Raw genomic sequence first — 57,671 nt, 5'->3', positions numbered from 1 at the left:
ATCCGATATGATAAAAATAACAATATAAAAAAAGGGGCGACCACTATGTCAAATTCTATCGTAATTCAAACAAATTCTACAGTAATTGAAGACATGAAACAACAATACAAACAGGCACTTAGCCCAAAAACCCCACAAGGCGGAATCTTCATGGCAAAGGTGCCGTCTTGCACCATTACAGCTTATAAATCTGGAAAAGTAATGTTCCAAGGTGGCCGTGCTGAAGCAGAAGCTTCTCGTTGGCAAACTGTCTCTCAAACACCGAAAACAGCTGTAAAAAAATCTGTCGATTCACACCGTTATGCACCCCCTGCTTCCATCGGTACAATGTCTATCGTAGGGTCAGATGAAGTTGGTACTGGTGATTTCTTCGGACCGATGACAGTAGTTGCTGTATATGTGGATGCGAAGCAAATTCCACTACTAAAAGAACTTGGTGTAAAAGACTCTAAAAACTTAAATGACGATCAAATTACCGCCATTGCAAAACAACTTCTACACGTTGTTCCTTACAGCTCTCTTGTCCTTCATAATGAAAAATATAACGAGCTATTTGATAAAGGAAACAACCAAGGTAAGTTAAAAGCTTTACTGCATAATAAAGCTATTACAAACTTATTAGCTAAAATTGCACCTACAAAACCTGAAGGCGTCTTAATCGATCAATTCACACAACCTGATACATACTACAAATATTTAGCAAAGCAAAAGCAGGTACAGCGTGAAAATGTTTACTTCGCAACGAAAGGTGAAAGTGTCCATTTAGCAGTAGCCGCTGCTTCTATTTTAGCTCGTTACTCATTCGTAAAACAGTTTGATGAACTAAGCAAAAAAGCCGGTATGCCACTTCCAAAAGGTGCTGGTAAACAAGTTGATATTGCAGCTGCTAAATTAATTCAAAAGCTTGGTAAAGAACGATTACCTGAGTTTGTGAAAATGCATTTCGCTAATACGGAGAAGGCGTTTCGCTTATTAAAATAGTATCGACAAAAACAGGAGCCTACAAACTCCTGTTTTTTGTTTCACTCTACTATTGTCCTTTTATTTTTGTTACAATTAAAATATACAGATTATTCTAATATGGGAGGAGATTCCCATTGCTACTTCTACAAATGATTCTAAATATTTTACTAGGCGATCCACACGAAAGACAGTTTGAAATTAGAGAAAACATTCAGCTACTAAGTGAACAACGAGAGTTCAACGATTTAATAGAGCGTTACGGCCGTTCTTTCTTATTAAACTTTCGGATTCGAAGATTTATCCCGCTTTAATGGACAGTAAGACCCCCACCTCAAAATTCAGCGCAAGCAAAGAAGTTAGGTGGGGAATCAACTGTCCATAAAAGTCCGATTGGTGAGGGCTAATAATCAGTGGGGGATGAAGAAAACCCCCACTGATTAAAGTTTCACTTTATCGGGAAACACGATGCCCGCTTGTTAATACATAATCCAGCAAAACTACAGCACTTCTGTGAGGAAGTTGAATTTATGATTAGAAAAAGGAGGTATTTCATATGAACGCTGTAAAAGTTAAAAAGGTATTATATGTTTTCATACACCTCGTGGGCCCACTTTCTTACCTCACTATTTCTACCATTTGGGGAGCTTTTTTCACTACTAAATCTACATTCGAAAATATATCTGATAATCTTGGTGTAATGGCTATCTATTACGTGCTTATGAGTTTACTGTGGTTTTTCTATTTAGATCGATTAGACAAAGATGTAGATAAAATCACAAAAGAAATTAATGATAATAAGGTGTAATACATATAAAAAAGGAGAGCCGCCAAGACTCTCCTTTTTTATGTTAACTTCTTTTCTGCTTCTTATTTGATGAAGATACTTTATGAGAACCTGTTTCATGTGCCGTCGTTCCTTGTCCTTCTATTTCTGAAGAACCAAGGCTTGATTTTGAATGATCTTTTTTCACTTTTTTACTCATTTACATTCACCCCTTCGCATTACTTTTTGCTATGAGGTAATAAACTATGCAAAATAAAAAGCGAGAGGAAATCCTCTCGCTTTTTTCATATTTTAGAATTCAGAAGAACCTGGAGTTCTTGGGAATGGAATTACGTCACGGATGTTAGCCATGCCAGTGATGTACATTAGGAAGCGCTCGAAACCTAGACCGAATCCAGCGTGTTTTGTACCGCCGTATTTTCTAAGTTCTAAGTACCACCAGTAGTCCTCTTCGTTCATACCTAGTTCTTTAATTCTGTCTACTAAAACGTCCATTCTTTCTTCACGTTGGCTTCCGCCGATTAATTCGCCGATACCAGGAACTAGAAGGTCAGTAGCAGCTACTGTTTTTCCATCTTCATTCATACGCATGTAGAACGCTTTAATGTCTTTTGGATAGTCAGTTACGAATACAGGGCGTTTGAAAATTTCTTCTGATAAGTATCTTTCGTGCTCTGTTTGTAAGTCAATACCCCATTCTACTGGATATTTGAAGTCAGCACCTGACTCTTGAAGCACTTTAATTGCTTCTGTATATGTGATACGACCGAAGTCAGAGTTGATTACGTTGTTCATGCGCTCAAGAACTGTTTTATCAACGAAGCTGTTGAAGAATTCCATTTCTTCTGGTGCATGCTCTAGTACGTATTTCATTGCATATTTCAGCATATCTTCTGTAAGATCCATTACGTCGCCTAATTCAGCGAATGCAATCTCCGGCTCAACCATCCAGAACTCAGCTGCATGACGAGTTGTGTTAGAGTTTTCTGCACGGAATGTAGGTCCGAATGTGTATACGTCACGGAATGCTAATGCATAAGCTTCAGCGTTCAGCTGTCCACTTACTGTTAAGTTTGTTTCTTTGCCGAAGAAGTCTTTTGATTCATCAACTTGTCCGTCTTCACCTTTTGGTACGTTGTTTAAATCTTGCGTTGTTACGCGGAACATTTCGCCTGCACCTTCTGTATCACTACCAGTGATGATTGGTGTATGAACATGTACGAATCCACGCTCTTGGAAGAACTGGTGAATCGCAAATGCTGCGACAGAACGTACACGGAACGTTGCAGAGAATGCATTTGTTCTTGGACGTAAGTGAGCGATTGTACGTAAGTATTCAAACGTGTGACGTTTCTTTTGAAGTGGGTAATCAGAATCTGATAAGCCCTCGATATCAATTTTTTCTGCTTTAATTTCAAATGGTTGCTTCGCTCCAGGCGTTGCAATTACTTTACCTTCTACTTTAACTGAAGAGCTAAGTGGAAGTTTTGCAATTTCTTTGAAGTTTTCTAACTCTGTATCGAAAACGATTTGAACGCTTTTGAAGAAGCTACCGTCGTTTAATTCGATGAAACCAAATGCTTTTGAATCACGTAAGTTACGAATCCACCCTGATACTTGTACTGTTTGACCTGCGTATTTATCTGTATCTCTATACAGACTTTTTACTAATGTGTTTTCCATAGTGAAATTCTCCTTTGCACATATATTTAAATACAAAAAAACCTTTCATCCATAAAGGGACGAAAGGTTAAACTTCGCGGTACCACCCAATTTGTCATAAAGACCAACTTTAACTCGTATGTAATACATACTTCCCGGTTTGTAACAGGCCGGATTCCCGTCTAAGTCTACTCTTGAATACAAGATTCAATTTCGGTTAGCAACTCCAAGGTGTTCTTCACATATACCGCCTCATCAGGCTCTCACCGTCCCTGACTCGCTTTGGATTATAGTATATACTACTTTTCCTTATCATCGTCTTTCATTTTGTTAAACTAAAATTAATGTACTACATTCGAGAGAAAGATGCAAGATACCAAAAAATATATCAGCGATTTTTGTAATATATCGATTTTCCGACAATCGTGCCATAAAAAAAATTGCCGGACTTAATCCGGCAATTTCTCATTACTTACGTAACTCCGCACCAAACTTCTCTTCTACCGTTGTTAATACACGGTTATGTGCTTCTGTTACTTCTTCGTCTGTTAACGTACGTTCTGCATCGAAGTATGTCATAGAGAATGCAAGTGATTTCTTGCCTTCTTCCATTTTTTCACCTTCGTATAAGTCAAATAGCGTTACGTCTTTCAGAAGTTCTCCGCCAGCTTCAGCAATAACTTGCTTCATTTCACCAGCTTTTGTTTCTTTCGTTACGACAACAGCCATATCACGTGTCATAGATGGGAAACGTGGAATTGCTGTGTAGTAAGTTTCTTCTGCGTCTGCACCAAATACTTTTACAAGAGATAATTCGAATACGAATGTATTTTTCACATCTAATTGTTTTTCTACTTCTGGGTGCAATTGACCGATGAAACCAATTACTTCGCCATCTAATACGATGTCAGCTGTACGACCTGGGTGCATACCTTCACGTTTTGCTGGTGCATAAGTGATTTGGTTTGCAACGCCAAGTACGTCGAATAATCCTTCTAGTACACCTTTCACAACGAAGAAGTCTACTACTTTTTTCTCACCTTGCCATGCATGGTGAAGAGCAAGTCCTGTCATAACACCTGCAAGATGTTGTTCTTCTTTCGGAAGTTCTCCTGCTTCTGTTGGTAAGAAGACAGAACCTACTTCGTATAAAGCAACACTATCGTTTTTACGTGCCACATTATATGAAACAGCTTCTAGTAATTGCGGTACTAAGCTTAAACGAAGTTGGCTACGCTCTTCACTCATTGGAAGTGCAAGGTTTACAGGAGCTTTTTCATTTGGCTCGACCATATATTGCTTCGCTTTATCAGCGCTTGTTAATGAATATGTGATCGCTTCATATAAACCAGCACCCTCTAGGAAGCGACGTACTTTACGACGTTTCGTTTGTGCTGATGTTAATTTACCACGTGTCATCGTTCCAGAAGGTAATGTAACTGGAATGTGGTCATAACCGTATAGACGACCCACTTCTTCTACTAAGTCTTCTGAAATTGTAATATCAGGACGACGTGCTGGTACATTCACATGGAATGTTCCTTCTACTTCTGTGAATGGGAATTTCAAGTTTGTGAACATTGTACCCATTTCACTTGCAGAAATATTTGTACCTAATACACGGTTTACTTTTTCAGCAGTAACAGATACTGTACGCTCTTGTACTTGTAAGTTGTCAGCTTCTACTACACCTTCAAGTGCTTCTCCGCCAGCGTATTTCGCCATTAAAGCAGCTGCGTGTTGAATTGCTTCAAATGTACGTGTTGGATCGATTCCTTTTTCAAAACGTGCGCTTGATTCACTGCGAAGACCTAAGTCTTTTGATGTACGGCGCACTGTTTGACCTGCAAAGTATGCAGATTCAATTAAAACGTTTACTGTCTCATTTGTAACTTCAGAATCCGCTCCGCCCATTACACCAGCAACAGCTAAAGCTTTTGTTCCGTTTGTAATTACAAGGTGGTGGCTTTGTAACGTACGCTCTTGATCATCTAACGTTTCAATTTTTTCGCCTTCTTTTGCAAGACGAACAACGATTTCTTTTGAACCTAATTTATCGTAATCGAATGCATGTAACGGTTGACCGTATTCCATTAAAATGTAGTTTGTAATATCAACTACATTGCTAATTGGACGAATGCCAGCTGCCATAAGGCGCGTTTGCATCCACATTGGTGATGGACCAATCTTTACGTTTTTCACCATTTTTGCAATATATAATGGGTTTTCTTCTTTCGCTTCTACACTTACAGAAATGTAATCAGAAGTTTTTTCTGCTGTTTCTTGTAAGCTGATAGCTGGAAGTTTTACTTCACGGCCATAAATAGCAGCGACTTCATATGCAACACCTAACATGTTTAAGCAATCTGCACGGTTTGGTGTTAAACCAAGCTCAAGTACTTCATCATGTAAATTTAAAATTTCAAGTGCGTCTGCACCAACTTCAGCGTCACTCGGGAAGATGAAGATACCGTCTGCATATTCTTTTGAAACTAACTTTCCATCAATGCCAAGCTCTTGAAGCGCACAAACCATACCGTGAGAAGCTTCACCACGTAGTTTTGCCTTTTTAATTTTGAAGTTGCCAGGAAGTACAGCACCAACTTTTGCAACTGGTACTTTTAAACCTTTTGCAATGTTAGCAGCTCCACAAATAATTTGAACTGGCTCTTCTTCACCGATATCGATTAAGCATTTGCTTAACTTATCAGCTTCTGGGTGTTTTTCACATTCTAATACGTGACCTACTACAACACCTTTTACACCTTTATTTAATACTTCAACGCCTTCTACTTCAATACCACTTTTCGTGATTTTGTCTGCTAGTTCTTGTGCTGTTACATCTTTAATATCTACATACTCTTGTAACCAACGATATGATACGAACATACTTATCCTCTCCTTCCCTTACGCTCGTTTGAATTGTTGTAAGAAACGTACATCATTTGTATAGAAATGACGAATGTCATCTACGCCGTATTTCAACATTGCGATACGCTCTGCGCCCATACCGAATGCGAAACCTTGATATTCTTTTGAATCATAACCAGCCATTTCAAGTACGTTCGGATGAACCATACCTGCGCCTAAAATTTCGATCCAGCCAGTTCCTTTACAAGTGCCGCAACCTTTGCCGTGACACATCATACAAGAAATATCCATCTCTACAGATGGCTCTGTGAATGGGAAGAAACTTGGACGAAGACGGATTTCACGATCTTCACCGAACATCTTTTTCACGAATACTTGCAGTGTACCTTTTAAGTCACTCATGCGAATGTTTTTATCAATTACAAGACCTTCAATTTGCATGAACTGGTGTGAATGCGTCGCATCATCGTCATCGCGGCGATACACTTTACCAGGACAAATAATTTTAATTGGGCCTTTTTCTTTATTATTTTCCATCGTACGTGCTTGCACAGAAGATGTATGTGTACGTAGTAACGTTTCTTCTGTAATGTAGAATGTATCTTGCATATCACGCGCTGGGTGATCTTTCGGTAAGTTTAATGCTTCGAAGTTGTAGTAGTCTTTTTCTACTTCTGTTCCTTCAGCTACTTCATAACCCATACCGATGAATACATCTTCAATTTGTTCAACAACAGCTGTTAACGGATGGTGACAACCTGTTTCAACAGGACGACCTGGTAGTGTAACATCAATTGTTTCCGTAGCTAATTTCGCTTCAATTACTGCTTTTTCTAAGTTACCAATTTTGTCGTCTAGACGCGTTTGAATCGCTTCACGTACTTCATTTACTAATGCTCCCATACGTGGACGCTCTTCTGCTGATAATTTTCCCATGCCGCGTAATACTTCTGTAATTGGACCTTTTTTTCCTAAATACGCTACGCGTACGTCGTTTAAGCCCTTTAGCTCTTTCGCTTCTTCAATAAGCTCTAACGCTTTTTGCTTTAGCTCTTTTAAACGTGCTTCCATTTGGAACCCTCCTAATTTTAAAAATAAAAAAACCTCGCTCCCAAAAAGGGACGAGGTAAATTCGCGGTACCACCCTAAATTGACAGACCAGGTCTGCCCACTCATTAGTTATAACGATCAATTCTGACCGGAACGCCTTTACATATATATGGTCCTGGCGTCAACTCCAGAGGTGAATTCACTTCCGTCTACCATAAGAATGCTTTCAGTCTAAGGCACTCTCTCCCTATATGGCGATTTTGTAAGTTACTCTTCTCTATCAACGTTTTTCGTTATTTAACTTTTAATATAATATACTTCAACTTATTATAAGAAGTTTTTTATTTGTTCGCAACTGGGCTTTGTAAATAATACGTTAAAATCCCTGCTGCAACCGCAACATTTAATGATTCTGCCCCGCCGTAAATCGGAATATACAAGTTTTGATCCGTTTTTGCAAGAATTTCTTGGCTTACGCCGCTTCCTTCATTTCCTACAATTAATGCAAAACCACCAGCTGGTGTTACTTCACCATACGGAACTCCATTTTCAAGAGCTGTTCCATATACAGGAACGTTATTTTCTCTTAACTTGTCTACCCACTCTTCTAAGTTCCCTTTTACAACTGGTAAATGGAAAATAGAACCTTGTGTAGAGCGAAGCACTTTACTATTATATGCATCAACGCATCCTTCTCCAAGCACAACAGCATGAATACCAGCTGCATCAGCTGTACGAATAATTGTCCCTAAGTTGCCCGGGTCTTGAAGACTATCTAATAAAAGAAACTTTCCATCTGCAAGAGCTACTTCACTCTCGTGTTTCTCACAAACAGCAAATACCCCTTGCGTCGTTTCTGTTTCACGGAGTACTTTTACGATTGCTTCAGGTACGATATACATTTCCACATCATTAACTGTCCAATCTTTCGGAAGATCTGTCTGATCAGAAACGATAAGTTCTGTTACAACTCCTGCTTTTAAAGCTTCTTCTACTAAGTGGAATCCTTCTACAAAAAATAAACCTTTTTTATCGCGCTCTTTTTTCGTCTGCAGCTTTTTCCACTGCTTCACACGCGGATTTTGCACTGAATCAATGTTTTTCATAATATGTATTTCCCTCTCTTCTTGTCTTATCATTATAGCCTATTTTTCATACATATTTACATAAAAAAGAACAAAAACTAACTTCAGTTTCAATTCTGAAGAAGAGGTGAAAATAATGAGTTTTAATTTACGCGGTGCTGTATTAGCGAATGTATCTGGAAATTCACAAGATCAATTACAAGAAACGATTGTCGATGCAATTCAAAGCGGTGAAGAAAAAATGCTTCCAGGTCTTGGCGTTTTATTCGAAGTCATTTGGAAAAATGCTGATGAAAATGAAAAACACGAAATGTTAGGAACACTGGAGCAAGGATTAAAAAAATAAACAATAAAAGGTCACCTTAGAAAAAAAACTAAGGTGACCTTTTATGTCTATAAAATTTTTCTTCTCCTAAACATTTCTACTTTACTAACGCTACACAGATGGAGTACAATATTCAAAATACATTTAAACCGATCGATTTTCTTTATAGACACCATTAGATAAAAGGAGTGAATGTTTTATGCAACGTATTACGCTTGAACAAGTTTTTAAACATCACATTACACAAAAATATGTAAACCGTTCTGGAATGGTCCACGCGATTGCTGTCGCTTACCATGCGTTTCACTTAGCGAAAAAGCATCATGCCTCAGTCGATGCTGCAACAAAAGCTGGTTTCCTTCATGATATCGGACATCACACATGGTACAGCGAGGGAGAATGGGATTATGACTTGTATAAAAAGAATGATATACATGCGATTAAAGGAGCAGAAAGAGCTCATAAATTGCTTATTAGATTAGGAGAACATCCGAAACTAGCAAAAGAAATTTCTATCGCGATTCTTCTTCATACAGATTCTTTCTTAGTACAGCAAGAAATTGAAAGAACATCTCTTCAAAACATTATTAAATGGGCAGACGAAGCAGATGAAGAACCGGGCGGAGCGCACCATTATAGAACGATTTCTTATGAAAAAGCATTAAAAGCTATTCAACAGTTAGACCGATTGGTAGAACGTGAATTGCAAATAGAGCAATCAAAATCGAATAACAAGGCAGAACATAGTTATCAATGAGAAAGAGGCATCACTATAGGGTGATACCTCTTTTATTATTTCATGGAAAATATACCTTTATATGTAATATTTAAATGTTACATATAAAAACAAAATACTTTATAATTAAATATATAAATATAAAGAGGTGATTTTATAAATGCAACCCGCTACACAACTTTCTAATGAACAGAAATACTCTATGTCATGGGGACAATTTATTAGCTCCGTTCTATTCGCTTTTTTCGGAACCGGACTTATTACTGTGTTCCTCGCAATGCCCTTAACAATTTATACATCAGGTCTTACAGATAAAAAACAAATTGCCTTGTATGAATCTATCGTAAATACTGCAAGTATCGTATTACAACTAGCCGTGTTGTTATTCTTCATTTTTAAATTCGAACCCGCAAAAAAATTGCTACTAAAATCTTTTAACTTTAAAGCACTTAAAGAATGGCGTACATACGTATACTTACTTCTTTTCTTCACTATAAATATTTTACTCAATTACATCTTGTTAAATTATATGTTCCAAGACGCAACAAAGCAGCAATCTTCCGCATTAAACTTAGACGTTTTTAAGCAGTATCAAATATTATTACTTCTCGGCTTCGCAATACTTACACCAATTTTTGAAGAGCTTATTTTCCGTGGTTTTATACTCCGCTTCTTCTCAGAGCGATTTCCATTTTGGATTGCAGCCATCATAACAAGTTTCTTCTTCGGTATCGCTCATACATACTCACTTGGCGTAATGGTAATTACTTTCTTCATGGGATTATTAATGGCTATTTTATGTAAAAAAACAAAATCCATTATTCCAGCTATGTTATTTCATATTATGAATAATATGTTGGCATTCTTGAGTTAGAAAGAGGTATCATCGCGATACCTTTTTTATTAATTCGTATCATTACTTCTCATTTCTATCAATTTATACATATTTATCCCGCTTTAATGGGCAGTAAGACCCCCACATCAAAATGCTGCGAAAGCAAAGAATTTAGGTGGGGGATCAACCGCCCATTAAAGCCCGATTGGTTCAACTAATATCCAAAATAAACCTTATGTAGTAAAATATACCTTAATTATTATCAAGGAGTTTATATATGTTCAGTATTATTTGGATGGCTTTTATGCCACTTCTCTTACTCTGCGGAATTGCTGGCGGTATTTTTTTAGTAGTAAAAGGAATTAAACACCGTAAATTACTCGTTGGTTTAATGGGGATACTTATCTTCTCCTTTGTCACACTACCTTTTGTTTTTTGGGGCATGGGAGTGGATAGCAATGCAATCCTCCCTATTTCAACTACTTTATATTGGATACTGTTTTCTTTAACTGGATTATTAGCAGGGGTAAGTGGAGTCCAAGCCAAAATTAAAAGTATACGTAATATGGGATTCATTATTTTTATCGCTGGTATATTAAGGGTTACCTTCTGGTTACTCATGACTGTAGGTGATTCATACTATATATAATATTTTTTAGAAACCCATAAATCGGAGGTAATACAAAAGTGTTCGGAATATTAACTTGGATGATTTTCGCTCTTACCTTGATGTTATGCAACTTCATCATTGGCATTTTTTTAATTATTGTTGGTATTAAATGTCGTAAATCACTTACTATTATGGCTAGTTTGATTAGTATACCGCTTATCTTTGTTCCTATCATTTGTATAGGTTATGGAATAGATTTAGAGGGGATTGTTCCAGTTTCGGGAACTTTATATTGGTATTTCTTCTCTTTAGCTGGACTATTAGCTACTATAAGCGGAAGACAAATATCCAGTATTCGTGCTATGGGAATGGTTTTATTTATAACAGGGCTGTGCTCCGTAACTGGTTATCATTTTTTATATTTAACTCTTTAAACAGACAAAAAAGCAGGGAAATTAATTCCCTGCTTTTCTATTTGGTTTATTGCCTGATGGTAAGAAGAACGATAATACCCAAGCAATCCCTGCAAGTATCGTCGCAATTAAGAAGGCATCGTTAATACCGTTAATTGCAGATAACTTCGAAATTTGTCCAAATAATAGTTGCGTGCTCATCGCATCTCCTGCTTGCGCTGATCCAGCAATCGCTGCTAAACTTTGCCCCATGCCGTGTACTTTATCAACTAAAATTGGGTTTGACGTTGTTAACATGTTGCCGTAATCTGCTACGTGAGCAGTCGTTTGTTGCGTCATAAGTGTAATTAATATCGCCGTTCCAATTGAACCAGCTACTTGTCTTGACGTATTTTGCGTTGCTGTACCGTGAGAAATTAATTTCATCGGCAGTGCGTTCATACCTGCTGTCATAATTGGCATCATAATGAATGACATACCAATCGAACGTATAATATAATCCGTCATAATTACACTATACGGTGTATCCATTGATAACGTTGTGAATTCATATGTCGCAAACGTTGTAATGGCTAAACCGACAATTGCTAACGGACGAATACCATACTTATCAAATAGTTTACCTGCAATAGGTCCCATGATCCCCATAATTAATGATCCTGGAAGTAGTAATAAACCTGATTCTATCGGTGTGAAACCGCGAATGTTTTGCAGATATACCGGAAGTAATAACATACCTCCGAATAATGCCATCGTAACAATTGCATTAATTACTAAAGTAAAAGTAAATACTGGGTATTTAAACACTTGTAAATCAAGCATTTTATTGTCCGTTGTTAGCTCTCTCCAAATAAATACCGCAATACCTACTACACCAATGATAAGTGAAATAACAACCTCTGCACTAGTCCAACTATTATTTCCTGCTTCACTAAATCCGTACAATAAGCTACCTAGTCCAATACTTGAACTAACAACACCGAATACATCTAACTTCGTTTTAGATACTGGCTGAGCTAGTGTAAAGAATTTTAAAGATAGGAATGTAATAATTAAACCGATAATAAACATCGCATAGAACATTAAGTTCCAGCTATAGTTTTCAATCACCCAGCCCGTTACAGTTGGTCCGATAGCTGGTGCTAAAATCATCGCTACACCTAGTAATCCCATCGCTGCTCCGCGCTTATGAGGCGGGAATAATGTCATGAAAATATTCATACCAACCGGCATTAAAATACCTGCACCCACCGCCTGAATAACGCGGCCCGTCATCATCATTGTAAAGTTTCCTGAAATAGCACAAATGATAGATCCTACCGTGAAGAATAACATTGCCGCTACGAATAATTTACGATACGTAAATCGTGAAACTAAAAAGGCACTAATCGGTACTAAAATACCATTTACAAGCATGAAGCCTGTAATTAACCATTGTGCTGTTGAAGTTGATACGTTAAATTCATTCATTAACGGAGGCAATGCAACGTTAATAATTGTTTGGTTTAAAATAGAAACGAACATGCCGAGAATTAATACAGCTACAACTGCTTTTACGTTCACATTTTCTACAGGCGTAGACATTTGTTTTTTCGGCACTTCTTTTTCTTGTTTTACTTCTTCTTGCTTTCCTGTTTCTAACTCAACTACATTAGAAATTTCTGCTTCTTGCTTTCGTTCAATTTCTTTCTCTTCTGTTTCTACCTTACTTACTTCTATTTTATTTACGGCTGGGACTTGTTCTTCTCCCACGTTCGTTTTTTTCTTTCGTAAAAGACGATTTACAAGGAAGAAGACGATTATACAAAATAGTGCATATCCTGCAATTGCAATTGAGGACATCTCATCTCCCCCTTACTTATGAATACGAACTGACACATTCATTCCAGGAACAATATTTACTGATTTACTATGATCTAAAGAAATTTTAACTGGTACTACTTGTGTTACTTTCGTATAGTTCGCTGTTGCGTTGCTTGATGGTAACATAGAGAATGTATTCGCTGTTGTTAATCCAACTTGCTCTACTTTTCCTGATAAAGTTGTATCTGGGTATGCATCTACATACACATCTACATCTTGACCTTTTTGTACATCGTCAACATCTGTTTCTTCAATGTTTGCTGTTACCCATAAATTGTTCATATCAAATGCATAAGCAATTGGGCTACCTGCTCCAACGAAAGCATTTGTTGTTGCATTTGATTGTACAATTGTTGCATTTTGTGGAATTGTTACATCTACTGTTTGTTCTCCATTTGCTGCCGCTACAGTAACAGCACCTAATTTATCATTTTCATTGTAATTCTTTCCTACTTCAGCTTTCCAGTCAGTTAATTTACCTGCTACTGGTGATGCAATCGGAATTACCTTTCCATCAATTTTTGCATTTTCTGTTTTTAAATAATTTTCCGCTTGATTGTAATAGTAATAACCGCCAATACCACCGCCAACTAGTACAATTAATGTGATAATGTTGATAATCACCATTCTTCGAAACTGATTCATTGCATTCCTCTCCTTATATCGCATATAATTTTTTTCTAAACTATTTACGTCCTTATTGTTTAGATTGTTTAATTGTTAATTATATTAACTTTTAAACAAAAAAATCACACCATCTGCGGTGTAAATTGAAATTTATCTACCTGCGAGCGGTGCTGATTTCTGAAGGACTATCGTTTATAATTATAAATAATTATTTTGAATCTACAACCGACAATTTAAGTAGGAAATGTCGCTTAAACAACAATATAATACCTATATGTTGTTTAAGTATAGAAAATTAAACGAGGGGAAGTAAAAATGTCTATTAAAAATACAAATGATCCACGTGTAAAGCGGACGAGACAACTCATACAGGATGCTTTTGTCGCTTTAGTAGGCGAAAAAGGATTTGATGATGTAACTGTTCAACATATTGCAGAACGTGCTCCTGTAAATCGCGCTACGTTTTATAGCCATTACCATGATAAATATGACCTATTAGACAAAAGCATTGAAGAAATGTTAGAGAAGTTAACAGAAGTTATTAAGCCGAAAAATAGAAATAAAGAAGATTTTCAACTTACATTTGATTCACCACATCCGACATTTTTGGCTTTGTTCGAACATATTGCAGAAAATGCGAACTTCTATAACGTTATGCTTGGTGATAAAGCCGCTGGAAACTACTCTTATAAAATGATGAAAACAATACAAACACATTTAACATTAAGCCTGTCTATTTCACAGCCAGATGATAAAGATCTTATGGTTCCTCGTGATATTTTAATTAGTTATGTGACAGGAGCTCATATCGGGATGATTATGTCATGGTTAAAAAGAGGGATGATTTATACTCCGCATTTTATGGCCATGCAATTAACTCGTTTAATCATTTTAGGTGCTCATACTGCTGCAGGATTAGAACGACCTTTTTAAAACATAAAAAAGCGAAGGAAAATCTCCTTCGCTTTTTCTATTAATTAAATGTAATGTTATGTACAGCCTCTTTATCAAGACGTTTAATAACTTCTACAATTAACTTCACTGCATTTTCATAGTCATCACGATGTAACATTGCCGCATGAGAATGAATGTAGCGCGTTGCAATCGTAATTGCCATAGACGGAATACCATTTGCAGAAATGTGAATTGCGCCTGCATCCGTTCCACCGCCCGCTACTGAATCATATTGATACGGGATTTGTAATTCGTCAGCAACATCAACTACAAAGTCACGTAAACCTGTATGTCCAATAACAGAAGCATCATATAAAATGATCTGTGGTCCATCACCCATTTTACTTTGCGCTTCTTTTGCCGTTACACCTGGTGTGTCACCAGCGATACCAACATCTACGGCGAATGCGATATCTGGTTTAATATAGTTCGCAGATGTTTTCGCACCACGAAGACCAACTTCTTCTTGTACAGTCCCTACGCCGTATACAACGTTTGGATGCTTTTCATCTTTTAATTGTTTTAATACGTCAATTGCAATTGCACAACCAATTCGGTTATCCCATGCTTTTGCAAGTAACATTTTTTCATTTTTCATCACTTGGAATTCAAAGTAAGGTACAACTTGATCGCCAGGTCGTACGCCCCACTCCATTGCCTCTTCTTGGCTAGAAGCACCAATATCGATGAACATGTCTTTAATTTCAACTGGTTTTTTACGCGCTTCTGGAGGTAAGATGTGTGGTGGTTTTGAGCCAATTACACCTGTTACATCTCCTTTACGCGTTACAATTGTCACGCGCTGCGCAAGCATAACTTGTGACCACCAGCCACCAACTGTTTGGAAACGAAGGAAACCTTTGTCATCAATTTGCGTGATCATAAAGCCGACTTCATCTAAATGACCTGCAACCATAATTTTCGGGCCGTTTTCTTCCCCTACTTTTTTCGCAACTAAGCTTCCTAAATTATCAGTAGAAAGTTCGTCCGCAAACGGCTCAATATATTTCTTCATTACTTCGCGTGGTTCACGCTCGTTACCCGCAATACCACGTGCATCTGTTAATTCTTTTAGCATTGTCAATGTCGCGTCTAATTTTGTCATTGCCAACACCCTCCTTTTTCTTCAGTCACTTCATTATACAAAAGGAAATTGAAATATTCAAAAATTAAATCAGTATCCTTGTGTTTGACGCTGATGATTTACTTCATTTTTATCTAAATATGCCTTTTCAATCTCTTCTTGCTCAAACTCTAGCGCTTGTCCAAGTCGAAGATAGCTTGTAAATAATTCAATATAGTTCGTAATAGATGGTTGATCTGTAAAACGAATTACTTTCGCATATGTGTCTAAGAAAATTTCTACTTGTGTTTTATTCGTTTGTGCACATTTATAGAATAGGAAGTTTTTATCAATACCTAAATCAATTCCGATTGATAAAATAAAATGCAAGCCATCTACGTATTCTTCTAATATTACTTCACGTTCTGATGCTGGTTTGTTGCTCCAATATTTAAAACAACGTGTTTCATTTGCAAGTTCTCCAATTTCTACAAGAAGAGCTAACATTTTTTCTTTTAACAACTTTTTCGGTTGTAAATCATGCTCTTTCACAATACGGTCATCTAATTCTTTTTGTAATTTAAATAGTTGTAGTAAGTCCATTCTATTGTCCTCCTCCAACATCGCATTTTACGCAACAATGTTGTTTCATCTCAAAGTTCATTATTATTTTTCGTTTCTTATTAATAAGTCAGCCATTTATCTCTTTACAAAATAGCTTGTCCTTAATTTACAAATACGTTTCAATCATCACGATTAGATTGTTCACTCCGATTGGTGATAGTTAATCATTATCCGGGGATTGTCCACTGATAAAAAATTTATTTTATCTGATGAAAGTTCCATATCATCTTTCCATTATAGCAGTGTCGTTTCAGGTAGGAAAGATACTCTTCTTTCCAAAGGGGGATAATTGAAAAAAGCCAGGAGAATTCTCCTGGCTTCATATATATATTCTTCTATATCGCTATAGCTTTTATATTGATTTTGTCATATCGATAACGACATACTTCTCTTTGCATATAAATAAAAAACCTTAGAAGAAAAATCTTCTAAGGTTTCAACTAATTAATTAGTTAATGTTGTTTTTTGCAACTGTTGCTAATTCAGCGAAAGCTTTTTCGTCATGAACAGCTAAGTCAGCAAGCATCTTGCGGTTAACTTCGATGCCAGCATTTTTAAGACCGTGCATTAAACGGCTGTAAGAAAGACCATTCATACGAGCTGCTGCGTTGATACGTGTAATCCATAATTTACGGAAGTCACGTTTCTTTTGACGACGGTCACGGAATGCATACATTAGAGATTTCATAACCTGTTGGTTAGCAACCTTGAATAATGTACTCTTAGAACCGTAGTAACCTTTTGCTAATTTTATAACTTTTTTACGACGTTGACGAGTAACTGTACCACCTTTTACTCTTGGCATAATATTACCTCCTAATTGTTCTATATATCAGCCGAACTTATTTTAAGTTGTCAAGCATTTGACGAATGCGTTTGAAGTCACCAGCGCTTACTACACCAGCTTTACGTAGTTTACGTTTAGCTTTTGTAGATTTGTTAGCGAATAAATGGCTTGTGTAAGCGTGAGAACGTTTCAGTTTACCTGATCCAGTCTTTTTGAAACGCTTTGCAGAGCCGCGATGAGTTTTTTGTTTAGGCATAGGTATTTCCTCCTCTATCTATTACTTATCGTTTTTCGGTGCTAAAACTAAGAACATACTACGTCCTTCCATTTTAGGCTTAGATTCAATTGTACTAACTTCAGCACAAGCTTCTGAGAAGCGATCTAAAACACGTTGACCGATTTCTTTATGAGTAATGGCACGTCCTTTAAAGCGAATTGACGCTTTAACCTTGTCGCCTTTCTCTAAAAACTTGATAGCATTACGAAGTTTTGTGTTAAAGTCGTGTTCATCAATTGTTGGACTTAAACGAACTTCTTTCATGCTAATTACTTTTTGATTTTTGCGCTGTTCTTTTTCTTTCTTCTGTTGCTCAAAGCGGAATTTACCGTAGTCCATAATGCGGCATACTGGCGGTTTCGCATTTGGAGCAACTAATACTAAATCAAGATTAAGATTTGCAGCTAAGTCTAAAGCATCATTACGAGACTTGATTCCAAGTTGATCGCCATTTGCACCAACTAAACGTACTTCACGTGCACGAATTTGCTCGTTAATCATCATATCCTTGCTAATAGTAAGCCACCTCCAAGGTTTTTTCAGAACATCTTTTGTAGTCATAGAACCCGACAAAAAAAGTGCGGGCATACGACACCCACACTTGTAAATTCTTAAGTAAGAAATACATTTACCTGTAAACTGCGAATGCGTCCATCAGGTGAGAAGCGGGTGCTTCTACTTGTTCCACAAAACAATATTCTATTATCCTTGATGAGTTTATCATAGGACATGACGTCTGTCAAGAAGACGCTATGTGTTTTACTAACAACAAGAAATATTGTAACAAACAACTAACATACTTGCAATACTTTTTTATGATAAGTATAGTTTGGTTATTTTTTCTAGTTTTTCTTTTTTATAATACATACGAAAGCCGCGGTATACCGCGGCTCTGTCTTATCGTTTTCCTTCTACTTTAATCATATCAACAAAAGCATCTAATGCAATTGTTTCTGATTTTTGTTCACCATATTTACGTACGTTTACGCCGTTTTCAGTTACTTCATTGTCACCTACTACAAGCATGTACGGAATTTTTTGCATTTGTGCTTCACGGATTTTGTAACCAATTTTCTCTTCACGAGTATCTAATTCAACACGGATACCAGCACGACGTAATTCATCTTGTACTTTCTTCGCATAGTCTAAATGTACTTGCGGAGAAACTGGAATTACTTGCGCTTGAACTGGAGCTAACCAAGTTGGGAATGCACCTTTGTATTCTTCAATTAAGAAGGCTACGAAACGTTCCATAGTTGATACAACACCACGGTGAATTACAACTGGACGATGTTGTTTACCGTCTTCACCAACGTAAGATAATTCAAAGCGTTCTGGAAGTAAGAAGTCTAATTGTACAGTTGAAAGTGTTTCGTCTTTTCCAAGAGCAGTACGAACTTGAACGTCAAGTTTTGGACCGTAGAATGCCGCTTCACCTTCAGCTTCATAGTAATCAAGACCCATTTCATCCATAGCTTCTTTTAACATACCTTGTGCTTTTTCCCACATCTCATCATCAGCATAGTACTTTTTAGTATCAGCTGGGTCACGATAAGATAGACGGAATGAATAGTTCTCTAAACCAAAATCTTTGTACACTTCTAGAGTTAAGTTTACAACACGTTTTAACTCTTCTTTAATTTGATCTGGGCGAACGAAAATGTGCGCATCGTTTAAAGTCATTCCGCGTACACGTTGTAATCCAGATAATGCTCCAGACATTTCATAGCGGTGCATTGTTCCAAGTTCCGCAATACGGATTGGTAATTCACGGTAGCTGTGAATATCATTTTTATAAACCATCATGTGGTGAGGGCAGTTCATCGGACGAAGAACTAACACTTCATTATCCATTTCCATTGATGGGAACATACCATCACGGTAGTGATTCCAGTGACCAGAAGTTTCATAAAGCTCTCTGCTTCCTAGTACTGGAGTGTATACGTGATCATAGCCTAAGCTTGCTTCTTTATCAACGATGTAACGCTCGATAATGCGGCGGATAGTTGCACCTTTTGGTAACCAAAGTGGTAAACCTTGTCCTACTTTTTGGCTATTAGTAAATAGTTTTAATTCTTTACCTAATTTACGGTGATCGCGCTCTTTCGCTTCTTCAAGCATACGTAAGTGCTCATCTAATTCTGCTTTCTTAACGAATGCAGTACCGTAAATACGTTGTAGCATTTTATTATTGCTATCGCCACGCCAGTAAGCACCTGCAACGCTTAATAATTTAAATACTTTAATTTTCCCTGTAGATGGAAGGTGAACACCACGGCAAAGGTCGAAGAATTCGCCTTGCTCATAGATTGAAATAACTGCATCTTCTGGAAGATCATTAATTAAATCTAATTTTAACTCATCGCCGATTTCTTCAAAGCGACGAAGTGCTTCTGCACGTGGCACTTCATGACGAACGATTTCTAAGTTCTCGTTCACAATTTTTTGCATTTCTTTTTCGATTTTCTTGAAGTCTTCAACTGTGATTGCTTCTTCCATATCAATATCGTAGTAGAAGCCATTTTCAATTACTGGACCAATGCCGAGCTCAAGCTTAGCATCTTTATATAAACGTTTTAACGCTTGTGCTAATAGGTGGGCTGTTGAATGGCGTAAAATGTATAAGCCATCTTCAGAATCTAATGTAATAATAGAAACTGCACCATCTTCTTCGATTGGTGTAACAAGATCGATCATCTCATCGTTTAATTTTCCAGCCACAGCTTTTTTCTTTAAGCCTGGGCTAATAGAAGCTGCGATTTCTTCAGTTGTTACGCCTTTCGGAAACTCCTTCACAGCTCCATCAGGGAAAGTAATTTTAACTACATCTGCCATCACTGGTCACTCCTCTTTTTTTCAAAATAAAAAACACTCATCCCGTAAAAAGGGACGAGTGTTGAATTCGTGGTTCCACCCTTGTTCCAATTAACATTATTGTTAATTGCTCAAGTTCAACATAACGGTGTTGTCCGTTAGCAATTACTAGAAAAAACCGTTCACTGCTAAAGTTTAGAGGTGGTAAGTAATAATCCCGTACTAGGAAGCTCACACCCTAAGGCTTCCCTCTCTGAAAATCGTAGAAAACTACTCATGTCCTCATCATGACATTTCAATATATTTCATTTATGTAGGTAATTATATGCTCAAAAACTTAGAAAATCAAGGGCGTTACCTTTATTTTTTAAATTTTTCACATTGCGCTCAAACTCATGTAATCCATGTAATTGGATCCGTTCTTGAAATACATTTCGCAAAGTAATAATCATATTATGGTCTTGTTCTTTCGTATATAAATAAATTTTTTTCGGCGAAATAGAAAGAAGTGGTGCAATTACTTTCGTATCAATATATACATCCTTTTGCTTTAATAATTCCTCGTCTATATATTGGACCAATTTCTCCTGTTTTAAACGTCTACCTTTATCATCATAGAAAATAAAACTTTCATCAAAAATAAGATGCACACAGGACAAACGTGATTTTCGGCTGCGCACTTGTTGCCTTAGCGTCTCAATAAACATTTGATATTCTTGTTCCAACTTATACTCATCAATCGACAATTCAGCAAGCTTAGCTACCATTTCCCTATATGTACGAAGGCGAAAACGAACATATGATGAAAACGAGAACGAAAGCGGATCACAAAGCCAGTTATTTAAAGAAGATTTAATATATGATTCAAATGTGTGACGTGTTAATTCACGAGCAATCCCTTTTCTTCTTCCCTTTAGAATCTCTTGTGCCATATGCAATATTTGATGACACTCTTCCTCTTCTTCATAAAAAAACTTCTCTTTTAAGATTGTATAAATCCACTTATTTTGCTTTACATTCACAATGAAATATACCATTACCGGCAATAAAATCTTTTCAATATAATTCGATTCACATACTGGTATGTGAATCACCACTTTTTGTTCCTGTAAATACACACTCGTTTCCTTATATAACAGTTCCGCTCTTTTCAATAGTTGTCTATATACATGCATAGCATCATTTTTTTCTTCGAAGCAAATTTCAATCACTTTTGTCCCCCCTTTTATCCCTGCTCTAAAGGATTGTATCTATACGTTACAAATCCTATAAGAGTCCGTCCCGCGTGAAGTTCACTCTTAGTAGAATTACATTTCCTATCGTTAGAAACTCCACTCAATATGGCTTGCTAATTTTATATATATTAAGGGAGGGAGAAAAAAATGATACAAGCTACAATGAATTTTCTATAAGAAGTTTTTCGTTTTGCAATTCACCTATTCTGAGAAGTGTTCAAAACGAAAAAAAGAGCAAGCTTTTCAGCTTACTCTTTACTTATGACGTCGGTTTTTCCCGCCAATCGGAATCGGCTTCGCTAAATATTTAATTCGTTCCATAATACGTGCTGCTTTCATTTGTTCTGCTTCACCACGCTGTGTATACGTTAAATGATGTTCCAATTCCTTGAAATCAAAGTTAGACGTAAAGAACGTCGGTAAGTTTTCTAACATACGGAATTGCAAAATTGCACCAAGCACATCGTCACGCACAAAACTTGACATCGCTTCTGCTCCGATATCATCTAGCATTAAAACTTGTACGCGTTTCACCGCATCAATCTTTTCCCCAATCGAATTATCTTGAATCGAACTTTTAATTTCACGTAAAAATTCAGGGAAGTATACGAGCATCGAACTTATTTTCTTTTGAGCAAGTTCATTCGCCATTGCTCCTAACAAATACGTTTTCCCTACACCAAATTTACCGTACAAATATAAACCTTGTACTTTTTTACCAGGTTCATATGTACTTAAAAATTCATTAGCTGCACCAATTGCATCAATACGCGCATCTAAATCTGAAGGATCTAAGTTTTCCATCGTTGCCTGTAAAATGTCAGTTGGCATATATACACTTTGAACGAGTTTTTCATATTTCTTTCTCTCGTCATATGCTACTTTTCTAACGCAACGATCGTATTGAATATCAATCATCTTCCCTTGGATAACGAGCTTTGGCTCATATCCTTGCAGCATGTTTTTACACGAACCTAGATCCGGACAATCCGCACAACCTACACTTTGTCCAATATATTCGTATAACTTCACAAGGCTGCGCTCAATCATAGAAGTTGTTACTTCACCTTGATGTTCGTCTATAAATTCTTTCACACGCGGATGCGCCATTACTTCCGCCTTTAATACTTCATATCTATTTTTAAAATTTTTATTTTCCATTAACTTTGCAAATGAATTTTGAATATGCTCCATTTTCTCACCTCAAAGAGCGTTCATTCTCTTCTATTAATCACGCTTATATTTTTTTAACACTTCTTCTAGTCGTTTTCGTTCATCATCTAACGTACTTGCATCTTTTTTCTTACTTACATCTTTCTTCACTATTTCTTTCTCTTGTTCTTTCGGCTCTTCTTTCAGCCAATCTGGTACCATTTCTTTTCTTATCGTTTTCTTCGACGTACGGCCTTTTTTCTTCGTCTCAGCCCATTCTTGATATTGACGGTTTTCTTCTTTCGCTAACGCCATTGCTTCAGCTACTGTACCGACCTTTTTACGTGCCCAATGCCCAGCAATTTTCTCCACATACGTTTTCGCAAGCTTCATATCTGAGCGTAGCATAACGTAATAAATAAGTACATTCACAACACCTGGCGTTAATTTTTGATTGATCATTACATCTTCAACGATCTGTAAGTCAGCCTTTGTCGCCTCTGCACCACCAGAGATTTCTTTTAATAGTTGTTTTGGTGAGATTTCCTCTAACTGTTTTATTAACATCTCTTCTTGCGTAGAAGGCTCTTTTCCTTCCATCATACGTGCAGCGTGAGGTTGTACTCTTTCACTTAATACAGGTAACGCTTGACCGTTTTCGAACTGATACCAATCACGTGCTCCTTTTCTAAGCCTTTCGATATCAATTGTCTGCATCTCTGTCACCGTACCAAGAACGATATTTTGCATCGATAACACATCTACATCGTACACGTAAGCAAGTGTACTGACACATTCTCGAACTTGATCTGTAATCGCCTTTTTAGGGACAAGAGCGGACAAGCCATCTACAAATAAGGAGAAATCAAAGAAATCATTCCAAACTTTTGGAGCGTCTCCCTTCTCGTTACTTGGCATAGCTGTCGTTTTTGGAATACGAAGATCTTCTTGCGCATGCTCAAGCTGTCCTGGATTAAACGAACCAAACACATCATTGAAAGAACGCGTAACATTTTCATAAGAAGCAAAATCAAATTCTTCTTCTAAGAAATATTGCTTTACTTGATTATATTTTGTCCGACTCAATCGATTGTATAAAAAGATGCTTAACACAATATCATCAAAAAACTGCTTCGGAGATAAAGGTGGTTGCAATTCGTATATAAACATTCGAATATCTTTTTCTTTCTTAATATATACCTTCAAAAGCCCAATTGCTTCTAACTTTACTCGTTCCTCATATATTTCGGGAAGCTGCATCTGCATGGTCACCATAAGGGAATGATGTGTATTCTCTTTTCCAAACACACGATCTTGCTCTAACTCTCCCCATAGCGTCATGTACAAACTAAAAGCTCTACTACCTATTAACGGCTGATACAACATCGTTAACACTTTTCGGTCGTAATTATGCAATAACCCTTTCGCACTTACTTTATAACGATCAATTGGCAATAGCTCCATCCATGACTGTTTTTCCATTCTTGCTTTTCCTTTCTCTCATCCAATCTATCCTCTACTTCATTCGTTCTATCTTCATTATATAATTACTTAGCGAAAAAGAGCTATTAGCTTTCGCTTCTAGCTCTCTTATCTCATTACTACGGTATGTAAAGAGAATAAAATACAACTTCTACTCTCTTTCTTTTTGCAGTATATCTTTTAATTCTTCAATAAATACATTTAAATCTTTAAATTGGCGATATACAGAAGCAAAACGCACGTAAGCAACATCATCAATATCACGCAGTTCTTCCATAACAATTTCACCAATCATATCACTTTTCACTTCTGATATACCTAAATTACGAAGTTCACGTTCCACACTTTGAGTTACTTCTTCTAATTGTCTTAAAGATACTGGTCTTTTTTCGCACGCTTTAATTAAGCCGCGCAAAATCTTTTCTTTATTAAATTCTTCTCGTGTGCCTTCTTTTTTTACAACGATAAGAGGTGACTCTTCTACTCTTTCAAATGTCGTAAAGCGACTTAAACAACTTTCACACTCTCTCCTTCTTCGAATAGAGCGCCCCTCGTCTACCGGACGCGAATCTAACACTCTTGTACCATTATGCGAACAGGATGGACAACGCAATATATTCACTCCTTTACACTATACTCTTTATTTTTTCTCTACTTACTTCATCTGACAATATATATACAATATTATATAACTCATTCTAACTCTCTTACCACTTTAAGTTTAAGCACATTTTTTTATCATCTCGTTTTCAAAAATAAGATGGTAGATGGGGTGATAACTTATTCGTAAGAGCTCAATTTATCTCACTAACGAGTACGTTATATTTTTCCTTTTTTATAAACTAAAAAAGAGGTGCATTATACACCTCTTTACATTTTAAATCAATTATGTTCTTTTTTAAAGAGCTTTTGTTTCTCTCTGCTTAATTTCGAAGCTACCAGTGCCTCGAGGAAGCTCGATGCTCTCACGCGTTTTCGCGTTTAAACCTTCTGCAATATATTCTGCAGCAACATTTGGATCAATACGATCCCCACAAGTATAAACATCAATACTTGCGTAACCGTGCTCCGGAAAGCTATGAATTGTTAAATGTGATTCCGAAATAATTACTACTCCACTTACACCTTGTGGTGCAAATTTATGGAAAGCAACCTCACGCACTTCAGCACCAGCTCTCAGTGCTGCATCCACAAATAATTGTTCAATATACGGCATGTCATTAAGCTTGTCGAAATCACAATCCCAAAGTTCAGCGATTACGTGACGACCCATCGTATCCATAGTATCCATTCTACAGTTCCCCCTTGTAAATTTATTCTAACTGTTCGAATTGAAAACTAATTTGCAATTTGGCTTGCTCCACTACCACGGGGGAAAGTTAGTCCAGAGAGGTCCTAACCCTTTAAGTAGTGACTACGTACCTCAGCTCTTAAGTTTACGAGTGTTAGTATACTTTGTTTATTTTCATTTTGCAACAACAGTTTTTTCGATTTTCTGTCATATTTTCCTCTTTACTTTTCCCTAAAAATAATAAATGATTCACAAATACAGTAATCACAACGTTTCGTGGTATGTCCACTTTCAAAAATATACTCCTATAATTTTTTTCCTTTTCAGAAAAAAATAAAAAAAGAGGGCAAATATTCACTTGCCCTCTCCCTTATTCACTTAAATATGTTGCACATTTTTTTGCTTCGCTAATTCGTCAACAACTAACGTTACAAGATCTACAACACGACGAGAGTAGCCCCACTCGTTATCATACCAAGCAAGTACTTTCACTTTACGATCACCCATTACCATTGTAGATAAACCATCAATAATAGCTGAGTGTGTATTTGTATTAAAGTCAATAGATACTAAAGGCTCTTCGCTGAATTCTACAATGCCTTTTAACGCACCGTTTGCAACAGTTTTGAATGCTTCATTAATAGCTTCAACTGTCACATCACGTTTTACATCTACTACTAAGTCAACAAGAGACACGTTTGGCGTTGGTACACGAAGTGCCATACCATGAAGTTTTCCGTTTAAGTGCGGAAGAACTTTTGCAAGCGCTTTCGCGGCACCTGTCGTTGTCGGAATGATTGATTGTCCGCAAGCACGCGCTCTTCTTAAATCTTTATGTGGGTTATCAATATTTTTTTGGTCATTTGTATAAGCGTGAACAGTTGTCATTAAACCGTTTTCAATTCCAAACTGCTCATCTAACACCTTAACAACAGGCGCTAAACAGTTTGTTGTGCAAGATGCATTTGAAATAACAGTATGTTTTGCAATATCTAATTGGTCTTCGTTCACACCAACTACAATTGTTACATCTTCATTTTTACCAGGCGCTGTTAAAATAACTTTTTTCGCTCCAGCTTCAACATGAAGAATTGCTTTTTCTTTTGAATTAAATTTACCAGTTGCTTCAATTACAACTTCAACACCTAAATCTGTCCAAGGCAATTCCTTTGGATCGCGGTTGTTTAAAAGGCGAATCATTTTCCCATCAACTAACAAGTGATCTTCAAATGCTTCTACTGTTCCGTCAAACTTGCCGTGAACTGTATCATATTTAATTAAATGTGCTAACGTTTCAGATGGATAGCTTGCATTGATTGCTACAATTTCGAATGCGCTTTCTTTTATTGCCTGACGAAATACCATTCTCCCAATACGTCCAAATCCATTAATTGCCACACGAGTCATAATATGTTATCCCCCTTGAATGCGTTATACTATTTATCTCCAATCCCAATAATAGTATAACACAAAAAGGGGATATGTCACTAAGCATTTTCATTAATTTCACAATTTTTTAGTCAATAATGTTCCAATTCTTTAAAATCACCTGTAATTGTGTTTTCGTTCCCATAATTGTGCCATCATTATTTATCACTTCATCTGCATTTTTCACTTTTTCTTCTAACGGCATTTGAGATTGAATACGAACTGTTGCTTCTTCTTCTGAAAAATTATTTCGTTTCATTAAACGTTCTAATTGCGTATGTGGCTTAACCGCTACAACTAATACGCGGTCAACGAGACTTGTTAATTTGCTTTCAAATAAGAGAGGTATATCTAACACAACCGCTTGCATACCTTCCTTTATGTACCTTTCCTTTTGTGTATTCATTTCCTCACGAACTGCAGGATGAACGATTTTATTTAACTGCAATCGTTTTTCTTCATTATAGAAAACGACACTTCCTAATTTCGGGCGATCCAATTCTCCATCTTCTTTTAATACTTCCGTTCCAAACACTTCTACAATTTTGTTATATGCTGGTTTTCCTCGTTCTACAACTTCTCGCGCAATAATATCTGCATCAATAACTGGTATACTCAGTTCACGAAACATTTGAGACACTGTACTTTTTCCGCTTGCAATGCCTCCCGTTAATCCAATTACTACTGTCATCATAATCCGTTGCCATAAACTTATAAAAATCTATAAATTTTGTTTATTTCCCTGTTCTACGTGTCCGATTTTGCAGAAAGCTACTTTCGTTTGATCAAACACTCCGAGGGCGTAAATTCGGATACAACGAATCCTACATATTAGCCGTAACTTTTTTAGATATTAACTGGCTAATTCATACCGTGACAAATTGATAGCCGCATTTAAATCCCTATCCATTTCGTGACCACAAGTGCATTTGTATACACGGTCAGAAAGTTTTAGTTCTTTGTTGATGCTTCCACAATTGGAACACATTTTTGAAGAAGGATACCATCTATCAGCTTCTACAAATTCAATACCATATTTTTCACACTTGTATTGAATTTGTCTTTTGAACTCATATAAACACTGCTTCGCAATCGCTTTAGCTAGGTGTCTATTCTTCATCAGACCTTTCATATGCAACGTCTCCATCACAATACGAAATGGCTTGGTTTTCACAATTTCGCTCGTTGACTGATGAAGATGATTCTTTCTGATATTCGATAACCTTCTATGTAGTTGTCGTATCTCTTGTTCGATTTTTATAATGTTGCTCGTTTTGACAAAACGGTTTCCCTCCCTGTTCATTTCATATTTACGAGAAACTTGACGTTGCAACCTACGAAGGCGTTTCTCTGCCTTTCTTACCACCTTTGTTTTGTTGATATTTTTCTTTTTCTGACCATCAGAACAATATGCTAATTCTTTGATTCCAATATCTATTCCTAACGAAACAGCCGTTAACTTCTCTTTTGTAAACTCCTGTTCGATACTGACAGATAAATACCAATACTTACCGTCCTCTCCTCCTCATAATAAAAGGCGCGAAACTAATGTTCCACGCCCATACTTACATTTTCCAAATTCCAATAATAATGAGTAATACCCCAGGCAGGAATGTAAATTTTTGTAACCACTTCATATTTGATAAAACCGTTCCAAGTTTCATTCCAATAAATAAAAACAAAGAACTCATAACCGCAACTAATATCGCCATCATAGCGGGCGCATACCCTAATAAAGATGCACCAATTCCAGCACCGAACGAATCTATAGAAAGAGCGATACCAAGAAGTAACGCTTCTCCTGCAGAAATGGTGCCTGATTTATCAAAATCTGCAACAGTCGGTTTACGTAAAATTTGAATCACTAGCCCGAGCGAAGCAATTTCTAATTTCCAAACCTTCTCCTCTTGCTTTGGTTCTTCTTTTTTCTCACTTCGAAAAAATTGATATAATACCCAAATTCCTATTCCAATAAGAACAAGCCCACCGATACGCGTTGCGATAACAGGTGAAAATATTTTCGCGATCATATGTCCAATTCCCATTGAAACAAGCATAACAGCCGCTGAACACATTCCGATAATTATAATTGATCTTAGTGGAATTCTTACGCTTCTTAAACCATATGTTAGCCCTACACTACAGCTATCTAAGCTTAATGTAAAAGCTAATAAAATAAGAGATAAATAAAGGTACATCGGTAAGCTCCTCCCTTATACATAGCCCTGCTGTATGTATATGACAAATGCCTATCCAATGTTATCTCTTTTCTATATTCTCGGCTGACAAATCGGGCAGTAATGCGTTCCTCTTCCGCCAACAACTGTTTTTTCTAATATCGTACCGCAAGTCACACATGGTTCTCCTTTTTTTCCGTATACATTTAGAAGTTCTTGGAATGAGCCAATTTGCCCTTGCGAATTCATATACGTTCGAATTGTACTTCCGCCTCGCTTCACTGCTTCACCTAACGTTGTAACAGTCGCCTCGTAAATTCGTTCAATTTCTTCTGCTGTTAAAGACGAAGCTTCTCGTTCCGGATGAATTTGAGAACGGAATAAAACCTCATCTACATATATATTTCCAAGCCCTACTAAAAGACGCTGGTCTAATAATACGACTTTTATTTTACGATTGGTCTTTTGCAATCTTTCTTGTAAATACTGCGGTGTCAATTCAGCATCAAACGGCTCCGGACCTAAGTCAGCAAGAGGCATTTGATTCAATTCTTCACCTTTCTTAAAGAGATGCATCGTACCAAACTTTCTCACATCTTTATAATGTAGTTCAGTTCCATCTGTAAATAAGAAACGGACGTGTGTATGCTTATCAATTGGCTCGTCCTCTTGATGCAGTAAAAACTTACCTTCCATACGCAAATGTGAAACAATAACATAATTCGTTACATATAAAAGCAAAAACTTTCCTCTTCGCTTTATATTTTCAATCTTCTCGCCTCTTAGCATTTCTTTAAAGATTTCTGCATCATCCGGACGTTTTACTATTTTGGGATAGGTAACAATGACATCTTCAATTGTTTTTCCTGTCACAAGATTTTCAAGTGTCCGTCTGACGTTTTCAACCTCTGGTAATTCAGGCATTTCATCACTTCCTTATTTTGCGTCGTACCAAGTTGGACCGTAAGAATAATCAACTTTCAACGGAACTGCGAGTTCAATTGCATGCTCCATTACTTCTGGTACAAGCTTCTCTAATTTTTCAATTTCTTCTTTTGGCGCTTCAAATATCAATTCATCGTGTACTTGCAGAAGTAGACGCGCCTGTAATCCTTCTTCTTCTAGACGGTCTGCCATAATAATCATCGCTTTTTTAATAATATCTGCCGCAGTCCCTTGAATTGGTGTATTCATAGCCGTACGCTCAGCAAAGCTACGTAAATTGAAATTACGACTCGTAATTTCCGGAATATAACGGCGGCGATTTAATAATGTAGCCACATACCCTTTTTGTTTCGCATCTTTTACGATGTCACTCATGTATTCTTGTACACCAGGGAAACTTTCTAAATACTTTTCAATAAATTCCGCTGCTGCTTTTCTTGTAATTCCTAAGTTTTGTGAAAGACCATAATCACTAATACCATATACAATTCCGAAATTGACAGCTTTCGCTTGTCGTCTCATATTCGAAGTTACTTCATCTTTTTCAACGCCAAATACATCCATCGCTGTTTTCGTATGAATATCCATGTCATGTTGGAACGCTTCAACTAGCCCTTTATCATTTGCAATATGAGCTAATACGCGAAGTTCAATTTGTGAATAATCTGCCGCATACATAATCCATCCTTCTTCTGATGGAACAAATGCCTGACGAATCTTTCTTCCTTCTTCTAATCGAATCGGGATATTTTGCAAGTTCGGATCCGTTGAACTTAATCGACCTGTTTGCGTTAATACTTGATTGAAACGAGTATGGATTTTAGATGAATCTTCATGTACAACTTTTAATAAACCTTCAATATAAGTTGAATTTAGTTTCCCTAATTGACGATAATGTAAAATGTTTGGAATGATTTCATGGCGATCCATAAGCTTTTCTAGTACATCTGCTGACGTAGAATAACCTGTTTTCGTCTTTTTAATAACTGGTAAGTTTAAGTTCTCAAACAGAATAACACCAAGCTGCTTCGGTGAATTAATATTAAATTCTGTTCCCGCAAGCTTATAAATTTCCTGTTCCATTTCCTTTAATCTACCTGCAAGTTCTTCTCCCATATTACGAAGACGCTCCGTATCAACTTTTACACCTTTTACTTCCATATCAGCTAATACACGCGCAAGTGGTAATTCTAACTCTGTAAACAGTTCATATTGCTCATTCTTTTGTAACTCTTCAACGAATGTTTGCTTTACATCATATAATACATGCACTTTACGAGCTACATGCTCCGCTACTACTTCTAGCTCTGGAACAGCACGCTTCGCACCTTTTCCGTAAACTTCTTCATCAGATTTCACAGCATGTGTTTCTTTCATTTTTGCTACAGTACGGAAATCTTTATCCGTATCAGCCGGGTCAAGTAAATAAGCAGCGATTAGTAGATCAAAGTCAATCCCTTGCATATCTATCCCGTTCCATTTAAGTGCAACGATTGCGCGCTTCGCATCAAATGTATACTTTCTCATTTCTCCATCTGCAAGCCACTCTTTAAAAGCGTCTGACTTAAGAGCAATTTCTGTTTGAATAAAGTAACAGCCATTTTCATTTTGAATACCAAAACCTTGAATGTCCGCTTTATGATAGTTATCTTCTTGTACTTCAACAATAAGCGCACTATCTTGCACTAGCATTTCTTCTGTAACTTCTTCCACAATATCAAATGTAATATCATCTAATTCAGCTGGAGTCGTTTCTTCTGGCGTAACACCTAATTTATTTAAAAGGGATGTAAATCCTAAATTCTCGAACATTGGAATCACATCACTTGCTTCATACCCTTTATACTCCGTATCATCCACATGCACTGTAATCGGCGCATCTGTAATAATAGTTGCAAGATCTTTACTCATAAGAGCTTGGTCTTTATTTGCTTCTAGCTTTTCTTTTAATTTCTTCCCGCTTACTTGATCTATATTTTCATATACTGCCTCGACCGTTTCAAACTGTGTTAACAATTTAATCGCAGTTTTTTCACCAACTCCTGGTACACCTGGAATATTATCTGACTGGTCTCCCATTAAACCTTTCATATCAATAATTTGCTTTGGTGATAAGCTGTATTTCTCAAATAAAGCTTCTTTCGTATATTCATCCACTTCTGTAATCCCTTTACGAGGAATACATACGAGTGTATTATCTGAAACAAGTTGCAGTAAGTCTTTATCTCCTGAAATAACTTTTACATGAAACCCTTGTTCACTCGCTTCTTTCGCTAACGTCCCCATAATGTCATCCGCTTCATAATTTTCTAATTCATAACGTGGTACGTTGAATGCATCAAGCATCTCACGAATAAACGGGAATTGCTCTGATAATTCAGGTGGAGTCTTTTGACGGCCTCCTTTATACTCACTATACGTTTTATGACGGAATGTCGTTTTACCCGCATCAAACGCTACTAACATATGCGTTGGTTTTTCTTCCTCTAATATTCTCATTAACATCATTGTAAAACCGTAAATTGCGTTCGTATGTATACCTTTGTCGTTATTTAAAAGCGGTAGTGCAAAGAAAGCACGATACGCGATATTGTTACCATCTACTAATACGACCTTTTTTTCCAAACCAGAAACCTCCCCATACAAATTTGAAATGATTTTTTTCACAGAAAAAAACCGTTCCTTTCCTCTCTCTATATTAACATGACTAATAGAGAGAAGAAAAATAACGGCTATTTTCTATCATATATACAAACGTTTACTAACATAAAAGGGAAGTGACGAGAATAGCATAACTATTCTCGTCCAAAATTACTCCTTGGATGAAGGGGTTTTCATGTATTATATTAACAGACCTTTATTAATATTTAATTAAACCATTGTTAATATATTGTAAACATCCTTCATCCTATTTTTCAGTTGCTGATTTTGGTAAAACAACTGTAAATGTTGTCCCTTCCCCAACTTCACTATCCACTGTAATCGTGCCGTGATGCGCCTCAACTAAATGCTTTACAATCGATAATCCAAGGCCTGTACCACCAGTATTTCTACTTCTCGCTTTATCCACTCGGTAAAAGCGTTCAAAAATACGCGGAATTTCATCTTTACTAATACCAATTCCCGTATCCGATACTTTTATATAAGCATTATATTTATCTTCTACTAATTCTACAGAAACAACGCCTCCAGCCGGCGTATATACGATTGCGTTATTCATTAAATTAATAAAGATTTGCTTCAAACGACTTGGATCTCCAATGACCGAGACTCCTTTTAGCGCATTTACTTGTAAAGAAATTTCTTTTTCTCCTGCTTTGTTATCAAGCACCATATGAATGTCTTCAAGAAGTCCCTTCATATCAACGGTCCCCATACTCAATTTAAAGCCTTGTTGCTCAATCTTTGATAAATCTAATAAATCTTCAATTAACCCTTGCATGCGTTCACTTTCTTTTAAAATAATGTGCAAGAAATGTTCGCAGAATTTTTTATTATCCATAGCACCATCCAAGAGCGTTTCTGAAAAACCTTTAATAGAAGTAATCGGTGTCTTTAGTTCATGAGAAACATTCGCTAAAAAGTCTTTTCTCATTTGTTCTAATTTCTTTAGCTCAGTAATGTCATGGAATACAAGGACAATCCCTTTCCATTCATGGTTCGTCCCGATAATCGGTGCTCCATATACTTCAAAATGCTTTCGCTCAATTCCAAGCGGCAATAACATTTGTTTACGCACTTTCACTTCTGTCATAAAAATTTCTTCCACGAGCTCTATAATTTCTGTATGATGAAACGACTCATAATATAAACGATCTAAATATTCTTCATCTGTTACGTGGAAAGTTTCCTTATAAGAACGGTTTACAAGGTTTATATAACCGCGGCTATCAATTAAAATCATTCCGCTTCCCATATTTTCAATTAACGTATGCAGACGATCTTGTTGCATTTCTTGCTCAAGTGTCATCTCTTGTAAATTACGGGCTAAAATATTAATTGCTTTACTCAGCATTCCCGTTTCATCCGAATGACTTTCATAAGCGCGTGCTTTATAATTTCCCTTCGCTAATTCGATAGCAACTTTCGTAACGGATTCAATTGGCCTAATATATTGCCCTGTAATTTTCATACCTAAAAATACGACTACGAGACAAGCGATAACAAATCCGATAATTAATAATCCCCACGTTTTTTGATGAACAGATTTCAAAGGCTCAATTGTACTTTTCACCAAAATGTACCCTTGTTTCCCTGCTGCATCTTGAACGAATACCGCATGGTAAAATTCATTATTCTGATCTGTTTCTTTCGTAATGACTTTGTTTCTTTGTTTTGTTGTTTCAGAAGAAAGTTCTTTAATTATCCCTTCACTAAAAGCAGACTGTTCTCCTCCGCTATATTGAACTTTCTTTTTTTCATCTACAAATGCAATAGAAGCCTGTATTTTTTCTTCTAACTTTTCAAATACATATGGATTTTTTAAAACATCATCAAAACCCTGTTCTTCTGCTAATACCGCAACATACTCTGTCTCTTTTACCATTCTCTCTTTTGCATGATCTATATAGTAGTTTTCAAACACGGTTTCCAGTAATAAACCTAGTCCAACTAAAATAAAAACAATAAGAGAAACAAATGTAAAAAGAAGCCTGGAACGAAATTTATTCATCCCCTTTTGGCTCCTCTAATTTATATCCTAAACCACGTATCGTTTTAATGTACGTCGGTTTTTTCGTATTTTGTTCAATTTTATCGCGCAAATGGCTAATATGAACGTCAACAATTCGTGTATCACCAGCAAAATCATAGTTCCATACAGCACTTAATAATTGATCACGTGTCAACACGCGACTTTTATTTTTCGCAAGATAAACAAGTAGTTCAAATTCTTTTGGTGTTAATTCAAGCTTTCTTCCTTGGAAATAAGCCTCATAAAATTCCGGCAAAATTTTAAGTTCAGCAATTGTGATGCTCTCTTCATCTGACGCTTCTTTCACTTGTTCTTCTTGTTGTAATTTCGTGCGGCGCAAAATTGCCTTCACACGCGCCACAACTTCCCTTGGGCTAAATGGCTTCGTCATATAATCATCTGCCCCAAGTTCAAGACCTAGCACCTTATCAAATTCATCATCTTTTGCTGTTAACATTAAAATCGGCGTCATAACGCGCTGCAATCGTAATTCTTTACACACTTCCATACCATCCATTTTTGGAAGCATTAAATCTAATATAATTAAATCTGGGCGTTCTGTTGTCGCTTTTTGAAGCGCCATTTCTCCATCCATCGCTGTTATAACCTCAAACCCAGCTTGTTGTAGATTAAATTCAATTAAAGTTAAGATAAATTCCTCATCATCAACTACTAAAATACGATTGTTCATTCTTTTCCTCCAAGTTATAGACTTGAAACCTTCTTCATCCTAGTATTTTCCCCGTTATTCTCATCATACTAGAAAACAAGTTCCCTCTCAATATAATTGTCTATTCATGGAGCTCGTTTCTACTAATGCTTCGAAAATAAAAGCAATTAAAACTTCATTCTCTCTCCCTCTCCGCTATCCAAACTCGGTAGATAAACCTACCCTTTTCAAAGTATTTTTCCGTATGAACCACAAATCCCCTCTCCTGCGCTAGGAAAAATGAAAGAGCATACGCTATTTTATAGTCCGGTGTTTCATATCTATCAAATAGTCTTCCATACATTTCATTCGCGCCCCCGTCTGCCCACACTTCAGCTTCTCTTATCGTTTCAAAGATAACATCTTCTTTTTTCCACTTCACCTTAAAAATCACCCCTTTTATTGACTTACATTATCAATCTTTATATCATTAATTTAAATATGCAAATATTTAAAACACGGAGGTCTATTATGCGATTAGTTCTACCTATTCTATCTTTAGTAGTAACATGTATTCTTACTTTCAACGCCCCAAGCTGGGATACGATTAAAACAGGTTGTTCTGATTTCGCCGAAGGATTCACACAAGGATTCTTCAACTAAAAATAGCGCTAGCCCCCTTATAGTAAGGTGTGCTAGCGCTATTCATATTTTCATGTTTTAAAAATTATCTAATGCTTTTTCCATAATAGAAACTGATTTAAAAGGCGGCGTTACTGTTAAAGAACCCTTTACAACCGTTTCTCCTTTTTCATCATGAGCAGATACAAGCATATCAATTGTATGTTCCTCCTCAGAAACAGCTACAACTTCAAAATGGATTTGTAACGTTTCATAATGATGAACATGCTTCACGAACGTAAGGTCCTTCCTAGTAATATGACTGCCTGGACCTGGTAAATATTTCGTAACTGCCGTTGTAATCATTCCCGTTAGCATAATGCTTGGTACAATCGGCTTTTCATACGGAGTTTGGGATGCGTAATCATGCTGAATATATAATGGATTGGCATCATTCGTTAACCCTAAGTACAATAACAAATCTTTATCCTCAATTTTTTCAGTGATAGATAATTTCTCTCCTACTGTAATTTCATCCATTCTACGACCAATTTGAACTTTTTTCTTTAACATGTTACAACCCCCTCCGATTTTTTCACCTTATTATCCTACTAATAGCGATACCTTATCCGAAATTTACTATGATGAGGGCAATGTATAGTATAAATCTATAGTTTCATTATAGGATACACCAAATGATAGCGTTTTCATATTATTTCAAAAAAACATTTGAATAAATAGTAGAAAAAGATTCGGGGCCCCGAATCTTTTTCTACTTAATATTTAATTATTAAACAAGAACCTTCATTACATTACGTACAGATTCTACAGAGCGATCTAACGCTTCTCTTTCATCTGTAAGAAGTTCTAACTCAATAATTTTTTCAATTCCGTTACCACCTAGAATTACTGGTACGCCTAAGTAAAGATCGCTATAACCATATTCACCTTCAAGGTACGCAATAGCTGGTAATACACGGCGTTGATCTTTTAAGATTGCTTCTGTCATTTCAACTAAAGAAGCAGCTGGTGCGTAATATGCACTACCGTTTCCTAATAAGCCTACAATCTCGCCGCCACCTTTACGGGTACGTTCTACGATTGCTTCTAAACGCTCTTTCGGAATTAACGTTTCTAACGGAATGCCACCTGCATAAGAATAACGTACAAGAGGTACCATATCGTCACCGTGTCCACCAAGAACAAATCCTGTAATATCTTTCACAGAAAGATTTAATTCTTGTGCAATAAATGTACGGAAACGAGCTGTATCTAATACGCCCGATTGACCGATAACACGCTCTTTCGGGAATCCTGCTTCTTTAAATACAGAATATGTCATTGCATCAACTGGATTTGTTAACACAACAATAATCGCATTTGGTGAATGTTTTGCAATGTCGCGCGTAATACTTTTCATAATTTTAGAGTTTGTTGCTACTAAGTCATCACGGCTCATACCAGGCTTACGTGCAATACCTGCTGTAATAACGACAACGTCAGAATCAGCAGTATCTGCGTAATCAGATGTTCCAATAATGTTAGCATCAAAACCTTGTACTGGGCTCGCTTCTAACATATCTAACGCTTTCCCTTTTGTTGGATTTTCCAGTTGTGGAATGTCCACTAATACAACATCTGCAAGTTCTTTTTGTGCTAATAAGAATGCTGTTGTTGCTCCTGTAAATCCTGCACCGATGACTGAAACTTTCTTGCGTTTGATTGTCATAATTTACCCCCCCGCTTTAATTATGCGTTTTTGATTATCGCTACATCCATGTTTTTAATAAGTTCATTAGCGAACTCAGAACATTTCACTTCTGTTGCACCTTCCATTAAGCGTGCGAAATCATAAGTTACTACTTTTGAAGCAATTGTTTTCTCAACTGAATCAGTTACTAATTTCGCAGCTTCATTCCATCCTAAGTGCTCTAATAATAATACACCAGAAAGAAGAACTGAAGATGGGTTTACTTTGTCTAAACCTGCATATTTTGGAGCTGTACCATGTGTAGCTTCAAAGATAGCATGTCCAGTCACATAGTTAATGTTTGCACCAGGTGCAATACCAATTCCACCTACTTGTGCAGCAAGTGCATCAGAGATGTAGTCTCCGTTTAAGTTCATTGTTGCAACAACATCGAACTCACGTGGACGAGTTAAAATTTGTTGTAAGAAGATGTCTGCAATAGAATCTTTTACGATGATTTTTCCAGCCACTTCAGCGTCTGCCATCGCTTTATTCGCTGCATCTTTACCATCTTTCTCAACGATACGATCATATTCAGCCCAAGTAAATACTTTATCGCCAAATTCTTGTTCCGCTACTTCGTAACCCCAGTTTTTGAAAGCACCTTCTGTAAATTTCATAATGTTTCCTTTATGAACTAATGTAACAGAAGAACGTTTTTCGTTAATTGCATATTGAATTGCAGCACGAACAAGACGCTTTGTCCCTTCTTCTGAGATTGGTTTAATACCAATACCAGATGTTTCTGGGAAGCGGATTTTATTAACACCCATTGCTTCTTTTAAGAAAGCAAGGACTTTTTCTGCTTCCGGAGATCCTTGTGCATATTCAATTCCAGCATAAATGTCTTCTGTATTCTCACGGAAAATAACCATATCAGTATCTTCCGGACGTTTTACAGGTGAAGGAACACCATCAAAATAACGAACTGGACGTAGGCATACATATAAATCTAATTCTTGACGAAGTGCTACGTTTAGAGAACGAATACCACCGCCAACTGGAGTTGTAAGTGGACCTTTAATCGCGATTAAATATTCACGGATTAAATTTAAAGTTTCTTCTGGTAACCACTCGCCTGTTTGGTTGAATGCTTTTTCCCCTGCAAGCACTTCTTTCCAAACAATTTTCTTCTCACCATCATAAGCTTTTTCAACTGCTGCTTCTAGTACACGAGATGCAGCTGCCCAAATATCAGGACCAATTCCATCTCCTTCGATAAATGGAATAATCGGATTGTTTGGTACATTCATAACACCATTAGTTACAGTAATTTTTTCACCTGTCATCAATGTGATAACCCCCATGTTTGAAATTTCATATGTATGAAACTGAGGGAATAACCCCTCAGTTCAAACCGTTATTTAAATTAAAATATTCTAATCATTACGTCTTTCCGAAAAAATCAGACTTTTGAAAGCGTATTTTCACTATCAAAATAGTGTTTTTCGCTTATCGTTGTGCAATTGGAACGTACACTTGATGTGTTGGTCCATTATAATCAGCACGCGGACGGATTAAACGGTTGTTTTCATATTGTTCTAGAATATGAGCTAACCAGCCTGACATACGGCTAATTGCAAAAATAGGTGTAAATAAGTCATGGTCAATTCCTAAACAATGGTATACAGAAGCTGAATAGAAATCAACATTTGGTGGAAGACCTTTTTCTTTTGTTACAATGTCTTCAATTTTGATAGACATATTATACCATTTGTCTTCTCCTAAAAGCACGCATAATCTCTTAGACATTTCGCGTAAATGTTTTGCACGCGGATCACCCTGCTCATATACACGGTGGCCAAAGCCCATGATTTTCACTTTATTTTGAAGAGCATTATGAATATATGATTCTACATTTTCTTCTTCGCCAATTTCAGTTAGCATCTTCATTACATTTTCGTTTGCCCCGCCGTGAAGAGGACCTTTTAACGCACCGATTGCTGCTGTAATACCAGAATATACATCTGAAAGTGTAGCTACACAAACGCGTGCAGTAAATGTAGAAGCGTTTAACTCATGATCTGCGTGAAGTACAAGCGCCTTGTCAAAAGCTTCAATTTCAACTTCATTTGGCTCGCGATCATTTAACATGTACAAGAAGTTTGCAGCTAATGATAAATCGTTTCTAGGCTCAACAACATCTAAACCTTTACGAATTCTTGCATAAGCAGCAACTAAAGTTCCCACTTGAGCCTGCAATTTAACCGCTTTCAAATAATTGGAGTTTTCATCCATAATTTCAGCGCTCTCATCGTATAATGATAGCATGGAAATTGCAGTTCGTAAAACAGACATCGGATGTGCGATTTTTAAATCTACTTGTTTCAAATATGTTAAAATCTCACCTGGAACTTTATAGTATTCCGATACAATCTCTTTAAATTTCGCTAGTTCTTGTTCATTAGGAAGCTTGCGATGCCATAATAAGTACACTACTTCTTCAAATGTAGCATTCTCAGCTAAATCATCAATATTATACCCAACATAAGTTAATGTATCATCAATAATAGAGCTCACAGATGATGTTGTTGCTACTACCCCTTCTAAACCTCGAATAACAGTCATGACATTCTCTCCTTTTCCTGAAAATTCTCCCAACCTTGCTCCTTATATCTATTTGCTTCCCTTTTGAATTATGAACGCCCGTTCACTCTTTAGGCAAGCAAAATGCACGATCATGCAAATTTGTTGCGATGTTCCCCTCTTATTGTCCATTGTTTACATGGAAAGCATGAGCGTGAATGTCTCCCCGAATCCTCACGCTCAAAACAACAAGTTAGTGAGGAAAATTAATCCCGAAGAGTTTTATGATAAAAACAACATAAAACAATATCATTATAAAATTGTTTTATGTTGTTTTTATTTTATCTGGTGTAAAGTCTCTGCTGTTATGTAACTTTTCAAAGTTTCTAATCCTATTATAAACAATTATCTGACTTTTGTGAACAGAAAGAATTCAAAAATTTTATATTACTATAAAATTCCTTATTTAAACATCTGTATAATACTCATAACTGCATAGGCAATTCCAGCCCCAATTAATGGACCTACAGCAACTCCATTAAATAAAGCAACCGCTATAATTGTCCCGAAAACGAGCGCAGTTGTAATATGAGGATCCGTCGTCAATAATTGTACGCCGCCTTTCGCTAACAAAGCAACCGCTACCCCTGAAGCTAAAGCAATCCATGCATAATACGATTTCGCCGCTTCTCCAAGTTGTTTAAAACCTATTTCCCCCGTTGCAATCGGTACGAGTACTGCTATTGTAATAACCGTTACACCGAGGTTAATCCCTTTCGTTTGTAGATAAGGAAAGACTTTATCTCCTAGAAACGTAAATTTCAATAAAAATAACACACCAATAGCTACAGTAAGCGATTGGTTTTTAGCAACAAGTCCTATAATAAGTAGTATGAATAAAAATAACGTTGACTGACTAATCATGTTTACACTTCCTTTCTGAAAATAATGAACTCATTTCCAAACAAAAATACCTTTAAACCTATCGTTATACATGCTATATCGATGTATATTCAACAATAACCACTTCATTTTTTATGTATTTTAAAATGCTAAACTGAGACTTTCATCATCAAAAATTTAAGCCTATATACATTTTTGAAAACGATTGTCCCTCCTTTCTTTTCTAATAAGAAACAGGTAAAATAAAAAGAAGAGAAAATGAAGTTTTTACCATATAGTAGAAGCATCAACACCAAGCTTTTACAGTCACTCATGTACTGAAAAAGCAGGAAAAATCCATCATTCCACTATAACATAAAGTGAAACTTTAATCAGTGGGGCACACTCGTTATAAGTTGAACGAATTAGGATAATCCAAATTGGAATGGGAGGTATACATCTTTGAACCGAAACTTACTATATATGATATTGCGACTCATATTTGTCATTGTAGCAACGGTAGCCGGGTTCTATGCATTACTATATATGTCAGGACTTATCTATCCTTTTATTATCGCTTTCGCATTTGCTTATTTGATTAATCCCGTCGTCAATTTCCTTAATCAAAAACTACAATTCCCTCGCGCACTAGCAGTACTCGTTAGCTTAATTCTCGTATTCGGAGCTATCGTCGGACTCGTTACATATCTTGTAACGGAAGCAATATCGGCCACAACATACTTACTACAACTTGTTACAGTAAAGTTCCCGGATATCGTTAAATTCGCAGAGCAATTTGCACTTAATCATATTATGCCTCTCTATGATGATTTAATTTCTAAATTTAATCATCTTGGGGAACCACAGCGCTATACGATTACACAAAACATTCAAAACTTAGGAACCGAAGCAACGACGCAAATGAAAGAACTTTTAACTGCTATTATAAGCGGGTTAACAAATTTCATCAGTGCATTACCAACCACTTTAACTGTCCTTGTATTCGTTTTATTAGCCACTTTCTTCATTAGTTACGATTGGCATCGTCTTGCTCAGAAAGTAAGAAAATTTTTGCCCAATCGTGTTCATGGCTATGGAAAAACTATTTTTGTGGACTTAAGAAAAGCTTTATTTGGTTTTGTTAAAGCGCAACTTACACTCGTATCTATGACAACTGTTATTGTACTAATCGGACTTTTAATATTACGCGTACCATACGCCATTACTATCGCGATTATTACAGGGGTTGTAGATTTACTCCCGTATTTAGGAACAGGTGCCGTCTTCGTTCCTTGGGTTATATACGTATTTTTCACTGGCGATACTGCTTTCGCCATCGGTCTTCTCATCTTATACATCGTCGTGATTGTCCAAAGACAAATTATGGAGCCTAAAGTACTTTCATCTAATATCGGCCTCGATCCATTAGCAACACTGATCGCTCTATTTGTCGGCTTTAAACTTTTTGGCTTTTTAGGATTAATCATCGGTCCAGTCATCTTAGTACTACTTAATACATTGCACAAAGCTCGTGTATTCCATGATTTGTGGAAATATATTAAAGGCTCACCTTCAAAATAATAGTTTCTAATTCATATACAACAAAAAACTTATATGTAATCAGTGGGAATTTCCCACTGATTATTCCTTATACTTGTTTTTCACACTCATTACATACAACAAGAGAATTTCCCACAAAAAGGATAATACTCTTGTTTTTTTGCATAGAAAACGCATATTCCGAGGTATTTTTACATATTTATTCTGTTATTTTTATAATTATTACTTACATTTATTACTTTTTATGTAAATGAATAAATATGCAAAATGGTATAAAATAAAACTTAAACTAACATTTTTCCTGTTCGTATCTAACTTTTCCATACCAATTGATTCTTTTTATATACAAAAACCAGCTTGAGTTCATATGAATTCCCCTACAACACATTCATTAAGAACTACCTCCATATCCAATCGAAAAATACATAGCAAATATAATAAGGCAAAACTATGATCAGTAAGGATTTTGTCCACCACCGATTATTAACTTTCACCAACCGGACTTGTATGAGCAGTCTGATTTCCACTTAACTCCTTCGCATTCACCACATTTTAAGGCATGATACAGCAAAACTATGATCAACAGAACTTCATCCATCTCTCATCCTTTTGCGGGCAAAAAAATAGTGCTTAGATCGCTATAATCTAAGCACTATTTCTGCACAATAATAGTAGAACTCTTTCTAAACTTCCATTCCATCCACTTCATAACAAATGGCTTCAACAAAGCCCTCGTCATAGGGATAACGAAGATCAAACCTATTATATCCGTTACGTATCCAGGAAGTACCAAAAGAATACCTCCTACAAAGATAAAAATACCATCCAGTACCGCTCCTCCTGGCATTTCTCCTCTATTCAACTTAGATTGAATCTCTCTAAGCACTTTAAATCCTTGTCTTTTCGCCAAATAGACACCTACAACACCCGTAAATACAATCATAGCGAACGTAGACCATAAACCTATTACATGACTCGATCCAATTAAGACTGTAATCTCAATCGCCGGTATTAAAATAAACAAGAATAGTAACCACTTCATAGTTCTACACTCCTCTCACTCATCACTTTAAACGAACCCAGAGCGCCCGTATACGCTACACAGAAACTAAACACCTTTCCCTATTGAACCTCGTAACAAACGGCTTTTAAACGTAATTCCAGGCGTTTCAAGCTGATTCCACCTCGTTTTTGTGTAAAAAAAAGAGAAGGACTCCGATCCTTCTCTTCGTATTACTTATAGCACTTCCGCATGTCCATTATAAACAATTCCGCGTGCTGCATCAACTGTTACTTCTTGGCCATTTTTTAAAGTTGCTGTTACGCCGTTTACACCAACGATAACAGGAATACCGATTGATACACCTACAACAGCCGCATGGCTTGTTAGACCGCCTTCTTCTACAACTAGAGCAGCAGCTTTTTCGATTGCAGGAATCATATCTTTATCAGTGCTTGTTGTAACAAGGATATCACCTTTGTTTACGTTCGCTACAGCTTCAGCAGCTGTTTTCGCTACAACTACTTTACCTTTTGCAGCTTTACGACCGATTCCTTGTCCTTTCGCAACTTCTTCACCAACAACATGGATTTTCATTAAGTTTGTTGTACCAGTTTCAGCAACTGGAACACCAGCAGTGATTACTACAGTGTCTCCAAGTCCAATTAGACCTGCATCCATACCTGTTTGAATTGCAGTATCTAACATTTCGTCAGTAGACGCTGCACGTTTTCCAGCCATAAATGCTTGTACACCCCAAACAAGTGCAAGACGACGTCCTACTTGCTCGTCAGATGTTACAGCTACGATTGGAGATTTCGGACGGTATTTAGAGATCATTTTCGCAGTATGCCCACTTTCTGTTGGAGCTACGATTGCAGCTACATCAAGAGCAAGTGCTGTATGCGCAACAGATTGGCTAATTGCATCTGTAATTGTTGGAGTGAACTCTTTAATACGTTTTTTGAACATATCTTCATATTGTAATGATTTTTCAACACGTACTGCAATGTTAGCCATCATTGTTACTGCTTCTACTGGGTATTGACCAGCAGCTGTTTCACCTGAAAGCATGATTGCATCTGTACCATCGAAGATTGCATTAGCTACGTCACTTGCTTCCGCACGAGTTGGACGTGGGTTACGTTGCATAGAATCTAACATTTGTGTCGCAGTAATAACCGGTTTACCTAACACGTTACATTTTTTGATTAGACGTTTTTGTACTAATGGTACTTCTTCTGGTGGAATTTCTACACCCATATCACCACGAGCTACCATTAAACCGTCAGAAACTTCTAAGATTGAATCGATGTTATCGATACCCTCTTGGTTTTCGATTTTTGGTACGATTTGGATGTATTGAGCGTTATGTCCTTCTAATAATTCACGGATTTCTAATACGTCAGATGCTTTACGTACGAATGAAGCTGCGATGAAATCAACTTTTTGCTCGATACCGAAAACGATATCTTTTACGTCTTTTTCAGTGATACCAGGAAGCTTAATGCTTACGTTTGGTACGTTAACACCTTTTTTATTTTTTACAGTTCCGCTGTTTAAAACTTTTGTACGGATGTTTCCGTCAGCTTTTTCGATTACTTCTAGTTCGATAAGACCGTCATCGATTAGAATACGAGAACCTGGGTCTACATCGTCATAAAGACCAGCATAAGATACAGAGAACTTCTCTGCAGTACCTAATACTTGCTCAGTAGAAAGAACTACTTCTGCACCTGTTACAAGCTCAGCTTGTCCGTCTACGAAGTCGTGAGTACGGATTTCTGGACCTTTTGTATCAAGTAAGATACCAACTGTTTTACCAGTTTTCTTTGAAGCTTCACGAATGTTTTTAATACGAGCGCCGTGCTCTTCATGGCTACCATGTGAGAAGTTTAAACGAGCAACGTTCATACCCGCTTCAATTAATTGTTCTAATTTCTCAATACTTTCACTAGCAGGACCTATAGTACATACAATTTTAGTTTTACGCATATTGCACCTCCGAAAATTATGAAACCGTTCCCAAATATCCGACATTAAGCCGATTAGATGGATAATTCTTTAGATAATTGATACATATCTTTATCGATTGTATGCTTTTGAGCTAACGCTTCGATAATATCATGATCAACAAGTTTATTATCTTGAATACCTACACAACGTCCACCTCTACCAGCAATTAATAATTCAACCGCTCTTGCGCCAAGACGACTTGCTAATACACGGTCTTGTGCACTTGGTGATCCACCACGTTGTACGTGACCTAATACAGTTACACGAGTATCAAAGTTTGTTGCTTCTTCAATGTGCTTACCGATGTCAATTGCACTTCCAACACCTTCAGCCACAATGATAATACTGTGTTTTTTACCACGTTCACTACCACGCTTCAGACGAGCAATAACATCTTCCATGTCATACTCTTCTTCTGGAATTAAGATTGTTTCGGCACCATCAGCTAAACCAGCCCATAATGCGATATCTCCAGCATGACGTCCCATTACTTCGATAACATATGTACGTTCATGAGATGTAGCTGTGTCACGAATTTTATCAATTGCATCAATAACAGTATTTAAAGCTGTATCGAAACCAATTGTGAAGTCTGTTCCAGGAATATCATTGTCAATTGTACCTGGTACACCAACACATGGGAATCCTTGTTCAGTTAATTTTTTAGCACCTTGGTAAGAGCCATCTCCACCAATAACAACAAGTCCTTCGATACCGTGTTTCTTTAATTGCTCGATACCTTTTAGTCGTACTTCTGGATCTTTAAACTCAGGACATCTTGCTGTATATAATTTCGTACCACCGCGGTGGATAATATCGCCAACAGAACCAAGTTCTAATTTTTCAATATGACCAGAAATTAAACCCGCGTATCCATGGTAAATACCATATACTTCAATATCATGGAAAATCGCTTTACGAACAACTGCACGAATGGCAGCATTCATACCAGGTGAATCTCCACCACTTGTTAATACACCAATACGTTTCATTTGTACTCACCTCATAAAGATTATTTGCCTTATAATAAAATAACACGAAAAAATATAAAAACACAATGGAGAAGATGTGTCTTTTCATAATAAAAACGTGCATTCGCGAAGAGGAACGCACGCTTTTATTATTTTATCCCAATGGAAGCGTTTGAAAACGAAACTTGCCCAATTTTCATATATTTTTCATAACGTTTTTCGATTAATTCATCTTTCGAAATTCCGCTTAATTGTTCAAAAGTTTTCTTAAGCATTAAATCTATATTTTCTGATTGTTTTAAAATATTACGATGCGCTCCCCCTTTTGCCTCTGGAATAATTTCGTCAATTACACCTAATTCTTTCAAATCTAATGCTGTAATTTTCATCGCTTCTGCAGCTTCTTTTGCTTTACCAGCGTCTTTCCAAAGAATTGCCGCCGCACCCTCTGGTGTAATAACAGAATACGTGGAATTTTCCAGCATATGAATGTAATCTCCTACTCCAAGACCTAACGCACCACCACTACCACCTTCACCGATAACAATACAAATAACAGGTACCGTTAAACCCGCCATTTCAAATAAATTACGGGCAATCGCCTCACTTTGTCCACGTTCTTCAGCTGCTTTACCAGGATAAGCTCCCTTCGTATCAATGAAACAAATAATAGGACGATTAAACTTTTCCGCTTGTTTCATTAGACGCAGTGCTTTTCGATATCCTTCTGGATGAGGCATCCCAAAATTACGACGAATATTTTCTTTCGTATCTTTTCCGCGTTGGTGCCCAATTACAGTTACAGGCATCCCCTTATATTTCGCAATGCCGCCGACAATCGCTGCATCGTCGCCAAATAGGCGATCTCCATGACATTCAAAAAAATTAGTAAATAAGTGCTCAATATAATCGAGCGTTGTCGGTCGTTCTGCATGACGAGCAATTTGAACACGGTCCCATACTTTCATATTGCCGTATATATCTTCCTCTAATTTTTCTAGCTTGTCTTCCAAAATACGAATCTCCTCACTGAAGTCCATCTGGCTGTTTTTCGTATAGTCTTTCAGTTCACGAATCTTATTTCTTAGCTCAACAACTGGTTTCTCAAATTCTAGCTCTGCCATACAGCCATTTCCCCTCCTTGATGAACTTCTAAAATCTTGCGAAGCGATTCTCTCATATCATCACGATGTACCACCGCATCCAATTGACCATGTTCTAGTAAGAATTCTGCCGTTTGGAAATCTTCCGGTAGTTTCTCACGCACGGTTTGTTCAATTACACGTCTACCAGCAAATCCGATCAGTGCCCCTGGTTCTGCAAGATTATAATCACCAAGTGAAGCGAAACTCGCTGAAACCCCGCCCGTCGTTGGGTGAGTCATAACAGAAATAAATAATCCTCCTGCATTACTATGCTTTTTCAAAGCTACGCTTGTTTTTGCCATTTGCATTAAACTTAATATCCCTTCTTGCATACGGGCACCACCCGAAGCAGTAAAGATAATAAATGGAACTTGTAAGTCGTACGCCTTTTCAACCGCACGGGCAATTTTTTCTCCTACAACAGAGCCCATGCTCCCCATTCGAAAACGAGAATCCATTACTGCAACAACAACAAGCATGTCATCAATTGTTCCTTCACCAGTTACAACCGCTTCGTTCAATTCAGTCTTCTTACGATCGCTCTCTAGTTTCTCTTCATATCCTGGAAACTCGAGTGGATTTAATGAAACCATTTCTTTGTCATACTCACGGAATGACCCTTCGTCCAATATACTATCAAGACGTTCCCATGCATTCATAGGATGATGATATCCACAATTCACACATACTTTTAAATTTTTTAGAAGCTCTTTCGTATACATGATTTTTTTACATTTCGGACATTTTGTCATAACGCCATCTGGTACATCTTTTCGTACTTGTTCTGAAGGTATTGCAGCGTACTTTTTCTTTTTCACGAATAAATCTCTTAGCACAATTTGACCCCCTTCGTTGAGAGCTAAGGTTAGCGCAAGAAGAAAATTGGGCTAACACCAAAGTTTGATGTTAGCCTTATCTTCTCAATCTGTCTAATAACCTCACTCTTTACGTTTAACTTTAACCGCTACGCGATAGAATGTTTGTCATAACGTGTCATGGTCATTTCGACAAATTTTATACATTACGAGTGAAACTGTATATTCTCTACTAATTCATCGTAAATTTTTAGTGCATCATTTTCTTGTTTTTCTTCCAAAGTAGCATAAAGCTTTCTATACATATCGATAGAATCTCCTGAAACTTCACAAGAAAGAGTTGATACGTAATCATTTACGATCATCCAAATGCGATAGAGTAAATAATTATCGACTTGTTCAATAAGTGTTTTAAAGAACGTTTGATGAAGCATTGGAATTGAGTTTTCATTTCCTTCAAGCACTTGATGTAATTTACTTAGCACTTTAGAAAACGTTTCTTTCGGTAAATTACATACAATTCGAATCATATCTTTCTCAAGCAATCGTTTTGTTTGTAATAAATCACGAATTGTTTTCTCATCTTGCAGCAAGAACGGCGCAATCAATTGTACAAGACCGTTATCGTAAAAGTTTCGAATAAATGTCCCTTCACCACGTCTCGTTTCAATTAATCCTACAAGTTCTAAAGCACGCAACGCTTCTCTTACAGAGGAACGCCCTACGTTTAAACGTGAACTTAACTCACGCTCAGACGGCAAACGATCCCCTGCTACCAATCCATCCTCTTCCATAATGGAACGGATTTTTTTTACAATTTCGAGATATACTTTTGTATTTGATGATGTCAATGGAAATTCCTCGCTTATTCTTTACCAATCAGCGCTAATTGTTTTGTTTTCTCAGCAACTTCATTTGGATCTACTTGACGGCGAGCTACCCCTGTCTCCATTGCAGCTTTCGCAACGTAAGCTGCTACTTGAGGCGCTACACGCGCGTCAAACGGTGCTGGAATGATATAGTCTGCATTTAACTCATCTTCTGCTACAAGCTCAGCAATAGCCTGTACAGCTGCCATCTTCATTTCTTCATTAATTTGTGTCGCATGTACGTCAAGTGCACCGCGGAAAATACCAGGGAACGCTAGTACATTATTTACTTGGTTTGCGAAGTCAGAACGACCCGTTCCAACAACAGCTGCGCCCGCTGCTTTTGCCAATTCTGGCATAATTTCTGGAACTGGATTCGCCATTGCAAAAATAATTGCATCGTCATTCATTGTACGAACCATTTCTTCTGTTAATGCACCTTCTGCAGATACACCAATGAATACGTCCGCACCTTGTACAACATCACCTAAAGAACCTTCGATACGATTCTTATTTGTATATTTTGCAACTTCATCCTTCACCGGATTCATACCTGTAGGACGACCTTCATAGATTGCCCCTTTACGGTCACACATAATAATGTCGCGTACGCCATAGCGATATAAAAGTTTAATAATTGCAATACCTGCTGCACCTGCGCCATTTGCGACAACTTTAATGTCAGACATTTTCTTTCCAACTAGTTTTAGCGCGTTCACAAGACCCGCTACTGTTACGATAGCTGTTCCGTGTTGATCATCATGGAAGATAGGAATATTTGTTTCTTTTTTCAAACGTTCTTCAATAATAAAGCAGTTTGGTGCTGCGATATCCTCTAAGTTAACGCCGCCAAAAGTTGGCTCCATTAATTTTACAGTTTCAACAATTTTATCTACATCGTTTGTATTTAAGGCAATTGGGAATGCATCTACACCAGCAAAGCTCTTGAATAATACAGCTTTACCTTCCATTACTGGAAGAGATGCTTCAGGTCCGATGTTACCAAGACCAAGTACAGCCGTTCCATCAGTCACAACTGCTACCATATTTCCCTTCATCGTATATTCATATACCTTACTTTTATCGTCATAAATTTCCTTACAAGGTTCTGCAACCCCTGGAGAATATGCAAGACTTAAATCTTTTGCATTTTCTACTTTTACTTTTGATACAGTTTCTAATTTTCCTTGATGCACTTTATGCATGTGAAGTGCTTCTTCACGAAGTGTTGACAAACTATCCACTCTCCTCAAATTATTCTTGCTGATATCAATTTCTCCAAGTGGTCTGACCACGAACACTACTACTATAATAATCGAAGTGTAGGGAAATTGTCCATTATATTTTCACAACTACATTTTCTTCCCCGACAATTTCACGAAGTGCTCCTAAACATTCTTCACTTGGATGAATCGATAAACTTCGAGACAATTGTACCATTTTATGTTCCTTTTCATAATAAATTAGTACTTTCGCAAAACCTGAATAGTCAAACAATATTTTAGTAACCTGATTTAAAAGCTTTTTCTCATACTGAGACGACAATTTCACGTAAACAGATGCATCTTTCTTTTCTTCATACACATCCATTTCTTCTAACGGATATAGTCCATTTACAATCCATTGCAACTTATGATTTCTAAGCTCAATCATGCCGTCAACTAAAACAATTGCTCCTTCTTGTAACTTATCTGAGAAATGTATATATGTTTCAGGGAAAAGAACTGCTTCCATTTCATCGTTTTGATCACAAAATGTAATAAACGCCATCTTTTGCAACTTTTTCGTACGAATCACTCTCACGCTTGTTATATACACGATAGCCCTTTGTACTTTTTTCTTATGTCGCATTGCCTGAGCAAGAGATGGAATTTCTAATTCTTTCGCTAACTTCACATACTGCGCTGTCGGATAGCTTGATAAATAAAAACCTAGTGCTTCCTTCTCTTTATTTAACTGTTCAATAAAAGAGAGCTCTTCTCCTTGCACGTATTTTGATTTTGGAACAGCATCTCCTAAATCACGTGCAAGATTTGCGTACTCTAACGCTCCTTTAAGGCTTTTCCATAAATTTGTTCTCGAAACACCAAAATCGTCAAAACACCCAGACCAGACGAACGCCTCTAAATTTCGCTCTGTTACAAACTTTGATGGCATGCGAAGACAAAATTCAAATAAATCTTCAAATACTTTTTTCTCTCGTTCTTCGAGTAATGCTGTCACTGTAGCCATTCCGATGTTTCGAATTGAAAGTAAGCTGTAACGTATCGCATTACCTTCTATTTGGAAATTGTAACCACTTCTCTGAAGAGAAGGCGGCAAAACGTGAAAACCTTTCCGCTTCGTTTCTCGTATATACTGCACAATCTTATCTTCATTTCCAATTGCACTTGATAATAATGCTGTCATAAATTCCAGCGTATAATTCGCTTTTAAGTAAGCAAGCTGATATCCAATCATACTGTAGGCTACAGCGTGACTTCGGTTAAAACCGTAATTCGCAAATCTTACAATTAAATCGTAAATTTTCTCTGCGGATGTCTCGTCATAACCATTTTGTAAACAGCCTTGTACAAAATGCTTACGCTCCTGATCTAAAATATCACGATTTTTTTTACTCACTGCACGGCGTAATAAATCTGCTTCCCCGAGCGAGAATCCCGCCAACTTCGACGCAATTTGCATAATTTGTTCTTGGTATACAATTACACCGTATGTTCTTTCTAAAATCGGCTTTAAATCCGGATGTAAATATTCAATTTTTCTTTTTCCGTGCTTTGATTCAATAAAGGTTGGAATTTGTTCCATTGGTCCTGGTCTATATAACGAGTTAACAGCGACAATATCTTCAAATTCATTCGGTTTTAACCCGCGAAGTACATTTCGCATACCACCTGATTCAAGCTGGAATACACCTGTTGTATCCCCTCTACCTAACAATTGGAACGTCTTTTCATCTTGAAGTGGTAAATTTCTTAAATCAATTTGTGTCCCCGTCTTTTTCACGATAAACTTTATAATATTTTCAAGTAACGTTAAATTACGTAATCCTAAAAAATCCATCTTTAACAAACCAAGTTCTTCTAATGCATCAGCTGGGTATTGCGTAACATACACATCGTTATGCCCTTCTTGTATTGCAACACTTCCGGTTAACGGCTCTTGGCTCATAATAACGCCAGCTGCATGAATAGACGTATGACGTGGTAAGCCTTCTACACGTTTTGCAATTTCAAACACACGCTCATGTAACAGATTCCCTTGTATAAACTCACGGAGTGATTGCGATTCCTCATATGCATCTTTTAACGTTATACCAAGCTTTGATGGGATAAGTTTTGAGAATATGTCAATGTCTCGCGGCGGAAGCCCCATTACACGCGCAATATCTCTAATCGCCGCTTTCGCTGCAAGCGTCCCGAACGTTACAATTTGTGCAACACGCAGCTGACCATATTTATCTTTTACATATCGAATCATCTCATCACGTCTTATATCTGGAAAATCGATATCAATATCTGGAAGTGTCACACGTTCAGGATTTAAAAATCTTTCAAATAATAGATCGTATTCAATCGGATCAATATCTGTAATTTCTAACACGTAAGAAACGAGTGAGCCGGCTGCCGATCCACGTCCTGGTCCTGTTAAAATATGATTTTCATGCGCATATTTCATAAAATCCCAGACGATTAGAAAATAATCACTAAACCCCATACTAGAAATAACGTTTAATTCATGATTCAAACGCTTTATATGTACTTCTTTCGGCGTACCATAACGTTTCTGCAACCCTTCTTCACAAACGCGGCGTAAATACATATCATTCGTCTCATTAGCTGGAACAGGGAATTTCGGTAATTGATTTATATGAAACGGTATTTCTACTTTGCAACGTTCTGCAATTTCTACTGTGTTATAAATTGCTTCTTCTACGTGAGAAAATAATGCTTCCATTTCATCTGATGATTTTAAATAATATTGATCTGTTTTCAGCCTCGGCCTATCTGGATCCGTCATTTTCGTTCCACTTTCAACAGATAATAAGCATTCATGTACGAGTGCGTCACTTTGATTGATATAGCGTACATCGTTTGTTGCAACGACTGGAACATTTATCCTACTCATAAATGCGGGTAATTTCTCTTGCAGGAGCAGTTCATCTTGCATCGCATGATGCTGCAAACTCATATAAAAATTGTCGAACATACTTTGATACATGCGAGCTACTTCTTCAGCTTGACTCTCTTTGTCTTCTAATAATAATTGTTCAATTTCCCCATCTTTACCTGGTGAAATAGCAATTAATCCTTTCGCATAATGGGCAAGCCACTTTTTCGGAATACCTTCTTTTGACTTCGTCATAATGCTACTAGAAATCTTTAATAAATTTTGATAGCCCATTTCATTTTCAGCAAGTAAAACAAGCGGATAAGATTTTTCCTCTTCTTCACTAAAAATAGAAGCTGTTAAGCCGATAATAGGCTGTATACCATGTTTCTTACATGCTTTATAAAACGGAATAACGCCATACATAACATTTTCGTCCGTAATAGCGAGTGACGAGAAACCAAGCTCTTTCGCCCTGACTACAAGCTCATCAATTTTACAAGCACTTTTTAATAAACTAAAAACGGTTTGACATTGTAAATGCACAAACTTCACTGTTGTACCCTCTCTTTACCAATCTGACTACTTTTATTATAGGTGATGAGGAAAGCGGAAATCAAAACATACTTCTTATACTTTGTCCATATATATGAAGAAGAAAGGGGAATGACGATGGATGTAAGAGAACATACTTTTTTCTCTCTGCTTATTATTAGTTATTTTATTGCCTTTGGGGTTATACTTGGTGGTTCATTAATTGGTGGATTTGGTGCATTTCTTATCGGAAAACCAACTCTCACTTACATTAATCAATTCGCCCAAAATTTAAGAATTTGGGCACTCGTTGCAGCAATTGGCGGAACATTTGATACTTTTTATAGCTTTGAAAGAAGTTTCTTTGGCGGAGATATGAAAGATATTGTAAAACAAATTCTCCTTATTTTTTTCGCAACGGGTGGTATGCAAACAGGTCTTACCATTATTAAATGGCTAACGCAGGAACATGTATGAGAGTACCAAGTGCCAATACAGCAAAAAAATGGTATTTAGTTTTAGCTGGTGCTGCTGTTGGAGGCGTGTTGAGCTGGTTTGTTTTTTTGTACATATACGGTGTTTTTCAAGAAGAACAAGCTAGTAAAATAGCAGAGCAACGAGAAATTATAGAAAAACAAGAAGCAAAGCTCCACGTCCTTCTCGAAGATCAAGAAAAATTGAATACAGAAAATAAACGGCTCTTAACTATTCAAGAGATTAAAATAAAACTTATAAATCGAGAAAAATACGATTTAGACAACCTTACACTCGAAAATATGACTACGTCTATCCATAATGACCTCCAACATCTTTTAACGAAAAACATTCAAAGTATAGCAAAAAATAAAGACCTACTCAAAAAGGTAATCGAAAACAAAACGTACAAACATTACGATCGGCTATACCGTTTCAAAGTCGATACGATATCTTTTGATACAGTGCTTGAAATTAGCATTACGATAGAGAAAGAAAAATAAAGAAGGAGGGCTTTAGCGCCGCTCCTTCTTTTCGTTCTCATATATAATCTCTTATCTACACAACTCACGTAAATCAGCAAAAAGACGATCCGCTTCTTCCCAAGAAGATGCTTTTGCACCAGAAGCCATCGGATGCCCTCCGCCATTATATTGCATTGCTAATTTATTTATCACTGGTCCTTTTGAACGAAGACGAACACGAATCACATCGTCTTCCTCTAAAAATAGAACCCACGACTTTAATCCATCAATATTACCAAGTGCTCCAACAACACCGGATGCCTCAGAAGGAAGTACATCAAACTTTTCTAACACTTCTTTCGTTAATTTAATGTAAGCTGCTCCTTCTTCTACCATCGTAAAGTTTTGTAAAATATAGCCGTTTAAACGAGCAATCTTTTCTTTCGTCTTATACATTTCATTATATAAATCTGTGAACTTCACATCCATATCAACAAGCTCACTTACATAACGAAGTGTTTTCGCTGTTGTATTCGGGAATAAGAAACGACCTGTATCCCCAACAATACCCGCTAAAATAAGACGAGCTGCTTCTTTCGTTATCTGTAACCCTTTATCTTTTCCATAACTGTAAAACTCATAAATCATTTCACTTGTAGAACTTGCTGTCGTATCTACCCACGTAATATCTCCATACGGATCTTCATTCGGATGATGATCAATTTTAATTAACATCTTCCCTTTTGCATAGCGTTGATCGTCAACACGTTCTTGGTTCGCAGTATCACATACGATAACAAGTGCATTTTCATATACACTATCTTCAATATCATCCATTACTCGTAAATATTCTAGTGACGGTTCATTGTACCCAACCGTATAAATATTTTTCTCTGGAAACGATTCTTGTAGAATTGTACTAAGACCGCCTTGTGAACCTAATGCATCTGGATCTGGACGCACATGACGATGAATAATAATTGTATCAAACTCTTTAATTGCTCTTAAAATTTGCTCATGCATATGTATAATCTCCTTTTTACTCAACTTCTCCACTTTAACGTGCAGTAAAAGCCCAACCGGTGCAGGCTAATCATTAGCGCGCAGAAACATCCCCGCACTAATTAAAGTTTCACTTTATCCTTCATTATAACGGAAAGTATTTCATACATGCGAACAATTGCTTTATAATAAAAGTTAGAAAGTTTAGATATTTCTTTTTTCTCCACTATTATTTTTCACAAAGCGATAGGAGTGTGTATTATGCCAGTATTAGTCTTCTGTATTATCGTCTCATTTATGTTGTACCTCTTCTACAAAACAAAATACTTTCGTACAAGCCGCCCAATGGAGAAAGGTTGGCTCTCTGGAAAATCTGCAATGGCACTCGGTTCATTCGTCTTATTCTTCGGGATAAACCAATTCTTTTTAGAACTTTCAACCGCTCGTATTATCGTTGGTGTTTTATTTGTTCTATTTGGTAGTGCAAGTGTATTTAATGGATTTCGCCAATATAAACATTTCTTACCATTAGCAGTTGAAGAAGCTGAATCTGTCTGAAGCAACATAAAAAAGCATCAATATTGTGATGCTTTTTTACGTCCCTTAACTTTTAAAATCATATATGCAACAAAAGCAGAAGGTATATTAAAGGGGTTGCCTTGTACGTGAAAATGTAATTGCTCTTCTTCAAAAGGCATTTTTTCATATAGTTCTCGCTGAGATAATCCTGTTCGTTTCTTTTTTTCATGCAATCCTTGTAAATATAAATATTGAAGCGGTATCATCAAAAGAAAGTAAAATAGTGCGATCCCACCAAAAAAGAGCACTTCTGATGACATAATGCATACCACCTTCCTAAATTCCATTTTCTTACAATAAAATTATAACATAGTATAAACTCTAATTGAATTAATATTCTGTTTTTTGTTTATACAATTGTCTCACCGCATAATTCCTCTTCAGCATACTGAATATATCGCCGAATAAAATTTCCGGGATTCTTTTTAATCGGTTCAATATCAAGTCTTAATGGTATTTTTCCGGCCATATAAAAGATTCTTGAAGCGGTCCCCAGTCGAATGGCTGCTTCCGAAATATTTTCCCCATATCCCATTATGAAGTTCCCCCATACTTCTTCTAACTGTCCCGAAGCAATTAAATGCAATCTCGGAACACCAATATCAAACTCTTTATACCCAAATCCACATTCATCAAAATCGAGTAAATACCAATCCTCTTTGTCTACAAGAACATTACCAAAATGCATATCACCGTGAACAAATTGTTTTTCTCCTAGTTGATTTGAATTTGCGAGTTCTTGTATTCTTTCTGCAATTCTTATGCATTTATGCTTATCCGCATGCGATAGAAATGAAGCATTTAGTAATCGTTGTAAAGGCTCGTGGATTATCTTTTGCTCACTATATATAGGCCTTTCATAACCTCTCCAAGTTTGTGGCACTCTTTTGAGCACTTCATTTGTTTTTTCATGAAACTTTCGCATTAATGATCCGAGTTTTTCATAGTCCCTATCCCT

At 36.8% G+C, this 57,671-nt stretch carries 56 protein-coding genes, 1 pseudogene and 4 other annotated features (1 of these 61 running past the window's edge); of the genes and pseudogenes, 14 read left to right on the top strand and 43 right to left on the bottom strand.

Features of this window, described 5'->3' with window-relative positions:
* Positions 1-45 precede the first annotated feature (45 nt).
* The 3 genes from rnhC (at position 46) to ABH961_RS19865 (ending at position 1,768) form a co-directional block, all read left to right on the top strand.
* Positions 46-981 carry a ribonuclease HIII gene (gene rnhC, locus ABH961_RS19875; RefSeq protein ID WP_048544321.1) on the top strand — a complete coding sequence of 312 codons (936 nt, stop codon included), beginning with the start codon at positions 46-48 and terminating at the stop codon, positions 979-981.
* A gap of 116 nt (positions 982-1,097) precedes the next feature.
* On the top strand, positions 1,098-1,274 hold the full coding sequence (locus tag ABH961_RS19870; protein WP_162230575.1) for a hypothetical protein: 177 nt from the start codon (positions 1,098-1,100) through the stop codon (positions 1,272-1,274).
* A 242-nt stretch (positions 1,275-1,516) separates the two neighbouring features.
* The gene (locus ABH961_RS19865) at positions 1,517-1,768 is read left to right on the top strand and encodes a hypothetical protein (protein ID WP_098078802.1); all 252 of its coding nucleotides are present in this window, start codon (positions 1,517-1,519) and stop codon (positions 1,766-1,768) included.
* Between the two features lie 43 nt (positions 1,769-1,811).
* Here the strand turns inward: ABH961_RS19865 and ABH961_RS19860 are convergent, their stop codons facing one another.
* The 5 genes from ABH961_RS19860 to ABH961_RS19840 all read right to left on the bottom strand — a co-directional run bounded on the left by ABH961_RS19860 (position 1,812) and on the right by ABH961_RS19840 (position 8,469).
* Positions 1,812-1,946 (bottom strand): YuzL family protein, encoded by a 135-nt coding sequence (locus tag ABH961_RS19860; RefSeq protein WP_048544326.1) that lies wholly within the window; start codon positions 1,944-1,946, stop codon positions 1,812-1,814.
* 92 nt (positions 1,947-2,038) lie between these two features.
* Complete coding sequence (asnS, locus tag ABH961_RS19855; protein WP_000432171.1) at positions 2,039-3,430, bottom strand: asparagine--tRNA ligase; 1,392 nt, start codon at positions 3,428-3,430, stop codon at positions 2,039-2,041.
* 52 nt (positions 3,431-3,482) lie between these two features.
* Positions 3,483-3,734, bottom strand: a binding site (T-box leader).
* A 143-nt stretch (positions 3,735-3,877) separates the two neighbouring features.
* Entirely contained in the window at positions 3,878-6,298 is a 2,421-nt protein-coding gene (gene pheT / locus ABH961_RS19850) for a phenylalanine--tRNA ligase subunit beta (RefSeq protein ID WP_098078799.1), read from the bottom strand.
* An 18-nt stretch (positions 6,299-6,316) separates the two neighbouring features.
* A complete protein-coding gene (pheS, locus tag ABH961_RS19845) occupies positions 6,317-7,351 on the bottom strand; it encodes a phenylalanine--tRNA ligase subunit alpha (RefSeq protein ID WP_000388217.1) in 1,035 nt (344 codons plus the stop codon).
* Between the two features lie 43 nt (positions 7,352-7,394).
* Positions 7,395-7,623: a binding site (T-box leader), on the bottom strand.
* 48 nt (positions 7,624-7,671) lie between these two features.
* Positions 7,672-8,469, bottom strand: coding sequence for a TrmH family RNA methyltransferase (locus ABH961_RS19840; RefSeq protein WP_142346265.1), 798 nt, complete (start codon positions 8,467-8,469; stop codon positions 7,672-7,674).
* Between the two features lie 82 nt (positions 8,470-8,551).
* Between ABH961_RS19840 and sspI the strand changes: the two genes are divergently transcribed.
* The 5 genes from sspI to ABH961_RS19815 all read left to right on the top strand — a co-directional run bounded on the left by sspI (position 8,552) and on the right by ABH961_RS19815 (position 11,355).
* Positions 8,552-8,761, top strand: coding sequence for a small acid-soluble spore protein SspI (gene sspI, locus ABH961_RS19835; protein WP_000009511.1), 210 nt, complete (start codon positions 8,552-8,554; stop codon positions 8,759-8,761).
* Between the two features lie 178 nt (positions 8,762-8,939).
* Entirely contained in the window at positions 8,940-9,497 is a 558-nt protein-coding gene (locus tag ABH961_RS19830; RefSeq protein WP_001189002.1) for an HD domain-containing protein, read from the top strand.
* Positions 9,498-9,636: 139 nt separating this feature from the next.
* A complete protein-coding gene (locus ABH961_RS19825; RefSeq protein ID WP_048544332.1) occupies positions 9,637-10,350 on the top strand; it encodes a CPBP family intramembrane glutamic endopeptidase in 714 nt (237 codons plus the stop codon).
* A gap of 238 nt (positions 10,351-10,588) precedes the next feature.
* A complete protein-coding gene (locus ABH961_RS19820; RefSeq protein WP_098078796.1) occupies positions 10,589-10,960 on the top strand; it encodes a DNA-binding protein in 372 nt (123 codons plus the stop codon).
* A 38-nt stretch (positions 10,961-10,998) separates the two neighbouring features.
* Positions 10,999-11,355, top strand: a complete 357-nt coding sequence (locus ABH961_RS19815; protein ID WP_098076576.1) for an ammonia permease — start codon at positions 10,999-11,001, stop codon at positions 11,353-11,355.
* Positions 11,356-11,376: 21 nt separating this feature from the next.
* Here the strand turns inward: ABH961_RS19815 and ABH961_RS19810 are convergent, their stop codons facing one another.
* Entirely contained in the window at positions 11,377-13,176 is a 1,800-nt protein-coding gene (locus ABH961_RS19810) for a DHA2 family efflux MFS transporter permease subunit (RefSeq protein WP_098078794.1), read from the bottom strand.
* Between the two features lie 12 nt (positions 13,177-13,188).
* Complete coding sequence (locus ABH961_RS19805) at positions 13,189-13,842, bottom strand: HlyD family secretion protein (RefSeq protein ID WP_001071411.1); 654 nt, start codon at positions 13,840-13,842, stop codon at positions 13,189-13,191.
* A 297-nt stretch (positions 13,843-14,139) separates the two neighbouring features.
* Between ABH961_RS19805 and ABH961_RS19800 the strand changes: the two genes are divergently transcribed.
* Positions 14,140-14,757 carry a TetR/AcrR family transcriptional regulator gene (locus tag ABH961_RS19800; RefSeq protein WP_098078791.1) on the top strand — a complete coding sequence of 206 codons (618 nt, stop codon included), beginning with the start codon at positions 14,140-14,142 and terminating at the stop codon, positions 14,755-14,757.
* A 40-nt stretch (positions 14,758-14,797) separates the two neighbouring features.
* On the opposite strand, the gene ABH961_RS19795 is transcribed toward ABH961_RS19800, so the two are convergent.
* The 20 genes and pseudogenes from ABH961_RS19795 to ABH961_RS19700 form a co-directional block, all read right to left on the bottom strand.
* A complete protein-coding gene (locus ABH961_RS19795) occupies positions 14,798-15,883 on the bottom strand; it encodes a M42 family metallopeptidase (RefSeq protein ID WP_000163551.1) in 1,086 nt (361 codons plus the stop codon).
* 69 nt (positions 15,884-15,952) lie between these two features.
* Positions 15,953-16,444 (bottom strand): dUTP diphosphatase, encoded by a 492-nt coding sequence (locus ABH961_RS19790; RefSeq protein WP_000365057.1) that lies wholly within the window; start codon positions 16,442-16,444, stop codon positions 15,953-15,955.
* A 469-nt stretch (positions 16,445-16,913) separates the two neighbouring features.
* Positions 16,914-17,270 carry a 50S ribosomal protein L20 gene (rplT, locus tag ABH961_RS19785; protein WP_001138364.1) on the bottom strand — a complete coding sequence of 119 codons (357 nt, stop codon included), beginning with the start codon at positions 17,268-17,270 and terminating at the stop codon, positions 16,914-16,916.
* 37 nt (positions 17,271-17,307) lie between these two features.
* Positions 17,308-17,508: a 50S ribosomal protein L35 gene (rpmI, locus tag ABH961_RS19780; protein WP_001125946.1), complete on the bottom strand. Its 201-nt coding sequence runs from the start codon at positions 17,506-17,508 to the stop codon at positions 17,308-17,310.
* A 21-nt stretch (positions 17,509-17,529) separates the two neighbouring features.
* The gene (infC, locus tag ABH961_RS19775; protein WP_000973214.1) at positions 17,530-18,033 is read right to left on the bottom strand and encodes a translation initiation factor IF-3; all 504 of its coding nucleotides are present in this window, start codon (positions 18,031-18,033) and stop codon (positions 17,530-17,532) included.
* A 62-nt stretch (positions 18,034-18,095) separates the two neighbouring features.
* Positions 18,096-18,216: a sequence feature (ribosomal protein L20 leader region), on the bottom strand.
* Positions 18,217-18,426: 210 nt separating this feature from the next.
* Entirely contained in the window at positions 18,427-20,364 is a 1,938-nt protein-coding gene (gene thrS / locus ABH961_RS19770; RefSeq protein WP_404519848.1) for a threonine--tRNA ligase, read from the bottom strand.
* Positions 20,365-20,411: 47 nt separating this feature from the next.
* Positions 20,412-20,641: a binding site (T-box leader), on the bottom strand.
* Positions 20,642-20,672: 31 nt separating this feature from the next.
* Positions 20,673-21,554, bottom strand: coding sequence for a putative sporulation protein YtxC (gene ytxC, locus ABH961_RS19765; RefSeq protein WP_098048083.1), 882 nt, complete (start codon positions 21,552-21,554; stop codon positions 20,673-20,675).
* A 279-nt stretch (positions 21,555-21,833) separates the two neighbouring features.
* Complete coding sequence (gene dnaI, locus ABH961_RS19760) at positions 21,834-22,772, bottom strand: primosomal protein DnaI (protein ID WP_000400114.1); 939 nt, start codon at positions 22,770-22,772, stop codon at positions 21,834-21,836.
* A gap of 33 nt (positions 22,773-22,805) precedes the next feature.
* The gene (locus tag ABH961_RS19755) at positions 22,806-24,212 is read right to left on the bottom strand and encodes a replication initiation and membrane attachment family protein (protein WP_046956233.1); all 1,407 of its coding nucleotides are present in this window, start codon (positions 24,210-24,212) and stop codon (positions 22,806-22,808) included.
* A 151-nt stretch (positions 24,213-24,363) separates the two neighbouring features.
* A complete protein-coding gene (nrdR, locus tag ABH961_RS19750; RefSeq protein WP_001203687.1) occupies positions 24,364-24,825 on the bottom strand; it encodes a transcriptional regulator NrdR in 462 nt (153 codons plus the stop codon).
* Between the two features lie 285 nt (positions 24,826-25,110).
* Positions 25,111-25,494, bottom strand: coding sequence for an adenosylmethionine decarboxylase (gene speD / locus ABH961_RS19745; RefSeq protein WP_002003660.1), 384 nt, complete (start codon positions 25,492-25,494; stop codon positions 25,111-25,113).
* A gap of 387 nt (positions 25,495-25,881) precedes the next feature.
* Complete coding sequence (locus ABH961_RS19740) at positions 25,882-26,910, bottom strand: glyceraldehyde-3-phosphate dehydrogenase (RefSeq protein ID WP_097844335.1); 1,029 nt, start codon at positions 26,908-26,910, stop codon at positions 25,882-25,884.
* Between the two features lie 109 nt (positions 26,911-27,019).
* Positions 27,020-27,622 (bottom strand): dephospho-CoA kinase, encoded by a 603-nt coding sequence (coaE, locus tag ABH961_RS19735; protein WP_098847252.1) that lies wholly within the window; start codon positions 27,620-27,622, stop codon positions 27,020-27,022.
* A 162-nt stretch (positions 27,623-27,784) separates the two neighbouring features.
* Positions 27,785-28,447 (bottom strand): annotated as a pseudogene (locus ABH961_RS19730) (RNA-guided endonuclease InsQ/TnpB family protein); the annotation flags it as partial.
* Positions 28,448-28,496: 49 nt separating this feature from the next.
* On the bottom strand, positions 28,497-29,129 hold the full coding sequence (gene ytaF / locus ABH961_RS19725; RefSeq protein ID WP_000281739.1) for a sporulation membrane protein YtaF: 633 nt from the start codon (positions 29,127-29,129) through the stop codon (positions 28,497-28,499).
* A 72-nt stretch (positions 29,130-29,201) separates the two neighbouring features.
* Positions 29,202-30,032, bottom strand: a complete 831-nt coding sequence (mutM, locus tag ABH961_RS19720; RefSeq protein WP_001114486.1) for a DNA-formamidopyrimidine glycosylase — start codon at positions 30,030-30,032, stop codon at positions 29,202-29,204.
* A 12-nt stretch (positions 30,033-30,044) separates the two neighbouring features.
* On the bottom strand, positions 30,045-32,678 hold the full coding sequence (gene polA / locus ABH961_RS19715) for a DNA polymerase I (protein WP_404519845.1): 2,634 nt from the start codon (positions 32,676-32,678) through the stop codon (positions 30,045-30,047).
* 283 nt (positions 32,679-32,961) lie between these two features.
* Entirely contained in the window at positions 32,962-34,725 is a 1,764-nt protein-coding gene (gene phoR, locus ABH961_RS19710) for a sensory box histidine kinase PhoR (protein ID WP_098078788.1), read from the bottom strand.
* Entirely contained in the window at positions 34,718-35,437 is a 720-nt protein-coding gene (gene phoP, locus ABH961_RS19705) for a two-component system response regulator PhoP (protein WP_001065222.1), read from the bottom strand. Before phoP ends, phoR begins: the two co-directional genes overlap by 8 nt.
* A 154-nt stretch (positions 35,438-35,591) precedes the next feature.
* Positions 35,592-35,837 (bottom strand): hypothetical protein, encoded by a 246-nt coding sequence (locus ABH961_RS19700; protein ID WP_098078786.1) that lies wholly within the window; start codon positions 35,835-35,837, stop codon positions 35,592-35,594.
* Positions 35,838-35,926: 89 nt separating this feature from the next.
* On the opposite strand from ABH961_RS19700, the gene ABH961_RS19695 reads away from it, so the two are divergent.
* Positions 35,927-36,058: a hypothetical protein gene (locus ABH961_RS19695; protein WP_002122970.1), complete on the top strand. Its 132-nt coding sequence runs from the start codon at positions 35,927-35,929 to the stop codon at positions 36,056-36,058.
* 57 nt (positions 36,059-36,115) lie between these two features.
* Here the strand turns inward: ABH961_RS19695 and ABH961_RS19690 are convergent, their stop codons facing one another.
* From ABH961_RS19690 to ABH961_RS19670, 5 genes are all read right to left on the bottom strand, one after another.
* Positions 36,116-36,589 (bottom strand): MaoC family dehydratase, encoded by a 474-nt coding sequence (locus ABH961_RS19690; RefSeq protein ID WP_000914190.1) that lies wholly within the window; start codon positions 36,587-36,589, stop codon positions 36,116-36,118.
* 217 nt (positions 36,590-36,806) lie between these two features.
* Entirely contained in the window at positions 36,807-37,745 is a 939-nt protein-coding gene (mdh, locus tag ABH961_RS19685; protein WP_000153236.1) for a malate dehydrogenase, read from the bottom strand.
* A 20-nt stretch (positions 37,746-37,765) separates the two neighbouring features.
* Positions 37,766-39,058, bottom strand: a complete 1,293-nt coding sequence (gene icd, locus ABH961_RS19680; protein WP_048544353.1) for an NADP-dependent isocitrate dehydrogenase — start codon at positions 39,056-39,058, stop codon at positions 37,766-37,768.
* A gap of 160 nt (positions 39,059-39,218) precedes the next feature.
* Positions 39,219-40,367: a citrate synthase gene (gene citZ, locus ABH961_RS19675; RefSeq protein ID WP_000503659.1), complete on the bottom strand. Its 1,149-nt coding sequence runs from the start codon at positions 40,365-40,367 to the stop codon at positions 39,219-39,221.
* A gap of 387 nt (positions 40,368-40,754) precedes the next feature.
* Entirely contained in the window at positions 40,755-41,216 is a 462-nt protein-coding gene (locus tag ABH961_RS19670) for a DUF441 domain-containing protein (protein ID WP_000625511.1), read from the bottom strand.
* Positions 41,217-41,636: 420 nt separating this feature from the next.
* Between ABH961_RS19670 and ytvI the strand changes: the two genes are divergently transcribed.
* Positions 41,637-42,755, top strand: a complete 1,119-nt coding sequence (ytvI, locus tag ABH961_RS19665; RefSeq protein ID WP_001081380.1) for a sporulation integral membrane protein YtvI — start codon at positions 41,637-41,639, stop codon at positions 42,753-42,755.
* Positions 42,756-43,386: 631 nt separating this feature from the next.
* Here ytvI and ABH961_RS19660 read toward each other — a convergent pair.
* The 8 genes from ABH961_RS19660 to dnaE all read right to left on the bottom strand — a co-directional run bounded on the left by ABH961_RS19660 (position 43,387) and on the right by dnaE (position 54,215).
* Entirely contained in the window at positions 43,387-43,776 is a 390-nt protein-coding gene (locus ABH961_RS19660) for an FxsA family protein (RefSeq protein ID WP_048544357.1), read from the bottom strand.
* 195 nt (positions 43,777-43,971) lie between these two features.
* Positions 43,972-45,729 carry a pyruvate kinase gene (pyk, locus tag ABH961_RS19655; RefSeq protein WP_001232679.1) on the bottom strand — a complete coding sequence of 586 codons (1,758 nt, stop codon included), beginning with the start codon at positions 45,727-45,729 and terminating at the stop codon, positions 43,972-43,974.
* 53 nt (positions 45,730-45,782) lie between these two features.
* The gene (gene pfkA, locus ABH961_RS19650) at positions 45,783-46,742 is read right to left on the bottom strand and encodes a 6-phosphofructokinase (protein WP_000821162.1); all 960 of its coding nucleotides are present in this window, start codon (positions 46,740-46,742) and stop codon (positions 45,783-45,785) included.
* A 128-nt stretch (positions 46,743-46,870) separates the two neighbouring features.
* Positions 46,871-47,845 (bottom strand): acetyl-CoA carboxylase carboxyl transferase subunit alpha, encoded by a 975-nt coding sequence (gene accA / locus ABH961_RS19645; RefSeq protein WP_000818786.1) that lies wholly within the window; start codon positions 47,843-47,845, stop codon positions 46,871-46,873.
* A complete protein-coding gene (gene accD / locus ABH961_RS19640) occupies positions 47,833-48,702 on the bottom strand; it encodes an acetyl-CoA carboxylase, carboxyltransferase subunit beta (protein WP_000942865.1) in 870 nt (289 codons plus the stop codon). The genes accA and accD overlap by 13 nt, the downstream gene beginning before the upstream one ends.
* Before the next feature lie 185 nt (positions 48,703-48,887).
* The gene (locus ABH961_RS19635) at positions 48,888-49,532 is read right to left on the bottom strand and encodes a FadR/GntR family transcriptional regulator (protein WP_048544362.1); all 645 of its coding nucleotides are present in this window, start codon (positions 49,530-49,532) and stop codon (positions 48,888-48,890) included.
* A gap of 14 nt (positions 49,533-49,546) precedes the next feature.
* Complete coding sequence (ystJ, locus tag ABH961_RS19630) at positions 49,547-50,755, bottom strand: NADP-dependent malic enzyme (protein ID WP_165775580.1); 1,209 nt, start codon at positions 50,753-50,755, stop codon at positions 49,547-49,549.
* Between the two features lie 133 nt (positions 50,756-50,888).
* Complete coding sequence (dnaE, locus tag ABH961_RS19625) at positions 50,889-54,215, bottom strand: DNA polymerase III subunit alpha (protein WP_098078783.1); 3,327 nt, start codon at positions 54,213-54,215, stop codon at positions 50,889-50,891.
* Positions 54,216-54,257: 42 nt separating this feature from the next.
* On the opposite strand from dnaE, the gene ytrH reads away from it, so the two are divergent.
* Both ytrH and ytrI read left to right on the top strand, forming a co-directional pair.
* The gene (ytrH, locus tag ABH961_RS19620; RefSeq protein WP_073516695.1) at positions 54,258-54,671 is read left to right on the top strand and encodes a sporulation membrane protein YtrH; all 414 of its coding nucleotides are present in this window, start codon (positions 54,258-54,260) and stop codon (positions 54,669-54,671) included.
* Positions 54,668-55,171, top strand: a complete 504-nt coding sequence (ytrI, locus tag ABH961_RS19615) for a sporulation membrane protein YtrI (protein ID WP_046958744.1) — start codon at positions 54,668-54,670, stop codon at positions 55,169-55,171. Before ytrH ends, ytrI begins: the two co-directional genes overlap by 4 nt.
* 51 nt (positions 55,172-55,222) lie before the next feature.
* Here ytrI and ABH961_RS19610 read toward each other — a convergent pair whose 3' ends face one another.
* Positions 55,223-56,155, bottom strand: coding sequence for a DHH family phosphoesterase (locus ABH961_RS19610; protein ID WP_048544368.1), 933 nt, complete (start codon positions 56,153-56,155; stop codon positions 55,223-55,225).
* A 240-nt stretch (positions 56,156-56,395) separates the two neighbouring features.
* Here ABH961_RS19610 and ABH961_RS19605 point away from each other — a divergent pair, with 240 nt between their 5' ends.
* On the top strand, positions 56,396-56,692 hold the full coding sequence (locus ABH961_RS19605) for a YtpI family protein (protein WP_001144784.1): 297 nt from the start codon (positions 56,396-56,398) through the stop codon (positions 56,690-56,692).
* Between the two features lie 17 nt (positions 56,693-56,709).
* Here the strand turns inward: ABH961_RS19605 and ABH961_RS19600 are convergent, their stop codons facing one another.
* Positions 56,710-56,973: a DUF3949 domain-containing protein gene (locus tag ABH961_RS19600; RefSeq protein ID WP_116443092.1), complete on the bottom strand. Its 264-nt coding sequence runs from the start codon at positions 56,971-56,973 to the stop codon at positions 56,710-56,712.
* Between the two features lie 89 nt (positions 56,974-57,062).
* On the bottom strand, positions 57,063-57,671 hold the 3' portion of the coding sequence (locus ABH961_RS19595) for a phosphotransferase enzyme family protein (protein WP_098642636.1). It continues 333 nt past the right edge of the window; 609 of the gene's 942 nt are visible here — the last part of the coding sequence; the start codon falls outside the window, past its right edge — the gene reads right to left on this strand; the stop codon is at positions 57,063-57,065.

It is taken from the genome of Bacillus sp. RC251 (assembly GCF_044908765.1).
In the GTDB taxonomy this organism is placed as follows: Bacteria; Bacillota; Bacilli; order Bacillales; family Bacillaceae_G; genus Bacillus_A; species Bacillus_A wiedmannii.
The sequence above is the reverse complement of the archived record's forward strand: the minus strand, read 5'-3'. Positions and strand labels throughout refer to the sequence as shown.

Excerpts from the sequence above, each read along its gene's own strand:
- rnhC (WP_048544321.1), top strand. The coding sequence starts at position 46 with ATGTCAAATTCTATCGTAATTCAAACAAATTCTACAGTAATTGAAGAC.
- ABH961_RS19865 (WP_098078802.1), top strand. The coding sequence starts at position 1,517 with ATGAACGCTGTAAAAGTTAAAAAGGTATTATATGTTTTCATACACCTC.
- ABH961_RS19860 (WP_048544326.1), bottom strand. The coding sequence starts at position 1,946 with ATGAGTAAAAAAGTGAAAAAAGATCATTCAAAATCAAGCCTTGGTTCT.
- asnS (WP_000432171.1), bottom strand. The coding sequence starts at position 3,430 with ATGGAAAACACATTAGTAAAAAGTCTGTATAGAGATACAGATAAATAC.
- pheT (WP_098078799.1), bottom strand. The coding sequence starts at position 6,298 with ATGTTCGTATCATATCGTTGGTTACAAGAGTATGTAGATATTAAAGAT.
- pheS (WP_000388217.1), bottom strand. The coding sequence starts at position 7,351 with ATGGAAGCACGTTTAAAAGAGCTAAAGCAAAAAGCGTTAGAGCTTATT.
- ABH961_RS19840 (WP_142346265.1), bottom strand. The coding sequence starts at position 8,469 with ATGATAAGACAAGAAGAGAGGGAAATACATATTATGAAAAACATTGAT.
- sspI (WP_000009511.1), top strand. The coding sequence starts at position 8,552 with ATGAGTTTTAATTTACGCGGTGCTGTATTAGCGAATGTATCTGGAAAT.
- ABH961_RS19830 (WP_001189002.1), top strand. The coding sequence starts at position 8,940 with ATGCAACGTATTACGCTTGAACAAGTTTTTAAACATCACATTACACAA.
- ABH961_RS19825 (WP_048544332.1), top strand. The coding sequence starts at position 9,637 with ATGCAACCCGCTACACAACTTTCTAATGAACAGAAATACTCTATGTCA.
- ABH961_RS19820 (WP_098078796.1), top strand. The coding sequence starts at position 10,589 with ATGTTCAGTATTATTTGGATGGCTTTTATGCCACTTCTCTTACTCTGC.
- ABH961_RS19810 (WP_098078794.1), bottom strand. The coding sequence starts at position 13,176 with ATGTCCTCAATTGCAATTGCAGGATATGCACTATTTTGTATAATCGTC.
- ABH961_RS19805 (WP_001071411.1), bottom strand. The coding sequence starts at position 13,842 with ATGAATCAGTTTCGAAGAATGGTGATTATCAACATTATCACATTAATT.
- ABH961_RS19800 (WP_098078791.1), top strand. The coding sequence starts at position 14,140 with ATGTCTATTAAAAATACAAATGATCCACGTGTAAAGCGGACGAGACAA.
- ABH961_RS19795 (WP_000163551.1), bottom strand. The coding sequence starts at position 15,883 with ATGACAAAATTAGACGCGACATTGACAATGCTAAAAGAATTAACAGAT.
- ABH961_RS19790 (WP_000365057.1), bottom strand. The coding sequence starts at position 16,444 with ATGGACTTACTACAACTATTTAAATTACAAAAAGAATTAGATGACCGT.
- rplT (WP_001138364.1), bottom strand. The coding sequence starts at position 17,270 with ATGCCAAGAGTAAAAGGTGGTACAGTTACTCGTCAACGTCGTAAAAAA.
- rpmI (WP_001125946.1), bottom strand. The coding sequence starts at position 17,508 with ATGCCTAAACAAAAAACTCATCGCGGCTCTGCAAAGCGTTTCAAAAAG.
- infC (WP_000973214.1), bottom strand. The coding sequence starts at position 18,033 with ATGATGATTAACGAGCAAATTCGTGCACGTGAAGTACGTTTAGTTGGT.
- thrS (WP_404519848.1), bottom strand. The coding sequence starts at position 20,364 with ATGGCAGATGTAGTTAAAATTACTTTCCCTGATGGAGCTGTGAAGGAG.
- dnaI (WP_000400114.1), bottom strand. The coding sequence starts at position 22,772 with ATGGAGCATATTCAAAATTCATTTGCAAAGTTAATGGAAAATAAAAAT.
- ABH961_RS19755 (WP_046956233.1), bottom strand. The coding sequence starts at position 24,212 with ATGGAAAAACAGTCATGGATGGAGCTATTGCCAATTGATCGTTATAAA.
- speD (WP_002003660.1), bottom strand. The coding sequence starts at position 25,494 with ATGGATACGATGGGTCGTCACGTAATCGCTGAACTTTGGGATTGTGAT.
- ABH961_RS19740 (WP_097844335.1), bottom strand. The coding sequence starts at position 26,910 with ATGACTCGTGTGGCAATTAATGGATTTGGACGTATTGGGAGAATGGTA.
- coaE (WP_098847252.1), bottom strand. The coding sequence starts at position 27,622 with ATGACAGTAGTAATTGGATTAACGGGAGGCATTGCAAGCGGAAAAAGT.
- ytaF (WP_000281739.1), bottom strand. The coding sequence starts at position 29,129 with ATGTACCTTTATTTATCTCTTATTTTATTAGCTTTTACATTAAGCTTA.
- mutM (WP_001114486.1), bottom strand. The coding sequence starts at position 30,032 with ATGCCTGAATTACCAGAGGTTGAAAACGTCAGACGGACACTTGAAAAT.
- phoR (WP_098078788.1), bottom strand. The coding sequence starts at position 34,725 with ATGAATAAATTTCGTTCCAGGCTTCTTTTTACATTTGTTTCTCTTATT.
- phoP (WP_001065222.1), bottom strand. The coding sequence starts at position 35,437 with ATGAACAATCGTATTTTAGTAGTTGATGATGAGGAATTTATCTTAACT.
- ABH961_RS19695 (WP_002122970.1), top strand. The coding sequence starts at position 35,927 with ATGCGATTAGTTCTACCTATTCTATCTTTAGTAGTAACATGTATTCTT.
- ABH961_RS19690 (WP_000914190.1), bottom strand. The coding sequence starts at position 36,589 with ATGTTAAAGAAAAAAGTTCAAATTGGTCGTAGAATGGATGAAATTACA.
- mdh (WP_000153236.1), bottom strand. The coding sequence starts at position 37,745 with ATGACAATCAAACGCAAGAAAGTTTCAGTCATCGGTGCAGGATTTACA.
- ABH961_RS19670 (WP_000625511.1), bottom strand. The coding sequence starts at position 41,216 with ATGATTAGTCAGTCAACGTTATTTTTATTCATACTACTTATTATAGGA.
- ABH961_RS19660 (WP_048544357.1), bottom strand. The coding sequence starts at position 43,776 with ATGAAGTGGTTACTATTCTTGTTTATTTTAATACCGGCGATTGAGATT.
- pyk (WP_001232679.1), bottom strand. The coding sequence starts at position 45,729 with ATGCGTAAAACTAAAATTGTATGTACTATAGGTCCTGCTAGTGAAAGT.
- pfkA (WP_000821162.1), bottom strand. The coding sequence starts at position 46,742 with ATGAAACGTATTGGTGTATTAACAAGTGGTGGAGATTCACCTGGTATG.
- accA (WP_000818786.1), bottom strand. The coding sequence starts at position 47,845 with ATGGCAGAGCTAGAATTTGAGAAACCAGTTGTTGAGCTAAGAAATAAG.
- ystJ (WP_165775580.1), bottom strand. The coding sequence starts at position 50,755 with ATGCATAAAGTGCATCAAGGAAAATTAGAAACTGTATCAAAAGTAAAA.
- ytrI (WP_046958744.1), top strand. The coding sequence starts at position 54,668 with ATGAGAGTACCAAGTGCCAATACAGCAAAAAAATGGTATTTAGTTTTA.
- ABH961_RS19610 (WP_048544368.1), bottom strand. The coding sequence starts at position 56,155 with ATGCATGAGCAAATTTTAAGAGCAATTAAAGAGTTTGATACAATTATT.
- ABH961_RS19605 (WP_001144784.1), top strand. The coding sequence starts at position 56,396 with ATGCCAGTATTAGTCTTCTGTATTATCGTCTCATTTATGTTGTACCTC.
- ABH961_RS19600 (WP_116443092.1), bottom strand. The coding sequence starts at position 56,973 with ATGTCATCAGAAGTGCTCTTTTTTGGTGGGATCGCACTATTTTACTTT.